47 protein-coding genes (1 of these 47 running past the window's edge) are annotated in these 46020 nt (G+C 60.4%); 14 read left to right on the top strand and 33 right to left on the bottom strand.

Annotation, left to right across the window (positions count from 1 at the left end; genetic code table 11):
• The 9 genes from ACSBQS_RS23435 to fkpA form a co-directional block, all read right to left on the bottom strand.
• Positions 1-286: GTP-binding protein (locus ACSBQS_RS23435; RefSeq protein WP_047024907.1), on the bottom strand; the 286-nt coding region annotated here is incomplete at its 3' end.
• 70 nt (positions 287-356) lie between these two features.
• Positions 357-2471: an elongation factor G gene (gene fusA, locus ACSBQS_RS23430; RefSeq protein ID WP_033645245.1), complete on the bottom strand. Its 2115-nt coding sequence runs from the start codon at positions 2469-2471 to the stop codon at positions 357-359.
• A gap of 93 nt (positions 2472-2564) precedes the next feature.
• Complete coding sequence (gene rpsG / locus ACSBQS_RS23425; RefSeq protein WP_004956203.1) at positions 2565-3035, bottom strand: 30S ribosomal protein S7; 471 nt, start codon at positions 3033-3035, stop codon at positions 2565-2567.
• A 96-nt stretch (positions 3036-3131) separates the two neighbouring features.
• Positions 3132-3506: a 30S ribosomal protein S12 gene (gene rpsL / locus ACSBQS_RS23420; RefSeq protein WP_004930426.1), complete on the bottom strand. Its 375-nt coding sequence runs from the start codon at positions 3504-3506 to the stop codon at positions 3132-3134.
• Between the two features lie 143 nt (positions 3507-3649).
• Positions 3650-3937 (bottom strand): sulfurtransferase complex subunit TusB, encoded by a 288-nt coding sequence (gene tusB, locus ACSBQS_RS23415; protein ID WP_033645246.1) that lies wholly within the window; start codon positions 3935-3937, stop codon positions 3650-3652.
• A 9-nt stretch (positions 3938-3946) separates the two neighbouring features.
• Positions 3947-4306 carry a sulfurtransferase complex subunit TusC gene (gene tusC / locus ACSBQS_RS23410; protein WP_072626852.1) on the bottom strand — a complete coding sequence of 120 codons (360 nt, stop codon included), beginning with the start codon at positions 4304-4306 and terminating at the stop codon, positions 3947-3949.
• Positions 4307-4313: 7 nt separating this feature from the next.
• A complete protein-coding gene (gene tusD, locus ACSBQS_RS23405) occupies positions 4314-4703 on the bottom strand; it encodes a sulfurtransferase complex subunit TusD (protein ID WP_033645247.1) in 390 nt (129 codons plus the stop codon).
• Complete coding sequence (locus tag ACSBQS_RS23400; protein ID WP_197666862.1) at positions 4703-5425, bottom strand: helix-turn-helix transcriptional regulator; 723 nt, start codon at positions 5423-5425, stop codon at positions 4703-4705. The genes tusD and ACSBQS_RS23400 overlap by 1 nt, the downstream gene beginning before the upstream one ends.
• A gap of 373 nt (positions 5426-5798) precedes the next feature.
• On the bottom strand, positions 5799-6623 hold the full coding sequence (gene fkpA, locus ACSBQS_RS23395) for an FKBP-type peptidyl-prolyl cis-trans isomerase (RefSeq protein ID WP_033645249.1): 825 nt from the start codon (positions 6621-6623) through the stop codon (positions 5799-5801).
• 356 nt (positions 6624-6979) lie between these two features.
• On the opposite strand from fkpA, the gene ACSBQS_RS23390 reads away from it, so the two are divergent.
• Positions 6980-7207: a SlyX family protein gene (locus tag ACSBQS_RS23390; protein ID WP_033645250.1), complete on the top strand. Its 228-nt coding sequence runs from the start codon at positions 6980-6982 to the stop codon at positions 7205-7207.
• 63 nt (positions 7208-7270) lie between these two features.
• Here ACSBQS_RS23390 and slyD read toward each other — a convergent pair whose 3' ends face one another.
• The 4 genes from slyD to kefG form a co-directional block, all read right to left on the bottom strand.
• Positions 7271-7858, bottom strand: coding sequence for a peptidylprolyl isomerase (slyD, locus tag ACSBQS_RS23385; RefSeq protein ID WP_004930407.1), 588 nt, complete (start codon positions 7856-7858; stop codon positions 7271-7273).
• A gap of 112 nt (positions 7859-7970) precedes the next feature.
• On the bottom strand, positions 7971-8174 hold the full coding sequence (locus ACSBQS_RS23380) for a YheV family putative zinc ribbon protein (protein ID WP_015379274.1): 204 nt from the start codon (positions 8172-8174) through the stop codon (positions 7971-7973).
• 14 nt (positions 8175-8188) lie between these two features.
• The gene (kefB, locus tag ACSBQS_RS23375) at positions 8189-9997 is read right to left on the bottom strand and encodes a glutathione-regulated potassium-efflux system protein KefB (protein ID WP_033651722.1); all 1809 of its coding nucleotides are present in this window, start codon (positions 9995-9997) and stop codon (positions 8189-8191) included.
• 2 nt (positions 9998-9999) lie between these two features.
• On the bottom strand, positions 10000-10551 hold the full coding sequence (kefG, locus tag ACSBQS_RS23370; protein WP_028127618.1) for a glutathione-regulated potassium-efflux system ancillary protein KefG: 552 nt from the start codon (positions 10549-10551) through the stop codon (positions 10000-10002).
• A gap of 129 nt (positions 10552-10680) precedes the next feature.
• On the opposite strand from kefG, the gene ACSBQS_RS23365 reads away from it, so the two are divergent.
• Positions 10681-12594, top strand: coding sequence for an ABC transporter ATP-binding protein (locus ACSBQS_RS23365; protein ID WP_047026483.1), 1914 nt, complete (start codon positions 10681-10683; stop codon positions 12592-12594).
• Between the two features lie 6 nt (positions 12595-12600).
• Here the strand turns inward: ACSBQS_RS23365 and tauD are convergent, their stop codons facing one another.
• The 6 genes from tauD to ACSBQS_RS23335 form a co-directional block, all read right to left on the bottom strand.
• On the bottom strand, positions 12601-13449 hold the full coding sequence (gene tauD, locus ACSBQS_RS23360) for a taurine dioxygenase (RefSeq protein ID WP_434991365.1): 849 nt from the start codon (positions 13447-13449) through the stop codon (positions 12601-12603).
• Entirely contained in the window at positions 13446-14282 is an 837-nt protein-coding gene (tauC, locus tag ACSBQS_RS23355; RefSeq protein WP_033645254.1) for a taurine ABC transporter permease TauC, read from the bottom strand. Before tauC ends, tauD begins: the two co-directional genes overlap by 4 nt.
• Positions 14279-15046, bottom strand: a complete 768-nt coding sequence (gene tauB, locus ACSBQS_RS23350) for a taurine ABC transporter ATP-binding subunit (RefSeq protein ID WP_033645255.1) — start codon at positions 15044-15046, stop codon at positions 14279-14281. Before tauB ends, tauC begins: the two co-directional genes overlap by 4 nt.
• Positions 15047-15055: 9 nt before the next feature.
• Positions 15056-16051 (bottom strand): taurine ABC transporter substrate-binding protein, encoded by a 996-nt coding sequence (gene tauA, locus ACSBQS_RS23345; RefSeq protein WP_004930383.1) that lies wholly within the window; start codon positions 16049-16051, stop codon positions 15056-15058.
• 114 nt (positions 16052-16165) lie between these two features.
• Positions 16166-16948: a PhzF family phenazine biosynthesis protein gene (locus ACSBQS_RS23340; protein WP_033645256.1), complete on the bottom strand. Its 783-nt coding sequence runs from the start codon at positions 16946-16948 to the stop codon at positions 16166-16168.
• Between the two features lie 11 nt (positions 16949-16959).
• Positions 16960-17562, bottom strand: a complete 603-nt coding sequence (locus tag ACSBQS_RS23335) for a LysE family translocator (protein WP_033645257.1) — start codon at positions 17560-17562, stop codon at positions 16960-16962.
• Between the two features lie 119 nt (positions 17563-17681).
• On the opposite strand from ACSBQS_RS23335, the gene ACSBQS_RS23330 reads away from it, so the two are divergent.
• The 3 genes from ACSBQS_RS23330 (at position 17682) to ACSBQS_RS23320 (ending at position 19913) form a co-directional block, all read left to right on the top strand.
• Complete coding sequence (locus ACSBQS_RS23330; RefSeq protein ID WP_033645258.1) at positions 17682-18662, top strand: hydrolase; 981 nt, start codon at positions 17682-17684, stop codon at positions 18660-18662.
• On the top strand, positions 18659-18892 hold the full coding sequence (locus ACSBQS_RS23325) for a YheU family protein (protein WP_004930376.1): 234 nt from the start codon (positions 18659-18661) through the stop codon (positions 18890-18892). The genes ACSBQS_RS23330 and ACSBQS_RS23325 overlap by 4 nt, the downstream gene beginning before the upstream one ends.
• 151 nt (positions 18893-19043) lie before the next feature.
• On the top strand, positions 19044-19913 hold the full coding sequence (locus ACSBQS_RS23320) for a phosphoribulokinase (protein WP_042785488.1): 870 nt from the start codon (positions 19044-19046) through the stop codon (positions 19911-19913).
• A 38-nt stretch (positions 19914-19951) separates the two neighbouring features.
• Here the strand turns inward: ACSBQS_RS23320 and ACSBQS_RS23315 are convergent, their stop codons facing one another.
• Positions 19952-20359, bottom strand: coding sequence for an OsmC family protein (locus ACSBQS_RS23315; RefSeq protein WP_025304517.1), 408 nt, complete (start codon positions 20357-20359; stop codon positions 19952-19954).
• A 382-nt stretch (positions 20360-20741) separates the two neighbouring features.
• Between ACSBQS_RS23315 and crp the strand changes: the two genes are divergently transcribed.
• Both crp and ACSBQS_RS23305 read left to right on the top strand, forming a co-directional pair.
• Positions 20742-21374 (top strand): cAMP-activated global transcriptional regulator CRP, encoded by a 633-nt coding sequence (crp, locus tag ACSBQS_RS23310; protein ID WP_004090925.1) that lies wholly within the window; start codon positions 20742-20744, stop codon positions 21372-21374.
• A gap of 50 nt (positions 21375-21424) precedes the next feature.
• Positions 21425-23503, top strand: a complete 2079-nt coding sequence (locus ACSBQS_RS23305; RefSeq protein ID WP_047026485.1) for a YccS/YhfK family putative transporter — start codon at positions 21425-21427, stop codon at positions 23501-23503.
• A gap of 40 nt (positions 23504-23543) precedes the next feature.
• Here ACSBQS_RS23305 and argD read toward each other — a convergent pair whose 3' ends face one another.
• From argD to ppiA, 6 genes are all read right to left on the bottom strand, one after another.
• The gene (argD, locus tag ACSBQS_RS23300; protein WP_197666861.1) at positions 23544-24761 is read right to left on the bottom strand and encodes a bifunctional acetylornithine/succinyldiaminopimelate transaminase; all 1218 of its coding nucleotides are present in this window, start codon (positions 24759-24761) and stop codon (positions 23544-23546) included.
• Positions 24762-24892: 131 nt separating this feature from the next.
• Positions 24893-25468, bottom strand: coding sequence for an aminodeoxychorismate synthase component II (locus tag ACSBQS_RS23295; RefSeq protein WP_033645386.1), 576 nt, complete (start codon positions 25466-25468; stop codon positions 24893-24895).
• Positions 25469-25540: 72 nt separating this feature from the next.
• Positions 25541-27064, bottom strand: a complete 1524-nt coding sequence (locus ACSBQS_RS23290; RefSeq protein WP_033645261.1) for a helicase HerA-like domain-containing protein — start codon at positions 27062-27064, stop codon at positions 25541-25543.
• A 151-nt stretch (positions 27065-27215) separates the two neighbouring features.
• Positions 27216-27941, bottom strand: coding sequence for a two-component system response regulator BtsR (gene btsR, locus ACSBQS_RS23285; RefSeq protein ID WP_047026488.1), 726 nt, complete (start codon positions 27939-27941; stop codon positions 27216-27218).
• Entirely contained in the window at positions 27941-29626 is a 1686-nt protein-coding gene (locus tag ACSBQS_RS23280) for a sensor histidine kinase (protein WP_004930349.1), read from the bottom strand. The genes btsR and ACSBQS_RS23280 overlap by 1 nt, the downstream gene beginning before the upstream one ends.
• 155 nt (positions 29627-29781) lie before the next feature.
• Positions 29782-30351 carry a peptidylprolyl isomerase A gene (gene ppiA, locus ACSBQS_RS23275; RefSeq protein ID WP_033636286.1) on the bottom strand — a complete coding sequence of 190 codons (570 nt, stop codon included), beginning with the start codon at positions 30349-30351 and terminating at the stop codon, positions 29782-29784.
• 353 nt (positions 30352-30704) lie between these two features.
• Between ppiA and ACSBQS_RS23270 the strand changes: the two genes are divergently transcribed.
• The 4 genes from ACSBQS_RS23270 (at position 30705) to tsgA (ending at position 34776) form a co-directional block, all read left to right on the top strand.
• Positions 30705-31043, top strand: coding sequence for a PTS lactose/cellobiose transporter subunit IIA (locus ACSBQS_RS23270; RefSeq protein WP_025304525.1), 339 nt, complete (start codon positions 30705-30707; stop codon positions 31041-31043).
• Positions 31040-32347, top strand: coding sequence for a 6-phospho-beta-glucosidase (locus tag ACSBQS_RS23265; protein WP_033645265.1), 1308 nt, complete (start codon positions 31040-31042; stop codon positions 32345-32347). Before ACSBQS_RS23270 ends, ACSBQS_RS23265 begins: the two co-directional genes overlap by 4 nt.
• Positions 32348-32419: 72 nt before the next feature.
• The gene (locus tag ACSBQS_RS23260; protein WP_033645266.1) at positions 32420-33400 is read left to right on the top strand and encodes a LacI family DNA-binding transcriptional regulator; all 981 of its coding nucleotides are present in this window, start codon (positions 32420-32422) and stop codon (positions 33398-33400) included.
• Positions 33401-33591: 191 nt separating this feature from the next.
• Entirely contained in the window at positions 33592-34776 is a 1185-nt protein-coding gene (gene tsgA / locus ACSBQS_RS23255) for an MFS transporter TsgA (RefSeq protein WP_025304528.1), read from the top strand.
• Between the two features lie 54 nt (positions 34777-34830).
• On the opposite strand, the gene ACSBQS_RS23250 is transcribed toward tsgA, so the two are convergent.
• The gene (locus tag ACSBQS_RS23250) at positions 34831-36111 is read right to left on the bottom strand and encodes a cytosine deaminase (protein WP_169539927.1); all 1281 of its coding nucleotides are present in this window, start codon (positions 36109-36111) and stop codon (positions 34831-34833) included.
• 290 nt (positions 36112-36401) lie between these two features.
• On the opposite strand from ACSBQS_RS23250, the gene nirB reads away from it, so the two are divergent.
• The 3 genes from nirB to cysG are packed head-to-tail and all read left to right on the top strand — an operon-like array spanning position 36402 to position 40728.
• On the top strand, positions 36402-38951 hold the full coding sequence (nirB, locus tag ACSBQS_RS23245; protein WP_197666860.1) for a nitrite reductase large subunit NirB: 2550 nt from the start codon (positions 36402-36404) through the stop codon (positions 38949-38951).
• Positions 38948-39274, top strand: a complete 327-nt coding sequence (gene nirD, locus ACSBQS_RS23240) for a nitrite reductase small subunit NirD (RefSeq protein WP_033645269.1) — start codon at positions 38948-38950, stop codon at positions 39272-39274. The genes nirB and nirD overlap by 4 nt, the downstream gene beginning before the upstream one ends.
• 50 nt (positions 39275-39324) lie before the next feature.
• Positions 39325-40728, top strand: a complete 1404-nt coding sequence (gene cysG / locus ACSBQS_RS23235) for a siroheme synthase CysG (protein WP_197666859.1) — start codon at positions 39325-39327, stop codon at positions 40726-40728.
• 51 nt (positions 40729-40779) lie between these two features.
• On the opposite strand, the gene trpS is transcribed toward cysG, so the two are convergent.
• The 6 genes from trpS to aroB form a co-directional block, all read right to left on the bottom strand.
• The gene (gene trpS, locus ACSBQS_RS23230; protein WP_004930324.1) at positions 40780-41787 is read right to left on the bottom strand and encodes a tryptophan--tRNA ligase; all 1008 of its coding nucleotides are present in this window, start codon (positions 41785-41787) and stop codon (positions 40780-40782) included.
• Positions 41788-41789: 2 nt separating this feature from the next.
• A complete protein-coding gene (locus tag ACSBQS_RS23225) occupies positions 41790-42488 on the bottom strand; it encodes a phosphoglycolate phosphatase (protein WP_033645272.1) in 699 nt (232 codons plus the stop codon).
• Complete coding sequence (gene rpe, locus ACSBQS_RS23220; protein WP_019456160.1) at positions 42481-43158, bottom strand: ribulose-phosphate 3-epimerase; 678 nt, start codon at positions 43156-43158, stop codon at positions 42481-42483. Before rpe ends, ACSBQS_RS23225 begins: the two co-directional genes overlap by 8 nt.
• A 50-nt stretch (positions 43159-43208) precedes the next feature.
• Complete coding sequence (gene dam, locus ACSBQS_RS23215) at positions 43209-44021, bottom strand: adenine-specific DNA-methyltransferase (RefSeq protein ID WP_033651736.1); 813 nt, start codon at positions 44019-44021, stop codon at positions 43209-43211.
• A gap of 84 nt (positions 44022-44105) precedes the next feature.
• Positions 44106-45119 carry an SPOR domain-containing protein gene (locus ACSBQS_RS23210; RefSeq protein WP_033645274.1) on the bottom strand — a complete coding sequence of 338 codons (1014 nt, stop codon included), beginning with the start codon at positions 45117-45119 and terminating at the stop codon, positions 44106-44108.
• A 156-nt stretch (positions 45120-45275) separates the two neighbouring features.
• Positions 45276-46020 carry the 3' portion of a 3-dehydroquinate synthase gene (aroB, locus tag ACSBQS_RS23205; protein WP_046687922.1) on the bottom strand. The gene runs 356 nt beyond the window's last position, so 745 of the gene's 1101 nt are visible here — the last part of the coding sequence; its start codon lies beyond the right edge, outside the window; it ends in the stop codon at positions 45276-45278.

Below are 46020 nucleotides of genomic sequence, written 5' to 3'. Positions count from 1 at the left end.
CACCGGTGATCATGTTTTTCACGTAGTCGGCGTGCCCTGGGCAGTCAACGTGCGCGTAGTGGCGAGTCGGGGTGTCATACTCAACGTGAGAGGTGTTGATGGTGATACCACGAGCTTTTTCTTCTGGCGCGTTATCGATCTGGTCGAAAGCACGTGCAGAACCGCCGTAGGTTTTAGCCAGAACGGTGGTGATCGCTGCAGTCAGGGTAGTTTTACCGTGGTCAACGTGGCCGATAGTACCAACGTTAACGTGCGGTTTTGTACGTTCAAATTTTTCTTTAGACACGGCTATATTCCTTACTATAGCGCTCTCCCCTTCTGGAGAGAGCACGGGACTTTGGTTTTAACCCTGCGGCTTATTTGCCACGGGCTTCGATTACGGCCTGAGCGACGTTGTTCGGTGCATCATCATACTTCAGGAATTCCATGGTGTATGATGCGCGACCTTTAGTCAGAGAACGCAGCTGAGTTGCGTAGCCGAACATTTCGGACAACGGTACTTCAGCGTGGATCTTAACGCCAGTCACTTCAGATTCCTGACCGCGCAGCATGCCGCGACGACGGCTCAAGTCACCGATAACGTCACCGGTGTTCTCTTCTGGAGTCTCAACTTCAACCTTCATGATAGGCTCAAGCAGAACTGGTTTCGCTTTCTTAAAGCCTTCTTTAAAGGCGATAGATGCGGCCAGTTTAAACGCCAGTTCAGAGGAGTCAACGTCGTGGTAAGAACCGAAGTGCAGACGAATACCCATATCTACTACCGGGTAACCAGCCAACGGACCAGACTTCAGCTGCTCCTGGATGCCTTTATCAACGGCAGGGATGTATTCGCCAGGAATTACGCCGCCTTTGATGTCGTTGATGAACTCGTAACCTTTCGGGTTAGAGCCCGGCTCCAGTGGGTACATGTCGATCACAACGTGACCGTACTGACCGCGACCACCAGACTGCTTGGCGTGCTTACCTTCAACATCGGTAATCTTCGCGCGAATCGCTTCGCGGTAAGCTACCTGAGGTTTGCCCACGTTAGCTTCAACGTTGAATTCACGCTTCATGCGGTCAACGATGATGTCGAGGTGCAGTTCACCCATACCGGCGATGATGGTCTGGTTAGACTCTTCGTCAGTCCATACGCGGAATGACGGGTCTTCTTTTGCCAGACGGCCCAGAGCCAGACCCATTTTCTCTTGGTCAGCTTTGGTTTTTGGTTCAACGGCGATAGAGATTACCGGCTCAGGGAATTCCATACGCTCCAGGATGATTGGAGAGTCTGGATCACACAGGGTGTCCCCGGTGGTCACGTCTTTCAGACCGATCGCAGCGGCGATGTCGCCTGCGCGAACTTCTTTGATCTCTTCACGCTTGTTGGCGTGCATCTGAACGATACGGCCGAAACGCTCACGCGCAGCCTTAACGGAGTTCAGCACGGTGTCGCCGGAGTTAACAACGCCGGAGTACACGCGGAAGAAGGTCAGGTTACCTACGAACGGGTCGGTAGCGATTTTGAACGCCAGAGCAGAGAACGGCTCGTCATCACTTGCGTGACGCTCAGCCGGGGTGTCTTTACCGTCGTCCAGGATACCGTTGATCGCAGGAACGTCAGTTGGCGCCGGCAGGTATTCGATTACCGCATCCAGCATCGCCTGTACGCCCTTGTTCTTGAACGCAGAACCACAGGTAACCAGGATGATTTCGTTGTTCAGCACGCGCTGACGCAGAGCGGACTTGATTTCTGCCTCGGTCAGCTCTTCGCCGCCCAGGTATTTTTCCATCAGCTCTTCGGAAGCTTCCGCAGCGGATTCGATCAGGTTCTGGCGCCATTCTTCAGCCAGTTCCATCATGTCAGCCGGGACGTCTTCGTATTCGAAGGTAACGCCTGCGTCTTCTTCGTTCCAGTTGATCGCCTTCATCTTCACCAGGTCGATAACGCCGGTGAATTTGTCTTCTGCGCCGATAGCCAGCTGCAGAGGAACAGGGTTAGCGCCCAGACGAGTTTTGATCTGGCCAACAACTTTCAGGAAGTTAGCGCCCATACGGTCCATTTTGTTAACGAACGCGATACGTGGCACTTTGTATTTGTTAGCCTGACGCCATACGGTTTCAGACTGTGGCTGAACACCACCAACAGCACAGTAAACCATTACCGCGCCATCCAGCACACGCATGGAACGTTCTACTTCGATGGTGAAGTCAACGTGCCCTGGGGTGTCGATGATGTTTACGCGATGCGGTTCGAACTGCTTGGCCATACCAGACCAGAAGGCAGTCGTCGCTGCAGAAGTGATGGTAATACCACGCTCCTGCTCCTGTTCCATCCAGTCCATGGTGGCAGCGCCGTCATGAACTTCACCGATTTTGTGGTTTACACCGGTGTAGAACAGAATACGTTCGGTAGTGGTGGTTTTACCGGCGTCGATGTGAGCACTGATACCGATGTTACGGTAGCGTGCAATGGGTGTTGTACGAGCCATTTGATTCCTCTATTCCTAGGGCGTTCAAGTTCAGTTAACCCAAGCGGGCCGATTTGACGCGCCCGCTTGGTTAGCATGACTACAGCCAGATGATTACCAGCGGTAGTGGGCGAACGCCTTGTTGGCTTCGGCCATACGGTGAACGTCTTCACGCTTCTTAACAGCAGAACCTTTGTTCTCTGCTGCGTCAGACAGCTCGTTCGCCAGGCGCAGAGCCATGGATTTATCACCGCGTTTACGTGCAGCATCAACGATCCAACGCATTGCCAGAGCATTACGACGAACCGGGCGGACTTCAACTGGTACCTGATAAGTAGAACCGCCAACGCGACGCGACTTAACTTCTACAGTCGGGCGAACGTTGTCGAGAGCGACTTCGAAAGCTTCCAGGTGATCTTTACCAGAACGCTGAGCCAGGGTCTCCAGCGCGGTATAGACGATTGCTTCTGCAGTAGATTTTTTACCGTCTACCATCAGGATATTTACAAATTTGGCCAGCAGCTCAGATCCGAACTTAGGATCTGGCAGGATTTTACGTTGGCCGATTACGCGACGACGTGGCATGGAAATACTCCGTTGTTAATTCAGGATTGTCCAAAACTCTACGAGTTTATTTTGACATTAAAGTTAAAACGTTTGGCCTTACTTAACGGAGAACCATTAAGCCTTTGGCTTCTTCACGCCGTACTTGGAACGAGCTTGCTTACGGTCTTTAACACCGGAGCAGTCAAGTGCACCACGGACGGTGTGGTAACGCACACCTGGCAGGTCTTTTACACGACCGCCACGGATCAGGATTACGGAGTGTTCCTGCAGGTTGTGGCCTTCGCCACCGATGTAGGAAGTCACTTCGAAACCGTTGGTCAAACGCACACGGCAAACTTTACGCAGTGCGGAGTTTGGTTTTTTCGGGGTAGTGGTATATACGCGGGTGCATACGCCACGTTTCTGCGGGCAGGCTTCCAGCGCTGGAACGTTGCTTTTAGCAGCCTTCACAGAGCGTGGTTTGCGAACCAGCTGGTTAATTGTTGCCATTAAAAAAGCTCCTGGTTTTTGCTTCGTACTAGCTTCGTAAACATGTGATAAATCCCCTCGTATGCACTACTGGCAAAGTACGAGGACGCAGAATTTTAGGGCTGACCAGTATGGGTGTCAAGAAATATACAACATCACCGTCATCACCAGGCCATTTGGCTGCGGTGTTGTTCGGTTAATTCAACGAAGTGATTATAGCCGACGACAGTGATTTTGTGCGAAAAATGACCAATCAACCCCCTGGCTTCCAGGTCGTCCTGCAGCGCATAAAGGGATATGGGGGCGGCGAGCAGCGATTCAAGATGGGCGCTGCCAACAAGGCCTGCGAGCACGCCGTCCTGCAGCAGCAGCAGCGCGTCGCCCTCCGCGGTCAGGCGCAACAGCGCGGGCAGGTCACATTGGTTTGGCGAATGGCTCAGGGTATACAACATCAGAAGATCCTAAAACGTCATTACGGCGTCGTAGCCGGCTAATTCACGGCGCAGTTCGTCCGGCGCCAGCACCTCGGCATCCAGCACCCAATCGGTCACCTGACTCAGCCCGCGTTCCTGCAGCGAAGCCTGGCACAGATAACACCGCTCCACGTCATACAGCGGCAGCACGCCGAAAGTGGCGATATAATTGCGCGCCAAAATCTTTTCCGGTTGCTGGCCCGGCAACAGCTGCAACACGCCATCACCGATAAAAAACACCCCCAAATCTTCACTGAGCGCCGACGTGGCGAGCAGCGCATCCAGCCCTTCCCTGCCGCTGGCGCCGCCATGCGGCCCGTGGGTGAAAACAAAAGCGACTCGTTTCATCATTTCCTCAGAACTGCACCAGACGGTCGCAACTCAGCGACGCTTCGGCCAGGGAACCCAGCCCGCTCAGGGTAAAACCGGGCTGCAGGTTGGCGCCGGCCAGCCCCTGCTGCTGCGCTTCCTGTTCGTCGGTGACGCCCCGGCGCAGCGCGGCGGCCACGCAGACGTTGAGCGCTACGCCGTGTTGCTGCGCGAGCTGCGTCCAGCCGCGCACCAGATCGAATTCGTCGCTGGCGGGCGCGGTTAACCGGTTGGCGTTCAACACCCCTTCACGGTAGAAAAAGACGCTGGAAAGACGGTGCCCTTTCGCCAGTAAAGCCTGAGCGAATTGATAGGCGCTGCTGGCCTGCTGCGTGCCATAAGCCGGGCCGGTAACCAACAGACAATAGTCGAGCATCAACGGTCGCTTCCCACCAGGTCGCCGCTTTTAAACTGGCGAATGTACAGATAGACGGTGTGTTTGGAGATATTCAGACGATCCGCCACCTGATTGATCGCATCCTTGATATCGAAGATGCCTTTCTCATAGAGATTGAGCACCACCTGTCGATTCTTGGCGTTATTGGACACCGAGCGGTCGGCGTTCACCTCTTCGATGGTGAACTCCAGCGTCTGCGCCACCAGATCGTCGACGGAAGAGGCGAAGTTCACCGACGACGGCACGTCCTGCGCTGTCGGTGGCATAAAGGTTTGCATGATCTGCGAGAACGGCACGTCGAGGTTCATGTTGATGCACAACAAACCAATCGCCCGCTGCTCGCGATTGCGAATGGCGATAGTCACCGATTTCATCAATACGCCGCTCTTGGCGCGGGTAAAGTAGGCTTTCGACACGCTGCTGTCGTCGCCGGCCATGTCGTGCAGCATGCGCAGCGCCAGGTCGGTGATCGGCGAGCCGATTTTGCGCCCGGTGTGTTCCCCGTTGGCGATGCGCACCGCCGAGCTGTTCAGGTCTTCCAGCGCGTGCAATACGATTTCGCAGTGGCCGCCGATCAACATCGCCAGCCCGTCGACCACCGCTTCATAGGATTTCAGGATTTCATGATCCGTTTGAGTAAACGGACGTTCATTCAGCAAATCAAGTTCGCTGGCTTCGCTGGATAAAAGCGAATTCGACATCGAAGATACCACCCTCATAGATCGCCTGTGCCAGGGGGCGCAGCTAAAACCGCTCGGGCCGGATCGCTGCCGTCGTCGGCGCGCTGCAGCGCGGCTGGCTGAGAGCGGCATAAAACGGCGCGATGACATCCGCGGGCGAGGCGGCCGGGAACAATTTTAGGTACACGCCCTAAGGGGCAGACGCATGACTGATAAGTCAGAATTATTAGTCTAGCAAAGCGGCCGGAGCAAAGTCCTTGCGTTTGCGCGTGGTATTGACGTTAAGCCCGATGCCCGGCAGGCGTCAAGCGTTCAATGGAGAGAGCGGTAGCGGCTGCCGAAATGAAAACCGCCGCGGAGGGCATCCGCGGCGGTGGCAAACAGAGCGACGAGATTATTTCGCTTTGGCGTCGGCTTTGGCGTCGGCCGGTTTTTCGGCTTTAGCGTCGGCTTTCGGCGCCGCTTTCACATCCAGCAGCTCGACGTCGAATACCAGCGTGGAGTTAGCCGGGATGCCCGGAACGCCGGTTTTACCGTAGGCCAGCGCCGGTGGAATCACCAGCTTGATTTTGCCGCCTTTCTTGATGTGCTTCAGGCCTTCGGTCCAGCCAGGGATCACACCATCCAGACGGAATGACAGCGGCTCACCGCGGGTGTAGGAGTTATCGAACTCGGTACCGTCGGTCAGGGTGCCTTTGTAGTTCACCACCACGGTGTCGCTGTCTTTCGGCGCTTCACCCGCGCCCGGTTTCTCTACCTGATACAGCAGGCCGGATTCGGTTTTCTTCACGCCTTTTTCTTTAGCGAAGCTGTCGCGATACTTAGCGCCTTTGGTTTCGTTGTCCTTGGCGTCCTGCTCCATCTTCGCCTGAGCGGAAGCCTTCACGCGCGCTTCAAAGCCCTGCAGGGTCTTTTCGATGTCGGCGTCGTTCAGCTTGCTCTTGTTAGCGAAAGCGTCCTGAACGCCGGCGATCAGCTGATCTTTGTCCAGCTTGATGCCCAGCTTCTCTTGCTCTTTCAGAGAGTTGTCCATGTAACGGCCAAGAGAGGCGCCCAGTGCGTAAGCCGCTTGCTCGTCGTCGTTTTTGAACTTGCCGGTGCTTGGCGCTGCTGCCGCGTCTGCCGCCGGTTTAGCGGCATCGGCTGCCATGACCTGGGTCGCATTCAGAGCAAAAGCCATGGTGGTTGCCAGAAGCGTGACTTTAAACAAAGATTTCATCCATTTCTCCAATGTCTGAAGCAATGCCCCAAACAATCATTAGGTAAGATAACCGGGCTACTATAGCTGCCTGAAACAAAACAAAACAGTCGCACAGGTAACCAATCGAGTCAAAGTGTGACTCCCGCTTTGCCAAGAAGTTTCCCGCTGCGTGCTACTCACATGATAAATCAGATTTTTCTTGCAGAATATTCGGCGAGGTTAGCAAAAAACGGCGAATCAGGCGTGCAGCTTTTCAGCACTTTACACTGCCGATCGCAACGTTGCGCGCCGCCCAAAGAAATAGCGCGGGCAAACCCGACGCCAGCTGTTACCATAGCGCCGAATCAGGATTTTATCGCGTCAGAGGTAGCCTCATGCACAACGCCGACATTCAAAGCCTGCTACAGCGGCTTGAAGAACTGGAAAGCCGTCAGGCTTTTCAAGAGCTCACTATCGAAGAGCTCAACCAGACCGTCACCCAGCATCAGATGGAAATGCTGAAGATGCGCGAGCACCTGCGCATGTTGACCGACAAACTGCGCTCGACCCAAACCTCGATGATCGCCTCGCAATCGGAAGAAACCCCTCCGCCGCACTATTGAGGGGCGCCGCGCATAAAAAAGGGCAGCCAATGGCTGCCCTCTCGTCTCGGGATTGCGTTCTGCTTAGTGGCAGCCGCAACCGCCGTTGCCGCAACCGCCTTTACCGTGGTCGTGACCATGGTCGTGATCGTGGCTATGGCCGTGACCGCCGCAGCAGCCTTCACCGTGCTCGTGGTGATGATCGTGCTCGCCGTGTACGTGACCGTGCGCCAGTTCTTCTGCAGTCGCTTCGCGGATCGCGACAACTTCCACGTTGAAGTTCAGGTTTTGGCCGGCCAGCATGTGGTTGCCGTCAACCACAACGTGGTCGCCGTCAACTTCAGTGATTTCAACCGGTACCGGGCCCTGATCGGTGTCAGCCAGGAAACGCATGCCGACCTGCAGTTCGTCAACGCCCATGAAGACGTCTTTCGGTACGCGCTGCACCAGGTTTTCGTCGTAGTTGCCGTACGCGTCGTTCGCGCCGACGTGAACGTCAAAACGATCGCCAACGTCGTGGCCTTCGAGCGCTTTTTCCAGACCTGCGATCAGAGAACCATGCCCGTGCAGATAGTCCAGCGGTGCGCTCACCGGAGACTCATCAACCAAAACACCGTCTTCTGTACGTACTTGGTAAGCCAGGCTGACCACCAAGTCTTTTGCTACTTTCATGATATCTCCTACCGTTGGCTACTAGGACGCGCACCGTTATCGGGATGCGCGCCTTTTCCGGACAGATTGTAACGGAAATCTGCCTCGCTGTACCCTCCGGGATAAAAAAACGCTACTTCGGCTGAAAAATGCCGATCACCTGCTCTTGCGGTCGAACGTGTTTTTCCACCTGTTGTTCGGTCTGGCGCTGGTGATGGCCGCACTTGACGCACTCCACCACTTCCACCTGATCCTCCCGCCATACCGCCAGCGTATCCATGGCGCTACAGCTCGGGCACACCGCTCCGGCGATAAATCTCTTACGTGTTGCAGACATCGTTATGCTCCCGCTTATTCGTATTCATCCCAGCCGTCAAACTGGCGACTTTCTTTTTGCATTTCGCGATGGAAGAGCTCTTCCAGCTCGCGCCGCGCCTCTTTCACGCGAGAAATTTGCGCCACGTCGCCCTGATGCGGCGGCATCAGCTCACGCAGCATGCGCATATCCAGACGACGGAAATGCTGCTGGGCGCGAAAGGCCTGATGCGGGTGCATGCCCAATTCCATCAGCGCCTTGCGCCCCAGTTCCAGCGCGCTGGAGAAGGTCTCGCGGCTGAACTGTTTTACGCCCGCCTGCAGCAGCTCATGCGCCTCCACGCGGCCGCGCGCGCGCGCCAGGATGCTCAGGTTCGGGAAGTGCTGCTGGCACAGCCGCACGATCGCCATGGTGTCTTCCGGCTCATTGCTGGTGATCACGATCGACTTGGCCTTCTCTGCGCCTGCCGCGCGCAGTAGCTCCAACTCGGTGGCGTCGCCGTAATAGACCTTGTAACCGTAGCGACGCAGCACGCCGACGGCGCTGACGTCGCGTTCCAGTACGGTAATGCGCATTTTGTTGGCCATCAGCAGGCGGCCGATCACCTGGCCAAAACGCCCGAAGCCGACGATGATCACCTGCGGATCGTCATCTTCCACGTACGGCGTCTCCTCGTCTTCGTCTTTGGCGTTATAGCGGCGCGCCAAAATGCGATCGATGGCCTGCATCAACAGCGGCGTGGTCATCATCGACAGCGTCACCACCACCAGCAGCAAAGAGAGTTGATCTGGCTGCAGCACCTTTTGGGCGCCCGCCGCCGAAAACAGCACGAAGGCGAACTCACCGCCCTGGCTGAGCACGCCGGCGAACTGCAGGCGTACCGAACTGCGCAGGCCGAACAGGCGCGATACGCCGTAGAGCACGCCGGATTTCACCGCCACCAACGCCAACACGCCGATCAACACCTCGGCCAGATGGGTGTAGAGCACGCCGATATTCAACACCATGCCCACCGAGATAAAGAACAGCCCCAGCAGCAGCCCTTTAAACGGCTCGATGGAGATCTCCAGTTCGTGGCGGTATTCGCTCTCCGCCAGCAGCACGCCGGCGATGAAGGTGCCGAGCGCCATCGACAGGCCGAGCGTCTCCATAAACAGCGCCGAGCCGAGCACCAGCAGCAGCGCCGCGGCGGTAAAGATCTCGCGCACGCCGGAAGCGGCGATATAGCGGAACAGCGGCCGCAGCAGGAAGCGGCCGCCGATCAGCATGCCGCCGAACGCCGCCACCTTGAGCGCGATCTTCGCCCAGTCGTCGCTGGTGCCGCCGGCGCCGGCCAGAATGGGGATCAACGCCAGCGCCGGGATCACCGCCATATCCTGGAACAGCAGCACCGAGAAACCCAGCTGCCCGCCTTCGTTGCGGTTCATGCCCTTTTCGCGCATCAGCTGCAGCGCCATGGCGGTGGAAGACATCGCCAGGCCAACGCCGCCGATCACCGCCGCCTGCCAGGCGAAGTGCGTCAGGTACAGCAATGCGCCCAGCACCGCCGCGGTGATCAGCACCTGGCCGGCGCCGGCGCCGAAAATCGAGCGCCGCAGCTCCCACAGCTTGCTGGGGTTCAGCTCCAGGCCGATGATGAACATCAGGAACACCACGCCCAGCTCGGAGAAGTGCAGGATCTCGTCAACGTCGCGAATAAAACCCAATCCCCACGGGCCGATGGCGATGCCGGCGATCAGATAACCCAGCACCGCGCCGATCCCCAGGCGACGGGCGATCGGCACCGTCACCACCGCGGCAAACAGGAACAGTAAAATGGCGGTCAGTAAGGTCGATCCTTCCATGATCACCGCCCCCCGTGCGGCAGCGGGTGGCTCAGCCACTCCCCGTAGGCGTCTGCGTGGCTGCGCAGCACCTCCGGCTTTTGCCGCCGCGCCCAATAGACCACGAACGGCGTCAACCAGTGCATATGGCACATCCCGGCGGTCAACTCGAACGGCCGCAGGATATCTTCCATCGGATAATGGTTATAACCGCCGGTGCGGTAGGCGCCTTCCGGCTCGCCGGTGGTGATCACCGAACGCCAGTATTTGCCCGCCAGCGCATTGCCGCCCACGCCGCTGGCGAAGCCGCGCGCCAGCACGCGATCCAGCCATTCCTTCAGCAGCGCCGGGCAGCTGTAGGTATACAGCGGGTGCTGAAACACGATGACCTGATGCTCACGCAGCAGCTGTTGTTCGTGATGAATATCGATAAAAAAATCAGGGTAGTGCGCGTAGAGATCGTGCACGGTGACATGTTCCAATTGCTGCGCCGGTCGAAGCAAAACCCGGTTCGCCACCGAGTCATGGGATTCCGGATGGGCATACAGCAGCAAGACCTTGGGCGGCTGCGACATCATTCCCCTCCAAAGCGTCGTCAGGGTAGCGGTTTTCCGTTACCATGCATCGCAAAGACAAAAACAGCGCGCGGTGCGCGTTCTGTTACCTTAATGATAATTTAACATACTCTGAACATACGGCGCTTTATGATTGTATTCTCCTCGCTACAAATCCGACGCGGCATCCGCGTCCTGCTGGACAACGCCACGGCGACGGTTAATCCAGGTCAGAAGGTCGGCCTGGTCGGCAAAAACGGCTGCGGCAAATCCACGCTGTTGTCGCTGCTGAAGGGCGAGATCGCGGCGGACGGCGGCAGCTTCACCTTCCCCGGCAACTGGGCGCTGGCCTGGGTCAACCAGGAGACGCCGGCGCTGGACGTGCCGGCGATCGAGTATGTTATCGACGGCGACCGCGAGTTTCGCCAGCTCGAAGCCGAACTGCAGGCCGCCAACGACCGCAACGACGGCCACGCCATCGCCACCCTGCACGGCAAGCTGGACGCCATCGACGCCTGGACCATTCGTTCCCGCGCCGCCAGCCTGCTGCACGGTCTCGGCTTCTCCAACGAACAACTGCAAAGCCCGGTGCGCGACTTTTCCGGCGGCTGGCGCATGCGTCTTAACCTGGCGCAGGCGTTGGTGTGCCGTTCCGATCTGCTGCTGCTCGACGAACCGACCAACCACCTGGATCTCGATGCGGTGATCTGGCTGGAGCGCTGGCTGAAAAGCTATCCCGGCACGCTGGTGCTTATCTCGCACGACCGCGACTTCCTCGATCCGATCGTCGACAAGATCCTGCATATCGAACAGCAGACGATGAACGAGTACACCGGCAACTACTCGTCGTTCGAACGCCAACGCGCCACCAAACTGGCGCAGCAGCAGTCGCTGTATCAGCACCAGCAAGAAAAAGTGGCGCACCTGCAAAGCTATATCGACCGTTTCCGCGCGCAGGCGACCAAGGCCAAGCAGGCGCAGAGCCGCATCAAGATGCTGGAACGCATGGAGCTGATCGCCCCGGCGCACGTCGACAACCCGTTCACCTTCAGCTTCCGCCCGCCGGAAAGCCTGCCGAACCCGCTGCTGCGCATGGAAAAAGTCAGCGCCGGGTACGGCGACAAGGTGATCCTGAAGTCCATCAAACTGAACCTGGTGCCCGGCTCACGCATTGGCCTGCTCGGCCGCAACGGCGCCGGTAAATCGACGCTGATCAAACTGCTGGCCGGCACCCTGGAGCCGCTGAGCGGCGAGATCGGCCTGGCGAAAGGCATCAAGCTGGGTTACTTCGCTCAGCACCAGCTGGAATTCCTGCGCGCCGACGAATCGCCGCTGCAGCACCTGAGCCGCATCGCGCCACGGGTGCTGGAGCAACAGCTGCGCGATTATCTGGGCGGTTTCGGCTTCCAGGGCGACAAGGTCAGTGAAATCACCGAACGCTTCTCCGGCGGCGAGAAGGCGCGGCTGGTGCTGGCGCTGATCGTCTGGCAGCGCCCGAACCTGCTGCTGCTCGATGAGCCGACCAACCACCTGGATCTCGACATGCGCCAGGCGCTGACCGAGGCGCTGATCGATTTCGAAGGCGCATTGGTGGTGGTCTCGCACGACCGTCACCTGCTGCGCTCCACCACCGACGATCTGTACCTGGTGCACGATGGCCAGGTCGAGCCTTTCGAAGGCGATCTCGACGATTACCAGCAGTGGCTGATCGATCTGCAGCGCCAGGAAAGCCAACAGGACGCGCCGGAAAAAGAGAGCGGCAGCAACAGCGCACAGGCGCGCAAGGATCAAAAACGCCGCGAGGCGGAGTTCCGTACGCAAACCCAACCGCTGCGCAAGCAGATCGCCAAACTGGAACAGCAGATGGAAAAACTGGGCGCCGAACTGGCGGCGGTGGAAGAGCAGTTGGCGGATTCCGCACTGTACGACATCAGCCGCAAGGCCGAGTTGACCGACTGCCTGCAAAAGCAAAGCCAGGTCAAATCCGCGCTGGAAGAGACGGAAATGACCTGGCTGGATGCGCAGGAACAGCTGGAGCAGTTAACGCAGGCGTTCGACGCCTAACCGTTGTTACGCCTTGTAAAAGGGCTTGTCCCCCAGAATGGTCGCGCGGTGCATGATGCGCCGCTGCGGCAGATAATCCGCGTTGGCGTAGTGCTGCGTCACGCGGTTATCCCAGATCGCCACGTCATTCTCCTGCCAACGCCAGCGCACCTGAAACTCCGGTTTGGTGATGTGAGCAAACAGGAAATGCAGTAAAGCGTCGCTCTCCTTCGGCGCCAGATCGACGATCCGCGTGGTGAACCCTTCATTGACGAACAGCGCCTGCCGGCCGCTGATCGGATGGGTACGCACCACCGGATGCAACAGCGGCGGGTTTTTCTGCACCGCCAGTTGCCAGCGCTGATGCTCTTCTTCACTGCCGCGATGCTTGTGCTCCGGGAACGACTTGGTGAAGTCATGTTCCGCGCGCAGCCCCGCGAGCAGCGTTCTGAACGGCGCCGACAGCGCCTCATAGGCGGCGATGCCGCTGGCCCACAGCGTATCGCCGCCGGTGGCAGGCAGCGTCTTGGCCGCCAGGATCGCCCCCAGCGGCGGGTTCTCGATAAAGGTCACGTCGGTGTGCCAGTTGTCGTTGTCCGGCGGGTTGTCGTCGTGGGTATCGAGCACGATGATCTCTTCCACGTCGGTGGCGTGCGGATAGACCGGGTGGATGTGCAGATCGCCGAAGCGGCCGGCCAGATCGCGCTGCTGCAGCGGCGTGATCGGCTGGTTGCGGAAGAACAGCACCTGATGCTTGAGCAGCGCATGATAAAGCTGTTCAAACTGGCCGTCGCCCAGCGGCCGAGCCAACTCGACGTTTTCCACCAGCGCCCCGATGTAAGGCCCCAGCGGGGTGATATTCAGACGTTCGTTCATTGCTGTACTCCATGCCACGGGGTCAATCGGCGCTGCAGGGCACGCAGCCCCAGCTCCAACCCAAATGCAATCACCGCAATCACGCCGATGCCGGCCAGCACCACGTCGGTCGCCAGAAACTCACCGGCGGATTGCACCATAAATCCCAGGCCGCGCGTGGCGGCGATCAGTTCGGCGGCTACCAGCGTCGACCAGCCGACGCCCAGCCCGATGCGAATGCCGGTCAGGATCTCCGGCAGCGCGCTCGGCAGCACCACGAAACGCAGCACCTGCCAACGCGTGGCGCCCAACGCGCGGGCGGCGCGCACCCGCACCTGCGCCACGCTGCGCACGCCGGCCACGGCGGAGAGCGTCACCGGCGCGAAAATCGCCAGATAAATCAGCAAGATCTTCGAGGTTTCGCCGATGCCGAACCAAATCACCATCAGCGGTAAATACGCCAACGGCGGCACCGGACGATAGATCTCAATCAGCGGATCGAGGATGCCGCGCACCGTGTCGTTCAGCCCCATGGCGATGCCCACCGGAATGCCGACGATCACCGCCGCCAGCAGCGCCACCAAAATGCGCCCCAGGCTGGCCGCCAGATGCTGCCACAGCGTGGCGTCCATAAAGCCTTGCGGGCTGGCGATGGTGATCAGCTGATGCAATACCTGCTGCGGCGCCGGCAGGAACAGCGGGCTGATCAGCTGCAGCGCCGTCACGCCCCACCAGACGATCAACACCGTCAACAGCGTGGCGCCGCTCAGCCAAACGTTGCGCGGCACGCTGAAACGGCGCGTCGCTTTGCCCTGCGGCTGCGCCGCGGCCTTTAACGTGGAATGCAGGCTCATAACAGGGCCTCGCGCTGTTGGAAAACTTTGCCCAGCACGTATTCGCGCTGCGCGATAAATTCAGGATCGGACTTAATCGAGCGGCAGGCTTCGCCGTCGGCATAGCGTTGGCCGAAGTTCAGCGACAGCCGCTCCACCACCTGCCCCGGCCCCGGCGACAGCAGCAACAGCTCGCTGGCGAGGAACACCGCCTCTTCAATATCGTGAGTGATCAGCAGCACCTGCTTGCCGGTATCGCGCCAGATGGTCAGCAGCAGCTCCTGCATCTGCTCGCGAGTGAACGCGTCCAGCGCGCCGAACGGTTCATCCAACAACAGCAGACGCGGATCGGCGGCCAGAGCGCGGGCGATGCCGACGCGTTGGCGCATGCCGCCGGAAAGCTGCCAGATGAAATGCCGCTCGTAACCGGCCAGACCGACGCGCTGCAACATCTGCTCCGCCACCTGGCGGCGCTGCGCCTTGCCGACGCCGGCCAGCTGCAGGCCGAACTCGACGTTGTCCACCACGTTACGCCACGGCAGTAAACCCTCATGCTGGAACACCACGCCCCGTTCGGCGCTTGGGCCATGAACGGACGTTCCATCCAGCGTGATGCTGCCAGCTGAAGGCTCGATAAACCCGGCAATTAAATTCAGCAGCGTGGTTTTGCCGCAGCCCGACGGGCCGAGCACCACCACCAGTTGCCCGGCGGCGATCTGGAACGACACGTCACGCAGCGCGGGCCGCCCCTGATACTCTGCTGAAAGATGGCTGACGTTTAGCATCCTGCTTCCTTACGACTGCGGCGCAGCCTGCACCTGTTTCACAAAACGGTCGGTGACGTAAGCGCTGTAGTCGCTGTCGACCTGCGGGATCTTGCCCTGCTGCTTGAGGAATTCGGCGGTATCGCGGATCGCCTTGTCCACCGGCTGGCCGAGTTGGGCGACCTGATCCGCCACCGGCAGATAACGGTTCCCCTTCACCAGCTCCGGCACCTGCGCTTCCGGCACGCCGCTCAAGCGCGCCAAGGTGCTGAGATGGCTCGGATCTTTCAGCCACTGTTCCGGCGCTGCCAGGTAGGCCTTCTGCGCCTGCAGGGCGCTGGCGGCAAAGGCGGTCACCACGTCGGGATGTTTCTCGGCGAAGTCTTTGCGCACCACCCACACGTCCAGGGTTGGCGAACCCCATTCGCCCACCTGCGCGGAGTCGGTCAACACCTTGCCCTGTTTGGCCAGTTCGTTGACCACCGGCGCCCAGACGTAGGCGCCGTCGATATCGCCGCGCTGCCAGGCGGCGGCGATGGCCGGCGGCTGCAGATTGAGGATCTTCACCTGTTCAGGCTTGATGCCCCAATGTTTGAGCGAGGCCAGCAGGCTGTAATGAGTCGTAGAAATAAACGGCACCGCGATGCGCTTGCCGATCAGATCCTGCGGGCTTTTGATGTCATTCTTCACCACCAGCGCTTCGGAACTGCCGAGCTGCGAGGCGATGAGGAACACTTCGATGGGGAGTTTTTGGCTGGCGGCCACCGCCAGCGGGCTGGAGCCGATATTGCCGATCTGCACGTCGCCGGAGGCCAGCGCGCGCAACACGCTGGAGCCGCTGTCGAACTTACGCCAGTCGACGGTCGCACCGGACTGTTTGGCGAAGCTGTTTTCCGCCTGCGCCACCTTGGCCGGCTCCGCCGACGTCTGGTACGCCACGGTGACGTCCACCGCATAGGCGCTGGCCGCGCTGAGCGACAGCGCCAGCAGCGCCGCGTTGCGTAAAGAAAAGAGTTTGCCCGCCATGTTCCGCTCCGTTGATAAAAATCTGTTCAGTTGCTGACAGTTTTATCTGAGCGATGACGGGCGATAAAAGAATAAAAAAGTCTTCTTTATTACCTTAGGTAATATTAAAGCGAATCACAGCACGATCGTCCCGCGCAAGAACACGTGAGCGTAGCCGCCGAGCAACGTGCGGTCCCCTTGCAGTTCGCAGAACAGCTCGCCGCCGCGCGCCGAAATCTGCCGGGCGTGCAGCCGATGGCGGCCGAGACGCGCCGTCCAGTAAGGCATCAACGTACAATGCGCGGAACCGGTCACCGGATCCTCGCCGCCGTCGAGCGTGAAATAGCGCGAAACGAAGTCCACGGTGTCACCCGGCGCGGTGACGATCACCGCGCGGCCGGCCAATGCGATCAGCGCCGGGATGTCCGGGCGCAGCGCGCGCACCTGCGCCTCATTTTCCACCACCGCCAGCAGCGCTTTCGCCTGCCACACTTCCTGCGGCTGCACGCCCAGCAGCGCCGCGAGGCCCGCCGGTTCGGCGACTTTCTGCGGCGGCCTGGCGGGGAAATCAAGCACCAGCCGCTCCCCATCCCGCTCATCGCGCTTGACGAACAGCTCGCCGCCGGCCGATCTGAAGCGAATATCCTTCAGCGCCGGGTTAACCGCGCTGAACATCACATGCGCCGCCGCCAGCGTGCCATGGCCGCAAAGATCGACCTCACGCTCCGGGGTAAACCAGCGAATGGCGGTCATGTCGCCGTCATCCCAGACAAAGCTGGTCTCCGGCAGGCCGATCTCGTTGGCGATCGCCTGCAGCCGCTCCGTCGGCAGTGGCTGCGTCAGCAGGCAGACCCCGGCCGGGTTGCCGCGCAGCCCCTCACCGGTAAAGGCGACCACGTGATAATAGTTTTCCGCCATCGTTCCGCTCCTTAATGCCAAATCAGTAATACACAGGCTGCAGTCAGCAGCCCCATGGAAACGTTGAAGATAATCCAGGCCTTTTTGCTGCGCAGCAGGCGGCCGATCACCGTGCCGAACGCCAGCCAGATAACGCCGGCGACGATGTTGACCGCCAAAATGCCCAGCGCGATCGCCGCAATGGAACCGTTGTACTTATCGCCCGCCAGACTGAAGCTCGCCACCGCGCCCAGCGCCATCAGCCAGGCTTTCGGGTTGAGGAACTGCAACAGCCAGCCCTGATACAGCCGCACCGGCTGCGGCGGCGCCACGTCGGTTTCCAGCTTTTCATAGGCGGCGGTGGCGACTTTCCACGCCAGCCACAGCAGGTACAAACTGCCGAGGATTTTCAGGATCAGGTGCAGCGACGGGTAAACCAGGATCAGGCTGCCGACGCCGAAGGCCACCAGCAGCAAAATGCTTTGCATGCCGAGCATGATGCCGATCATCAGCCACAGCGAACGCATAAAGCCGAAATGAGCGCCGGAGGTGGTCAGCAGCAGGTTATTGGGGCCAGGCGTGATGGCGGCGACCCACAGGAAGCCCAGCATCGAAAGGAATAAACTCGGTTCCATGGCACGGGTGCTCCTCACCCAAGGCGCTTTTTTGCAGTATCATTGTCAGTTATTGGTATTGAAGCTAACAGTGCGCCTGGGATCTCACAATAGTCGCCAACAACATTTTTACACCGCCTATGCATGACGTCTTTCGCCCCCTGACCGGGGCCAGTAACCCGCACCTGCAAACGCTGTTGCCGCGGCTGGTGCGCCGCCGCGTGTTATTGAAACCGCATTGGCAACGGCTGGAATTGCCCGACGGCGATTTCGTCGATCTCGCCTGGAGCGAGGATCCGGCGCAGGCGCGCGACAAACCGCGCGCGGTGCTGTTCCACGGTCTGGAGGGCAGCTTCTACAGCCCCTACGCGCATGGCCTGCTCAACGCCTGGCGCGAACGTGGCTGGCTCGGGGTGGTGATGCACTTTCGCGGCTGCAGCGGCGTGCCCAACCGCAAACAGCGCATCTACCACTCCGGCGAAACCGAAGACGCGCGTTTCTTCCTGCGCTGGCTGCGCGACAGCTACGGCGAGGTGCCAACCGCGGCGGTAGGCGTTTCGCTCGGCGGCAACATGCTGGCCTGTTATCTGGCGCAGCAAGGCGCCGACAGCCTGCTGCAGGCGGCGGTGGTGGTCTCGGCGCCGCTGATGCTGGAGCCCTGCGCCTATCGCATGGAGCAAGGTTTCTCCCGCGTCTATCAGCGCTACCTGTTGGGGCAGCTGAAACAAAACGCCACCCGCAAGCTGTTGCACTACCCGGACACCCTGCCGCTCAAGCTGTCGCAGCTGAACGGGTTGCGGCGCATCCGCGAATTCGACGACGCCATCACCTCGCGCATTCACGGCTTCAGCGACGCCACCGATTATTATCGCCGCTGCAGCGCCCTGCCGCTGTTGCCGGCGATCCAAACGCCGCTGCTGATCATCCATGCGAAGGACGATCCCTTCATGACCCATGAGGTGATCCCCGACGTCGCCGGCCTGCCGCGCAATATCGAATATCAGCTGACCGAGTTCGGCGGCCACGTCGGCTTTGTCGGCGGCACGCTGAAAAAACCGCACATGTGGCTGGAGCATCGCATTCCGGCCTGGCTTTCCCCTTATCTGGACATCCCGACGTGATCATTCCCTGGCAAGAACTGGCAACCGACACCCTGAACAGCCTGATCGAATCCTTTGTGCTGCGTGAAGGCACCGATTACGGCGAGCACGAACGATCGCTGGAGCAGAAGGTGGAGGACGTGCGCCGCCAGCTGAAAAACGGCGAAGTGGTGCTGGTGTGGTCGGAACTGCATGAGAGCGTCAACATCATGCCGCGCGGTCAGTTCCGCGCCGGGCAGGAAGAAATTTAGTGGCGCCCGGTTCTATGACTGACGGAAAAAATCAGGTAACAATGGGACATTGCAAACCAGCGCGCGCCATTTTTTCCTGACATAGAGAGCGTCAACAAGAGCCACAATAATCCCCTGACGCCGGCGCATTCAACACGGAGTGACAACCACCATGTCTGCCAAACATCCCGTTATCGCGGTAACCGGTTCCAGCGGCGCCGGCACCACCACCACCAGCGTGGCGTTCCGCAAAATCTTCCAACAGCTCAACATTCGCGCCGCCGAGCTGGAGGGCGACAGCTTCCACCGCTACACCCGGCCGGAAATGGACGCGGCGATCCGCAAGGCGCGCGATCTGGGCAGACACATCAGTTATTTCGGCCCCGAAGCCAACGACTTCGGCCTGCTGCAGCAGAGCTTTATCGAGTACGGCAAAAACGGCACCGGCCGTTCGCGCAAGTACCTGCACACCTACGACGAAGCGGTGCCCTACAATCAGGTGCCGGGCACCTTCACCCCGTGGGAGCCGCTGCCGGCGCCGACCGACGTGCTGTTCTACGAGGGGCTGCACGGCGGTGTGGTCACCGAGCACCATGACGTGGCCAACCACGTCGATCTGCTGGTCGGCGTGGTGCCGATCGTCAACCTGGAGTGGATACAGAAGCTGATCCGCGATACCGGCGAACGTGGCCACTCCCGCGAGGCGGTGATGGACTCGGTGGTGCGTTCGATGGAAGACTACATCAACTACATCACGCCGCAGTTCTCGCGCACCCACATCAACTTCCAGCGCGTACCGACGGTGGATACTTCCAACCCGTTCGCCGCCAAAGCCATTCCCTCACTGGATGAAAGCTTCGTGGTGATCCACTTCCGCGGGCTGGATCAGATTGACTTCCCCTATTTGCTGGCGATGCTGCAGGGCTCGTTTATCTCGCACATCAATACGTTAGTGGTGCCGGGCGGCAAGATGGGGCTGGCGATGGAGCTGATCATGGCGCCGCTGGTGCAGCGGCTGCTGGAAGGCAAGAAGATCGAATAAGCGCGTTGAGCGCGGCGGCGGGCCGCGCTCCGTCCCGATTACGCCGGCTGGCGGATCTCGAAGCTGTGGGTCACCGTGGCGGCCTTGTTGAGCATCAGCGCCACCGAGCAGTACTTCTCCGCCGACAGGTTCACCGCTCGCTCTACGATTTTGTCGGTCAGATCCTGGCCGGTGACGATGAAGTGCAGGTTGATATGGGTGAACAACCGCGGGGCTTCTGCACGGCGCTCGGAGGTCAGCTTCACCTCGCAGTCGCGCACGTCGTTGCGCCCTTTTTGCAGGATGGACACCACGTCGATCGCGCTGCAGCCACCCACCGACATCAGCACCATCTCCATCGGGCTGGGCGCTTTATCGCCGGCGTTGCCGTCCATCAGCACCTGGTGGCCGGAGGCCGATTCACCCAAAAACGTTAACCCTTCCACCCACTTAACTCTTGCCTGCATTCTGGTCACTCCGGTTGATTTCTTAAAATCAGAGTACGCTTTCGCATAGAAACAGGCAACGTAACCTGATGCTAATCATGCTGAAGCGAGACAACACGAGACACCCGCCTTACTCTGTGCTACAAACAGAGCCGCAATAAATCTTTCCGGGACACTGAATTTCAGGGAAACGCCCAGAGAAAGGCTCCTTTACCGGTATGTTAACAGAATGTAGCTTGCAGCGCTTACGGCAAGTTAATATGCTAGAGCGACAGCGTATTTTTATGACACGCCTCAAAACTTGCCGGTAGCCCTCGCTCATAACTGCGGCTACAGGCGGGTTTTACAGGGAACTCTGACCCCTGTGACACAAGGCAGCGATAACAACAGAGGATAACAGCGAATGGTTCTCGGCAAACCGCAAACAGACCCTACTCTCGAATGGTTCCTGTCTCATTGCCATATCCACAAATATCCATCGAAGAGTACGCTGATTCACCAAGGTGAAAAGGCCGAAACGCTTTACTACATCGTGAAAGGCTCCGTCGCGGTGCTGATCAAGGATGAAGAAGGTAAAGAGATGATCCTGTCCTACCTCAACCAGGGGGATTTCATCGGCGAGCTCGGATTGTTCGAAGAAGGCCAGGAGCGCAGCGCCTGGGTTCGCGCCAAAACCGCCTGTGAAGTGGCCGAAATTTCCTACAAGAAATTCCGCCAGCTGATCCAGGTGAACCCGGACATTCTGATGCGTCTGTCCGCCCAAATGGCGAGCCGCCTGCAGGTCACTTCCGAAAAAGTGGGCAACCTCGCCTTCCTGGACGTCACCGGCCGCATCGCGCAAACCCTGCTGAATCTGGCGAAGCAACCCGACGCCATGACTCACCCGGACGGCATGCAGATCAAGATCACCCGCCAGGAAATCGGCCAGATCGTCGGCTGCTCGCGTGAAACCGTTGGCCGTATTCTGAAAATGCTGGAAGATCAAAACCTGATTTCCGCCCATGGCAAGACCATTGTCGTCTACGGCACCCGTTAATCCCTGAAGAAACGGCGCAATCTGCGCCGTTTTTTTGTCTGCTCTCTGCCATGTGGCGCCGCCTGATTTACCACCCGGAAGTCAACTACGCACTGCGACAAACGCTGGTGTTGTGCCTGCCGGTGCTGTTTGGCCTGCTGATTGGCCAGCTGCAGCTCGGCCTGATGTTCTCTCTGGTGCCCGCCTGCTGCAATATCGCCGGTCTGGACACGCCGCATAGGCGCTTCTTTAAACGGCTGATCGTCGGCGGTGCGCTGTTTGCCCTCAGCAGCCTGCTGCTGCAACAAGCCCTGCTGTGGCACGTGCCGCTGCCGGCGCTGATGCTGGGCCTGGCGCTGCTGCTCGGCGTCACCGGCGAAATCAGCCCGCTGCACGCCCGGCTGTTGCCGGCGGCGCTGGTGGCCGCCATCTTCTCCCTCAGCATGGCCGGCACCGTGCCTCTCTGGCAGGCGCCGCTGCTGTACGCGATCGGCACCGCCTGGTACGGCTTATTCACCTGGTTCTGGTTCCGGCTGTGGAAAGAGCAGCCGATGCGCGAGACGCTGAGCCAGCTCTATCTGGAACTGGCGGACTACTTCGAAGCCAAATACTCGCTGCTGACTCAGCACACCGATCCGCAGACCGCGCTGCCGCCGCTGCTGGTGCGCCAGCAAAAGGTGATGGATCTGATAAGCCTGCTGTACCAACAGCTTAATTTCCTGCCGCACGCCAACAACCTCGATCAAAAGCGTCTGCAACGCGCCTTTCAGGTGGCGATGGATCTGCAGGAGCACATCACCGTCAGCCTGCACTTGCCGGAGGAAGTACAAAAACTGATGGAGCAGAGCCAGGCCGAAGCGATCATTCGCCGCAACGCTCAGGTGATCGCCGGGCGGCTGCGCGTGGTGGCGCACGATATTCTCTACCATCAACATTCGAAGCGCTTTTCCATGACGCACGAACTGGCGGCGCTGGAAAAAATGGCGGCGCAGCATCCCGACAACCCGGTCGGCCAGTTTTGTTACTACCATTTCAGCCGCATTGCCCGCCTGCTGCGCACCCAGCATCCGCTGTACCGCCGCGATTTGATGCCCAGCCAACATCGCCTGCCGTTTTGGCCGGCGTTGGCCAGCTACCTGTCGTTCAAATCCACGGCGCTGCGCAACGCCGCGCGGCTGGGGGTGACGCTGGCAGTCGGCAGCAGCCTGGGGGCGGTATTCAATCTGCCGAAGCCGTACTGGATACTGCTCACCATCATGCTGGTGAGCCAAAACGGCTATAACGCCACCCGGGTGCGCATTCAGCACCGTGCGCTCGGCACGATCGCCGGTCTGTTGCTGGCGGCCGGGCTGTTGCAGCTGCAGTTACCGGAAGCAGAAACACTGAGCATCATGCTGATGATCACGCTGCTGGCCTACCTGGTTTCGCGCAAGAACTACGGGCTGTCGGTGATTGGCTTTACGGTCACTGCGGTTTACACCCTGCAGCTGCTGGCGCTGAACGGCTCGCATTTTTTGGTGCCGCGTCTGATCGATACGCTGATCGGCTGCGTGCTGGCGTTCGGCGGCACCATTTGGCTGTGGCCGCAGTGGCAAAGCGGGCTGCTGCGCAAGAATGCCCATCAGGCGCTGGAAAACGATCAAGCCGCGCTGCGGCTGATGCTGAAGCAACCGGAGCCGGACGCCACCGCGTTGGCCTATGCCCGCATGCAGGTCAACCAGGCGCACAATGCGCTGTTCACTTCGCTCAATCAGGCGATGCAGGAACCGGGGTTCGCCTCGAACTATCTGGCGGACATGCGGCTGTGGGTCACTCACAGCCAGTTCATCGTCGAACACCTGAACGCCATGACCATCCTGGCGCGCGAGCACTACATGCTGACGCCGAAGCTGGCGGAAGCGTATCTGCAAACCTGTGAAATCGCGCTGCAAAGCTGCCAGCAGCGGTTGGAATACGACGGCCCGAGCAGTGACAACAGCGGCATCATGCAGCCGCCGGATCTGCATCCGGAGATGCCCGTCACCGAGATGGAACGTCATTTGCGGCGCATTCTGTCGCACCTGAGCGTCATGCACACCATTTCGTCGCTGGCCTGGCGCCAGCGCCCGCACCACGGCATCTGGCTCAAGCGTAAACTGCGCGATCAATAAGGGCGCGGCATGCCGCGCCCCGTTATTCGCCGCAGGTGCTTCAGGCGCTGATCACATCCTGCACCGCCAGCTCGAACAGCGCCATGCCGGCCTCGATGTCCTGCAGCTCCACCACCAGCGACGGCGCAAAGCGGATCACGTTCGGCCCGGCGTTGAGGATCATCACCCCACGCGCGGCGGCGGCGGTGAGGAAATCGCGCGCTCTGCCGTGATAATGCGGCGTCAGCTCGGCGCCGATCAGCAACCCCATGCCGCGAATGGCGGTGAAAATACCGTATTTATCGCCGATATTCCGCAAAGCCTGCACATACAGCGCATGGCGCTGCTCGATGCCGCTCAGCACCTCCGGCGTATTGATCACATCCAGCGCCGCCTCCGCCACCGCGCAGGCCAGCGGGTTGCCGCCGTAGGTGGTGCCGTGAGTGCCCACCTGCATCACCGACGCAATCTCTTCGATAGTCAGCATGGCGCTCACCGGAAAACCGCCGCCCAGCGCCTTGGCGGTGGTGAGAATGTCCGGCGTCACGCCATAATGCATATAGGCGAACAGCTTGCCGCTGCGCCCCATGCCGCTTTGCACTTCATCGAACACCAGCAGCGCCTGGTGTTGGTCGCACAGTTTGCGCACGCCTTTAAGGAAGTCGGCGTCGACCGGCGTAATGCCGCCCTCGCCCTGAATCGGCTCCATCACCACCGCGCAGGTGTGGTCGTCCATCACCGCTTTCACCGCCGCCAGATCGTTGAACGGCACGTGCACGATGTCGGCCGGCTTCGGCCCGAACCCGTCGGAATATTTGGCCTGCCCGCCCACCGACACGGTGAACAGCGTGCGGCCGTGAAACGCGTTATAGAAGGCGATGATTCTGGTTTTATAGGGGCTGTGGCGGGTGATCGCGTAATGACGCGCCAGTTTGAACGCCGCCTCGTTGGCCTCCGCGCCGGAGTTGGCGAAGAACACCCGATCGGCGAAGGTGGCGTCGATCAGTTTGCTCGCCAGGCGCAGCGCCGGTTCATTGGTAAAGACGTTGCTGGTATGCCACAGGGTTTCCCCCTGACGTTTGAGCGCCTCGACCAGCGCCGGATGGCAGTGCCCCAGCGCCGTCACCGCGATGCCGCCGGAAAAATCGATGTACTCTTTTCCCTGCTGATCCCAGACCCGGCTGCCTTGGCCGCGCACCGGCACAAACTGGGCGGGTGCATAAACAGGCAGGATCACCTGGTCAAAGGTGCTGCGGCTCACTGCGGATTTGTCAGTCATTTTCGGCTCCACCCTGAAGGTTTTTCAGCGCTATCGCGATGTTATAATGAAAATATAATCACGAAATATGCATAAAAAAACACTAAAGCGCAAATGCAAAACGCCTGACGGGCGAAAAAAATGCGAAGGGATTAACGCCTGAGAAAATTGTCCAACAGCTGATGGCCCTGCTCGCTGAGCACGCTTTCCGGGTGGAACTGCACCCCTTCCAGCGCCAGCGTGCGGTGGCGGATGCCCATGATCTCGTCGCGCACGCCGTCGCGTTCGCTCCAGGCAGTCACTTCAAAGCAATCCGGCAGCGTATCGGCTTTCAGCACCAGCGAATGGTAACGCGTCACGGTCAGCGGATCGCTCAGGCCGCGAAACACGCCGACGCCCAGATGGCGAATCGCCGAGGTTTTGCCGTGCATCACCGCGCGGGCGCGCACCACCTCGGCGCCGAACGCCTGCCCCAGCGCCTGGTGCCCCAGGCACACGCCGAGGATCGGCAGCTTGCCGGCGAAATGACGAATGGCGGCCAGCGAGATGCCCGCTTCGTTCGGGGTACAAGGGCCGGGGGAAATCACCAGATGCTGCGGCGCCAGCCGCTCGATATCGGCCAGCTGCAGCTCATCATTGCGCTTCACCACCACCTCGGCGCCCAACTCGCAGAAGTACTGGTAAAGGTTATAGGTAAAGGAGTCGTAGTTATCGATCAGCAGCAGCATGTTAGGTCCGGCAAAGAAAAACGCCGCCATAGTTTACTGATTTAACCCGCCGCTGCCGACGATAATTTCCGCTTACTTTTTACGGCCGCCGGTGATCGAGCCCAGCACGCCGCGCAGGATCTGCCGGCCGAGATCGCGCGCCATGCTCTTGGCAGCGGTCTGGACGATGCCGTCGCGTTTGCCGCCGCGCGGGCCGGTGGAACCGAACAGCAGCTCGTTCAATCCGTCCATCAGGCCGCCGCCCGTCTGTTGCTGCGCTTGCGCCTGCGGTTGCTGCCCCTGCTGCGCAGTGCCGACGGTGGCGAAGCCGCCCGACGACAGCTTCTCGTAGGCGGACTCGCGGTCAATCATGTCTTCATAGCGGCCATACAGCGGCGACTTGTTGATCGCGCTGTTCAGCCCTTCCGCGCCGAGCATGCCCATTTTGGATTCCGGCGCGATGACCATCGCCCGCTCCACCACGTTCGGCCGGCCCTTCTCGTCGAGGAATGACACCAGCGCTTCGCCCACACCCAGCTCGGTGATCGCCGTTTCGGCATCGAAGGCCGGATTGGCGCGCAGGGTTTGCGCCGCCGTTTTCACCGCCTTCTGATCGCGCGGCGTGAAGGCGCGCAGCGCATGCTGTACGCGGTTGCCCAACTGGCCCAGCACGCTGTCCGGGATATCCAGCGGATTCTGGGTGACGAAGTAAATGCCGACGCCTTTGGAGCGGATCAGGCGCACCACCTGTTCGATCTTGGTCAACAGCGCCGCCGGCGCGTCGTTGAACAGCAGGTGCGCTTCATCGAAGAAGAACACCAGCTTCGGCTGTTCAGGGTCGCCCACTTCCGGCAGATGTTCAAACAGCTCGGCCAGCAGCCACAGCAGGAACACTGAATACAGCTTCGGCTGATTGATCAGCTTGTCCGCCGCCAGCAGGTTGATCACGCCATGACCGTTGGCGTCGGTTTTCATCAGATCGTTGATGTCCAGCATCGGCTCGCCGAAGAACTGGTTGGCGCCCTGCTCTTCCAGCGTCAGCAACCCGCGCTGGATGGCGCCGATCGACGCGGCAGAGATGTTGCCGTACTGAGTCTGGAATTGTTTGGCGTTATCGCCGACGAACTGCACCATGGCGCGCAGGTCTTTCATGTCCAACAGCAGCAGCGCATTGTCATCGGCGATTTTGAACACCAGCTGCAGCACGCCGCTTTGCACCTCGTTCAGATCCAACAGGCGCCCCAGCAGCAGCGGCCCGAGATCGGAAATGGTGGCGCGGATCGGATGCCCCTTTTCGCCGTAAATATCCCACGGGATAATGGTGCAGGCCTGCGGCTGCCAGTCGGTGACACCGATCGCCGCCAGGCGCGCCTGCAGCTTCTCGGAAGGCACGCCCTCGGCGCCGATGCCGGACAGATCGCCCTTCACGTCCGACAGGAACACCGGCACGCCGATGCGCGAGAACTGTTCGGCCATTTTTTGCAGCGTCACCGTCTTGCCGGTGCCGGTTGCCCCGGTAATCAACCCGTGGCGGTTGGCCAACGCCGGTAAAATCACCAGATCCTGTTCCGGTTTTCCGTCTTTCATCGCCTTGGCGATAATCCGTGGTTCACTCATTTTCTGTTCCTTTGACGCTGACGCGGCGCGAAACGCGCCTGTTGATGCAATAAAGCTATAAGCGCCGCGTAACCCCGTCAAGGACAAACAAAAAGGGCGCCGTCGGGATGCCCATGATGCCTGTCTTTTCAGAATCCCCCTAAGACCTGCGTCACCCCCGCAGCCCCAGTTGCTCCTTCAGCGCTTTCAAATAGCGCCGGCTGACCGGCACCGGATCGCCGGCGGACATGATCATCTCCGCCGCGCCGCCTTCTTCGAAGCGGATCTCGCGCACCAGCTCCAGGTTGACCAAATACTGCCGATGGCAGCGCACCAGCGGCGTACGGCTTTCCAGCGTGCGCAGCGTCAATTCGGTGAAACACTCCATGCCGTCGCGGCGCACCACGAATACCCCGCTCAGTTTGGAACGGATCGCCAGCACCTCGTCGAACCGCAGCAGATAGATGCGGCTGTGGCCGGTGCAGGGAATGTATTTCAGGTAGCCGGCGCTCTCATCCAGCGCCGTCACGTCCTGCGGCGCACTGCGCTGCCGCAGGCGTTGCAGCGTCTTGCTCAGCCGCTTCGGCTCCGCCGGCTTCAGCAGATAGTCGAAGGCGTGCTCCTCGAACGCCTGCACCGCGTATTCGTCGTAGGCGGTCAGAAACACGATGTGCGGCATCCGATTGGGATCCAGCATGCCGACCATTTCCAGCCCGCTGATGCGCGGCATTTGAATATCGAGAAACACCACATCCGGCTGCAGCCGGTGGATCTGGCTGATGGCTTCGATGGCGTTGGCGCATTCGCCGATGATCGCGATCCCCGCTTCGGCCTCCAGCAGATGGCGCAGGTTGTCGCGCGCGGAAGGCTCATCGTCAACAATCAGTGCGTTTAACATCAGGCGGCCCTCTCCATGGGAACATTGAGCGTAATGCGGGTATAGGCGTCCGGCCGGCAATCCACCTGCACACCATAGCCTTCGCCGTAGCGCACGCGAATGCGTTTATCTACCAGATTCATACCCAGCCCGCTGCAGTTCGGTTTCGGCTGGAACAGCCCGGCGTTGTCCGTCACCTGCAGCAGCAGATGCTCGCCTTCGCAGCAGGCGCCGATTTCGATGCGACCCACGCCCAACAGATGCGAGGTGCCGTGCTTGATGGCGTTCTCGACGATCGGCTGCAGCGAAAACGCCGGCAGCCGCGCCGCCAGCAGCGCCTCGGGCAGCGATACCGCAATCTCCAGCCGATCGGCGAAACGCGCTTTCTCGATCTGCAGGTAGGCGTTCACATGTTCTATCTCGTCCGCCAGGCTGACTTCATCATCCGAGCGCTTGAGGTTTTTGCGAAAGAAGGTCGAAAGGGACTGCACCAAGTCGCAGGCGCGCTCGCCATCACGGCGGATCACCGCCACCAGCGTATTCAACGCATTGAACAGGAAATGCGGGTTGACCTGCGCATGCAACAGCTTGATCTCCGACTGCGCCAACAGCTGCTTGTGGCGCTCGTACTGTCCGGCCATGATCTGCGCCGACAGCAGGCTGGCGATGCCTTCGCCCAGCGTGCGGTTGATGGTGCTGAACAGCTGGCTTTTCGGTTCGTACAGCTTGATGGTGCCGATGACCCGCTGGTTTTCGCCGCGCAGCGGGATCACCAGCGTCGATCCCAGCTTGCAGGCCGGATTGATCGAGCAGCAGTAAGAGAGCTGGTTGCCGTCGGCGTACACCACCTCGTTGTTGTCGATGGCGCGATGCGAATGCACCGAGGCGATCGGCGTCCCCGGCAGGTGGTGATCGTCGCCGATGCCGATAAACGCCAACAGCTTGTCGCGGTCGGTGATCGCCACCGCGCCGATGCCCAGTTCCTGATAAATCACCCGGGCAACCTTCATGCTGTTTTCCTGATCGAAGCCCTGCCGCAGGATACCCTCGGTGCGCTCGGCGATTTTCAGCGCCTTGGAAGAGAAAGCGCTGGTGTATTTCTCGAACATCGCGCGCCGATCCAGCAGGATTTGCATAAACATCGCCGCGCCGACGGTATTGGCGATCATCATCGGCAGCGCGATGTGTTCCACCAGCTGCAACGCCTCGTTGTAAGGGCGCGCCACCGCCAGAATGATCGCCATCTGCAACACTTCCGCCACCAGCGCCACGCCGCCGACGAACAGCGGATTGAACAGCAGTTCGATGCGCCCGCGGCGCATGGCGATGCTGTGTACGATGCCGCCGACCAGGCCTTCCGACACCGTGGAGATCGCGCAGGCGACGTCGGTCATGCCGCCGAGCGTATACCGGTGCAGGCCGCCGGTCAGCCCGACCAGAAAGCCTACCGACGGCCCGCCCAGCAGGCCGCCCAGGACCGCGCCTATCGCGCGGGTATTGGCGATCGAATCCTGAATGTGCAGCCCGAAATAGGTGCCCATGATGCAGAACACCGAGAAGATCACGTAACACAGCAGCTTGTGCGGCAGGCGAATGGTCACCTGCATCAGCGGGATAAACAGCGGGGTTTTGCTCAGCAGATAGGCGATGACGAGATAGACGCACATCTGCTGCAACAGCAACAGCACCTGGTTAAATTCATACATGGCAGCAACTCATCCAGAGACAACAAAGGGCGAACGCCGGATTTCCGGTCTGGTTATTGTCTGCCGATTAGAGCATGGGGCGCGGGAGAAAACAGTGATGAAGGCAAGGCTTCGTGAGGAAGGACGGCCGACCCCGGCGGGATCGGCCAAAAAACTTACGGCAGCACCTTGGCCGACAGAATCACCACCGGTTTGGTCGGCACATTCTGGTAAGGGCCGACGTTGCCGGTCGGCACCTGAGCGATCTTGTCCACGACGTCCATGCCTTTCACCACTTTGCCGAACACGGCGTAGCCGAAGTCACGCTGGCCGTGATCCAGGAAGGCGTTATCGGCCACGTTCAGGAAGAACTGGCTGGTGGCGCTGTCCTTGTCGGCGGTGCGCGCCATCGAAATGGTGCCGCGCAGGTTGCGCAAGCCGTTGTCGGCTTCGTTCTTGATTGGCGCCTTGGTGGATTTCTGCTGCATGTCAGCGGTGAAACCGCCGCCCTGAATCATAAAGCCAGGGATCACACGGTGGAAAATGGTGTTGTTGTAGTACCCGCTGTTCACGTAATCGACGAAATTCTGGGTGGAAACCGGTGCCTTCTGACTGTCGAGCGCCAACTCGATATTCCCTGCCGAGGTGGTCAGCATGACATGGGTTTCACCGGCGGCGAGCGCCGCTGGCGCCATCGCTGTCAGGGAACACAGCGCGACGAAGGTCACTAAAGTACGTTTGAACATTAACGGGTCCTTTCTCTGAGAGACAAACAACGGAAAAGCGCTTTGATTCTAAAGAGCTGTATCGGCAAGTGCCAGCCATTTACCTATATTTACCCAATTACGGGACATATCCTAGGTGGCCCTGAATTTTGCTGCGGAAAGTATGGGCGCAGAAGGCTTTTTTGCCAACCGCGTCACGCATTTTTTGCCCAGCGCCGCCCCGGGGCGTTTTTTGCGATCTACCTCCCAGTTTGCACACCCGTTGCCGTTACCCTATATAAATGAGAGCGCTCTCATTATAAAAAGAACGGATACTGAGGTATCCCACGGCGGCGTCGCCGCGCAACCCCTGGAGAAATGACGTGAGTGAATTGATGACTGAAGTCAGCCCCGAGTTTGAAAGCACCATCATGGAACTGCTGGTGTTCTCCGGCAGCGCGCGCAGTAATGCGTTGATGGCGTTGCGGCAAGCGCGCGCCGGTGACTTCGCCGCCGCGGCCAAACACATGGTCGAATCCAAAGAGTGGGTGAAGAAGGCGCACCTGATCCAGACCGAGCTGATCGGCCTGGACGAAGGCTGCGGCAAGCTGGCGATCAACCTGATCACGGTACATGCGCAGGATCATCTGATGAACGCCATGGTGATCCAGGATCTGGCCGACGACATGATCGAGCTCTATCGCCGTCAGTCGCAAACGGAGGGCCGCTCATGAGCACGCTCAAAATCGCGGTGATTGGCGGTGGCAGCAGCTACACTCCCGAACTGGTCGATGGGCTGATCCAACGCATCGATGAGCTGCCGGTCACCGAACTGGCGCTGGTGGACGTCGAGCCAGGCCGCCAAAAAGTGGAAACCATCGCCGCCCTGACCCGCCGCATGCTGGCGCGCCACGGGCTGGAACAGGTGAAGGTCAGCGTGCACTTCGCGCTGGACGAAGCGATTCGCGGCGCCGCTTTCGTGCTGACCCAGTTCCGCGTCGGGCAACTGCCGGCGCGCGCCGCCGACGAACGGCTGGGCCTCAAATATCAGCTGCTCGGCCAGGAGACCACCGGCGTCGGCGGCTTCGCCAAAGCGCTGCGCACCATTCCGGTAATGCTGGATATCGCCCGTCGGGTGGAAAAGCTGGCGCCGGACGCCTGGATCATCAACTTCACCAACCCGGCCGGCATCGTCACCGAGGCGGTGTCCCGCTTTACCAAAGCGAAGATCATCGGCCTGTGCAACGTACCGATCAGCATGCATCACATGATCGCCAACATGCTGCAGGCGCCTTACGCCGACGTGCAGCTGCGGTTCGCCGGTTTGAACCACATGGTCTGGGTGCATCAGGTCACGCAGCAGGGGCGCGACGTCACCGGCAACGTGATCGACATGCTGTGCGACGGCGCGGCGCTGACCATGAACAACATCAAGGAAGAGCCCTGGCAGCCGGACTTCCTGCGCGCGCTCGGCGCCATCCCCTGCCCGTACCACCGCTATTTTTACCAGACCCGCGAGATGCTGGCGGAAGAGATGGCCGCCGCCGGCGAGCGCGGCACCCGCGCCGAGCAGGTGATGCAGGTAGAAAAAGAGCTGTTCGAGCTGTATGCCGATCCGCAGTTGAACAGTAAGCCGGAGCAGCTCAGCTTCCGCGGCGGTTCTTTCTATTCCGAAGTTGCGCTGGAGCTGATCCGTGCTATCCATAATAATCTCGGCACGCAATTAGTGGTCAACACCGCAAACCGCGGCGCAATCCATGGCCTGCCGGACGATGCTGTGATAGAAATCAACTGTATCGTCGATGCTCAGGGCGCGCATCCGCTGACCTTCGGCCCGCTGTCGGAACCGATGCAGGCGCTGACGCAGCAGGTGAAAGCCTACGAACGCCTGACCATCGAGGCCGCGGTGCACGGCGATCGCCGCAGCGGCTTGCTGGCGCTGATCGCCAACCCGCTGGTGGGCAACGCCAATCTGGCGCAGCCGTTGCTGGACGAGGTGTTGACGATAAACGCGCCGTATTTGCCGCAGTTCAGGTAAGCACCTGCGCGCGGTATGACAGGGGTTCGGCGCGCCGAACCCATTTTTTTAGCCGTAATCAGGAGTTGGACGATGGTGACACTGGAAGATGTCGCGGCGCTGGCGGGCGTATCGCGCGCCACCGTATCGCGGGTAGTGAACGGCGACAGCAACGTCAAAGCGCCGACCCGCGAGAAGGTTGAGCGCGCCGTCGCCCAGCTCGGTTACACCCCCAACCCGGCGGCCCGCGCGCTCGCCTCCAGCCATAGCAATACCCTCGGGTTGGTCACCACGTCGTATCGCGGCGGCTTCTTCGGCGCGCTGATGGACTTCGTGCAAACCGAGGCCGAATCCCACGGCAAGCAGCTGCTGGTGACCCAGGGCCGCAACAGCGCCGAAAACGAATGGCAGGCGGTGCAGCGGCTGTTCAGCCTGCGCTGCGACGGCGTGATCCTGCACGTGCGTTTTCTCAGCGACGATCGGCTGCGCCAGCTGGCGGCGGAGCAACGTCATTTCGTGTTGCTCGATCGTCTGGTGCCGGGGCTGGAAGACCGCTGCGTCACCTTCGATCATCCGCTCGCCAGCCGCATGGCGACCCAGCAACTGCTCGACGCCGGACACCGGCGCATCGCCTGCATCAGCGGGCCGCGCGAGCGGCCGTCGAGCCGCCTGCGGCTGCAAGGGTTTGAAGAGGCGATGCAGGCGGCGAATATCGAGCCGGTGGCCTGTCTGGAGGGCGTTTACGATCTGGAAAGCGGTTACCGCTGCGCCGATCGCCTGTTGCGGCAGGCCGCGCCGCCCAGCGCCATCTACTGCTGCAACGAAGAGATGGCGATCGGCGCCCTGCTGGCGATCAACGAGCACCGCCTGCGGGTGCCGCAGGATATCTCCTTGATCTGCTACGACAGCGGCGAACGCGCGCCCTTCGTCCGCCCGGCGTTGAGCAGCGTACACTTTCCCATCAGCGAGATGGCGCAATACGCGGCGCGCAGGTTGATCGATCCCGCCACCCCGACGCACCGTTTTGAGCCGACGATCATCAACCGTGATTCCATTGTGACGGTACGCAAATAGATCACAATAATGCGTATCATCCCTTCATGGGTTGCATCAAAAAATCGACAGCCATCACAAAAAATCCCGTTGTCTGTGCTAGGATCCGCCCCCTGGTGGCCTGAACGGGACTTTTTTCTGCGTTTGCCAGGAAAAGCCAGCGGCCTTATGCCAGTTTTAAAACCTCTAACAGACATATTCAGGCCTATATAATGAATGACAGTAACCGCATACGGCTTACCTGGATCAGCTTCTTTTCGTACGCGCTGACCGGTGCTTTAGTGATCGTCACAGGGATGGTGATGGGAAACATTGCAGAGTACTTTAATCTGCCGGTTTCCAGCATGAGTAACACCTTTACTTTCCTCAACGCCGGCATTTTGATTTCGATCTTCCTCAATGCCTGGCTGATGGAAATCATCCCGCTGAAGCGTCAGCTGATCTTCGGCTTTGTCCTGATGGTGCTGGCGGTGGCAGGGCTGATGCTCGGCAAGAGCCTGACCATGTTCTCGCTGTGCATGTTTATCCTTGGCGTGGTTAGCGGCATCACCATGTCGATCGGCACCTTCCTGATCACCCACATGTATGCCGGCCGCCAGCGCGGTTCACGCCTGTTGTTCACCGATTCCTTCTTCAGCATGGCCGGGATGATTTTCCCAATCGTCGCCGCCATGCTGCTGGCTCGCCATATCGGCTGGTACTGGGTTTATGCCTGCATCGGCCTGCTGTACGTGGGGATCTTCGTGCTGACCCTGTGCTCCGACTTCCCGGTGCTGGGCAAGAAAGGCGCCGACGCCGGTCAACCGGTCGAGAAAGAAAAATGGGGCATCGGCGTGCTGTTCCTGTCGATCGCCGCGCTGTGCTACATCCTTGGCCAGCTGGGCTTCATTCAGTGGGTGCCTGAGTACGCCACCAAGTCGTTCAACATGGACATCGGCCAGGCCGGTAAGCTGGTGAGCGACTTCTGGACCTCATACATGGTCGGCATGTGGGTGTTCAGCTTCATCCTGCGCTTCTTCGATCTGCAGCGCATCGTTACCGTGCTGGCCGCGCTGGCCACCGGCGCGATGTACCTGTTCGTCAGCACCGACAATCCGGAGCACCTGGGCTACTACATCATGGCCCTGGGCTTCGTTTCCAGCGCCATCTACACCACGCTGATCACCCTCGGCTCGCTGCAGACCAAGGTCTCCTCGCCGAAGCTGGTCAACTTTATCCTGACCTGCGGCACCATCGGCACCATGCTGACCTTCGTGGTCACCGGCCCGATCGTGGCGAAAGGCGGGGCGCACGCGGCGCTGACCACCGCCAACGGCCTGTACCTGGCGGTGTTCGTGATGTGTCTGCTGCTGGGCTTCGTGACCAAGCACCGCAGCCACGGTCACGTAACGCACTGATTTCTTCGCATCAAATACATCAAGGGCGCCCGCAAGGCGCCCTTTTTTTGCGCCTTAGCGCCGAAAATCCACCGTCTCATCCTGCTGCAGATGCAGCGTGGTTTCCGCCGGCCGCGTTTCGGCGATCACCGCGCCCTGGCGAATCGAATAACGCACCGGCGTCTGGCGGCGCACCGCGTCGAAACCGCTTTCCGCCGGCAGGATCACCAGGTTGGCGCTGTTGCCGGCCGCCAGGCCGTAGTCGCTCAGGTTAAGAGTGCGCGCGCTGTGGCTGGTGATCAGCTTCAGCCCGTCGTCGATTTGGCCATAGCCCATCAGCTGGCACACGTGCAGCCCCATATGCAGCACCTGCAGCATGTTGGCGGTGCCGAGCGGATACCAGGGATCGAACACATCGTCGTGGCCGAAGCAGACGTTGATCTCCGCCTCCAGCATCTCCTTCACCCGCGTCACGCCGCGCCGTTTTGGGTAGCTGTCGAAACGCCCCTGCAGGTGAATGTTCACCAGCGGGTTGGCGACGAAGTTGATGCCGGACATTTTCAGCAGGCGGAACAGCCGCGAGGCGTAAGCGCCGTTGTAAGAGTGCATCGCCGTGGTGTGGCTGGCGGTGACTTTCTCCCCCATCTCCAGCTTCAGCGCCAGCGCCGCCACGGTCTCGACGAAACGCGATTGCTCATCGTCAATTTCATCGCAGTGCACGTCCACCAGCCGATCGTATTTTTGCGCCAGCGCGAATGCCTTGTGCAGCGACTCCACGCCGTACTCGCGGGTGAACTCGAAATGCGGAATGGCGCCCACCACGTCGGCTCCCAGCCGCAGCGCTTCTTCCAGCAATGCTTCGCCGTTGGGATAGGAAAGGATCCCCTCCTGCGGGAAGGCGACGATCTGCAGCGTTACCCAGGGCGCCACCTCCTGCTTAACTTCCAGCATGGCGCGCAGTGCGGTCAGCGTGGGATCGGAAACGTCGACGTGGGTGCGCACATACTGCACGCCGTTGGCGATCTGCCACTTGAGCGTTTGCCAGGCGCGTTGCTTGACGTCTTCATGGGTCAACAAGGCTTTGCGTTCTGCCCAGCGCTCAATCCCCTCAAACAGCGTGCCGGACTGGTTCCAGGCCGGCTGGCCGGCGGTTTGGGTGGTATCCAGATGAATATGGGGTTCGACGAATGCCGGCAGCGCCAGCCCGCCCTGCGCATCCAGCACGTCGCTGCGCCACTCCTGCCCTTCCGGCTGCGGCACCAGATGCGCAATGCGCCCCTGTTCTATCGCCAGTTGCCACAATCCTTCATGCCCGCTTAAACGCAGGTTGTCGATAAACTTCAATGGACGTTTCACCACCCTTCACCTCTGCCGTTGCGCTGGTTTTCTTCATCATACTGGCAGCGGATCGCGCTGACAAAGTCGCCGTTGCATGCCGGCCTGCGCGTCTACTCCCAGCGGGGTAGTTGGTGTGCGACCTGACTCGCTTCAGCTAAAGGTGAATAAAATCCGCAACTTATCAAAAAACGTGGAAAATCATTCATATACCACGTTGTGGGTATATAAAGGCGCGATTGATTTGCATCAATAAATTGCCCCTCGGGAGGGATAAGGTAAGCCTAGGAAACCCGAATTTTGAGGCAATAATGAGCAGAGTCAAACTTGCCGTGATCGGCAATGGCATGGTCGGCCACCGGTTCATCGAAGATCTGTTGGATAAAGCAGACAAAGACCTATTCGACATCACCGTGTTTTGCGAAGAGCCGCGCATCGCTTACGATCGCGTGCATCTCTCTTCCTATTTCTCGCACCATACCGCCGAAGAGCTGTCGCTGGTGCGCGAAGGCTTTTACGAAAAGCACGGCGTGAAGGTGCTGATCGGCGAACGCGCCATCACCATCAATCGCGACGAGAAAGTCATCCACTCCAATACCGGACGCACCGTCTATTACGACAAGCTGATCATGGCCACCGGCTCCTATCCGTGGATCCCGCCGATTAAAGGCTCGGATAGCCAGGACTGCTTCGTTTACCGCACCATCGAAGACCTGAACGCCATTGAAGCCTGCGCGCGCCGCAGCAAACGCGGCGCGGTGGTCGGCGGCGGGCTGTTGGGGCTGGAAGCCGCCGGCGCGCTGAAAAGCCTGGGGGTGGAAACGCACGTGATCGAGTTCGCTCCGGTGCTGATGGCCGAACAGCTCGACCCGATGGGCGGTGACCAGCTGCGCCGCAAGATCGAGCGCATGGGCGTCAAGGTACACACCGGGAAAAACACCCAGGAGATCGTCAACGGCGGCGGCACGGCGCGCAAAACCCTGCATTTCGCCGACGGCAGCCTGCTGGAAGTGGATTTCATCGTTTTCTCCACCGGCATCCGCGCCCAGGACAAGCTGGCGCGTCAATGCGGACTGGAGATCGGCCGCCGCGGCGGCATCGCCATCAACGACTGCTGCCAGACATCGGATCCGGACGTGTACGCCATCGGTGAGTGCGCCGCCTGGTGCGATCGCACCTTCGGCCTGGTGGCGCCGGGTTACAAAATGGCGCAGGTGGCCGCCGATCACCTGCTGGGCCGCGAAAACGGCTTCCAGGGTGCCGACATGAGCGCCAAACTGAAACTGCTGGGCGTAGACGTCGGCGGCATCGGCGATGCCCACGGCCGCACCGAGGGCGCCCGCAGCTACGTTTATCTGGATGAGAGCAAAGAGGTCTACAAACGCATCGTGGTCAGCGCCGACAACAAAACCCTGCTCGGCGCAGTGTTGGTCGGCGATACCAGCGATTACGGCAACCTGCTGCAGCTGGCGCTGAACGGCATCGCGCTGCCGGAAAACCCGGACGGCCTGATCCTGCCGGCCCATGCGGGCAGCAAGCCGGCCATCGGCGTGGATTCGCTGCCGGAAAGCGCGCAGATTTGCTCCTGCTTCGACGTCAGCAAAGGCGACATCATCCGGGCAGTCAACCAAGGCTGTCACACCGTGGCGGCGCTGAAAGCCGAAACCAAGGCCGGCACCGGCTGCGGCGGCTGCATCCCGCTGCTCACCCAGGTGTTGAACGCCGAGCTGAGCAAGCAAGGCATCGAGGTCAACCACCACCTGTGCGAACACTTCGCCTATTCACGCCAGGAGCTGTTCCACCTGATCCGCGTCGAAGGCATCAAGTCGTTCGAGGCGTTATTGGCCAAATACGGCAAAGGCTACGGCTGCGAAGTCTGCAAACCGACCGTCGGCTCGCTGCTGGCCTCGTGCTGGAACGAATACATCCTCAAACCGCAGCACACGCCGCTGCAGGATACCAACGACAACTTCCTCGGCAATATCCAGAAAGACGGCACTTACTCGGTGATACCGCGCTCCGCCGGCGGCGAAATCACCCCGGACGGCCTGCTGGCCATCGGACAGATCGCCAAGGAGTACAATCTTTACACCAAAATGACCGGCTCGCAGCGCATCGGCATGTTCGGCGCGCAGAAAGACGACCTGCCGGCCATCTGGCGCAAGCTGCTCGCCGCCGGCTTTGAAACCGGGCACGCATACGCCAAGGCGCTGCGCATGGCGAAAACCTGCGTCGGCAGCACCTGGTGCCGCTATGGCGTCGGCGACAGCGTCGGTTTCGGCGTCACGCTGGAACATCGCTACAAAGGCATCCGCACCCCGCACAAAATGAAATTCGGCGTCTCGGGCTGTACCCGGGAATGCGCCGAAGCGCAGGGCAAGGACGTCGGCATCATCGCCACCGAAAACGGCTGGAACCTGTATGTTTGCGGCAACGGCGGCATGAAACCGCGCCACGCCGACCTGCTGGCCGCCGATCTCGATAGCGAGACCCTGGTGCGCTACCTTGACCGTTTCATGATGTTCTATATCCGCACCGCCGATAAGCTGCAGCGCACCTCGGTATGGCTGGAGAGCCTGGAAGGCGGCATCGATTACCTGCGCAAGGTGATCGTTGACGACAAGCTCGGCATCAACGAGCAGCTGGAAGCGGATATCGCCCGCCTGCGCGAGGCGGTGATCTGCGAGTGGAAAGAAACCGTCGAGCACCCGGAAACGCAGCTGCGCTTCGCCCACTTCATCAACAGCCCGCTGCGCGATCCGAACGTGCAGGTGGTGGCCGAACGTGACCAACACCGCCCGGCGCGCCCTGAAGAGCGCATTGCCGTCACCCTGATCGACACCGAGGAGAGCCAAGCATGAGCCAGTGGATTACCGTTTGCCCCATCGCCGACATCCTGCCCGGCACCGGCGTGTGCGCCCTGATCGGCGATCGGCAGGTGGCGGTGTTCCGCCCCTATGCCGACGAACAGGTGTTCGCCATCAGCAATATCGACCCGTTCGCCCAGGCCAGCGTGCTGTCGCGCGGGCTAATCGCCGAGCATCAGGGGGAGTTGTGGGTCGCCAGCCCGCTGAAGAAACAGCGTTTCCGCCTGTACGATGGCCACTGCCTGGAAGATGACAGCCGCTCCGTCGCCAGCTTCACCAGCCGGGTGGTCGACGGCATCGTGCAAGTCGCGGCATAACCTTTCGGGGGCGCATCCCGCCCCCACGCCGATAACCCCGAGGAATGCCGATGGACTACCTGCCGATTTTCTGCCAACTGCAACACAAAGCCTGCCTGCTGGTCGGCGGCGGCGAAATCGCCGAACGCAAGGCGCGCCTGCTGCTGGACGCCGGCGCGGCGCTGACCGTCAACGCCCTGGCCTTCAGCCCGCAGTTCCACCAGTGGGCGGCAGAAGGCCTGTTGACGCTGGCCGAGGGCGAATTCAGCCCGGCCCTGCTGACGGAAAAATGGTTGGTGATCGCCGCCACTGACCGGCTGGAGGTCAACGCGCGGGTGTACCAGTGCGCCAACCAGCAGCGGGTGTTCTGCAACGTGGTCGATGACCCAAAACGCGCCAGCTTTATCATGCCGTCGATCATCGATCGCTCGCCGATCGTAGTGGCGGTGTCCTCCGGCGGCAAAGCGCCGGTGTTGGCGCGGTTGCTGCGCGAGAAGCTGGAAGCGCTGCTGCCGCAACACCTCGGCAAGCTGGCGCAGCTCGGCGGATCGCTGCGTCAACGGGTGAAACAGCGCTTCAGCAGCCTCGGCGCGCGCCGCCGCTTCTGGGAGCGGCTGTTCGCTCACGATCGGCTGGCGCAATCGCTGGCCAATGACGACGCGGCTCTGGCCGAACGCCAGCTCGAACAGCTGTTCAGCGAACGGCCGGAGGATCGCGGTGAAGTGGTGCTGGTGGGCGCCGGGCCGGGCGATGCCGGCCTGCTGACGCTGAAAGGGCTGCAACAGATCCAGCAGGCCGACGTGGTGGTTTACGACCGGCTGGTCTCCGAAGAGATCATGACGCTGGTTCGTCGCGACGCCGAGCGCATCTTCGTTGGCAAACGCGCCGGCCATCACTGCGTGCCGCAGGAGCAGATCAACCACATCCTGCTGCAGCAAGCGCGGCAAGGCAAACGCGTGGTGCGCCTGAAGGGCGGCGATCCCTTTATCTTCGGCCGCGGCGGCGAAGAGCTGGAAACGCTGGCGGACGCCAACGTACCGTTCTCGGTGGTGCCGGGCATCACCGCCGCCTCCGGCTGTTCCGCCTACAGCGGCATCCCGCTCACCCACCGCGACCACGCGCAGAGCGTGCGTCTGGTGACTGGCCACGCCAAGGCCGACGGTGGATTGGACTGGGCGACGCTGGCCGCCGGGCAACAGACGCTGGTGTTCTATATGGGGCTGTCGCAGGCGGCGGAGATCCAGCGCCGGCTGATCGCGAACGGACTGCCGGCCGCCACGCCGGTGGCGCTGGTGGAAAACGGCACTTCCTGTCGCCAGCGGGTGATCGAAGGCGAGCTTGGCCAACTGGGCGCCTTGTCCCTGCAGGCCGCCAGCCCCAGCCTGATCATCGTCGGCAGCGTGGTCAGCCTGCGCAGCAAGCTCAATTGGTTCGCCAGCGAGGCCCCGCCCGCCGGCCTGGCCCGAATGGCGTGATACCGACGTAAAAAAAGCGGCCCAAGGCCGCTTTTTTTATTTGCGCCGGCGTTACGCCTGCGGCGGTACGAAACCGACGGCCTGATAAACCTTCGCCAGGGTTTCCTGCGCGCGTGCGCGAGCCTTGGCGGCGCCGTCGCGCATCACCTGCTGCAGGTAGGCTTCGTCGTTGCGGAAGCGGTGGTAACGCTCCTGCAGCTCAGCCAGCATACCGGAGACGGCTTCCGCCACCGCGCCTTTCAGGTGGCCGTACATTTGGCCTTCGAACTCGGCTTCCAGCTGCGCGATGCTCTTGCCGGTGACACCGGCGAGGATGTCCAACAGGTTGGAGACGCCCGCCTTGTTGACCACGTCGTAACGCACGACAGGCGGCTCTTCCGAGTCGGTCATTGCGCGTTTGATCTTTTTGGTCACCGCTTTCGGATCTTCCAGCAGGCCGATCACGTTGTTGCGGTTATCGTCCGACTTGGACATCTTCTTGGTCGGTTCCTGCAGCGACATCACGCGTGCGCCGGATTTAGGAATAAACGGCTCCGGCACTTTGAACACATCGCCGTACAGCGCGTTGAAACGCTGGCCCACGTCGCGGCTCAGTTCCAGGTGTTGTTTCTGGTCTTCGCCCACCGGCACCTGATTGGTTTGATACAGCAGGATGTCCGCCGCCATCAGCACCGGATAGCTGAACAGCCCGGCGTTGATGTTCTCCGCGTAGCGTGCGGATTTGTCTTTGAACTGCGTCATGCGGCTCAGTTCGCCGAAATAGGTGTAGCAGTTCAGCACCCAGCTCAGCTGCGTGTGCTCAGGCACGTGCGACTGCACAAAGATGGTGCTTTTTTCCGGATCGATACCGCAGGCCAGATACAGCGCCAGCGTATCCAGCGTGGCTTTGCGCAGCTTTTCGGCGTCTTGGCGCACGGTGATGGCATGCAGATCGACGATGCAGTAGATGCAGTCGTAGTCGTCCTGCATCTGCACCCACTGACGCAGCGCACCCATGTAGTTGCCGATGGTCAGTTCGCCGGACGGCTGCGCGCCGCTAAATACGATGGGCTTACTCATGTTTAAATTTCCTGATTCTCTAAAGATGACAGCCCAAGAGCGGGCAACAAATCGGCGAAGCGCTCCAACACCCGATCGGGGTGGCTCAGGGCGATCGATTCGCCGTAGTTATAACCGTAGGTAAAACCGACGCTCGGGCAACCGGCGCCCTGAGCGGCTTGAATATCGTTGCGCGAATCGCCGACGAACAGCAGTTCATGCGCTCGCAACCCAAGCTTGCCGAGCACCAGATACAACGGCGCCGGGTGAGGTTTCTTTTCCGTCACGTCGTCGCCGCCGATCACCAACGAAAAATACTCGCCAATGCCCAGCGATGCCAGCAGCGGCGCCACGAACGGCGTCGGCTTGTTGGTCACCAATGCCATCGGGTAACCGTGCGCGGCCAGGCGGGCCAGCGTCTCTTGCACCTGCGGAAACAGGCGGCTGCCGCTGTCGACGGTCTGCGCGTAGAAATGATCGAAGCGCTCACGCAGCCGGCTGCACTGCTCCGGCGTGTCTTCCGCTTCCGCCCAGCGCAGCGCGCGCTGCACCAGCACATCGGCGCCGTTGCCGATCCAGGTGCCAACTCGCTCTTCACCCGCTTGCGGCAGCCCCCTCTCTTCCAGCGCCATATCGATGGCGGCCGCGAGGCCAGGCGCGCTGTCGACCAGCGTACCGTCAAGATCGAAGGCCAGTGCGCGGATCGCGCCGAAATCAGCCATGGGAAACCTTCGCCAGCTCGCTGCGCATTTCGTCGATCACCTTGCGGTAGTCCGGCTGGCCAAAAATGGCGGAACCGGCGACAAACATATCGGCGCCCGCGGCGGCGATTTCGGCGATGTTGTCCACCTTCACCCCGCCGTCGACTTCGAGACGGATATCGCGGCCGCTGTCGTCGATCAGCTTGCGCACCTGGCGCAGCTTGTCGAGCGTGCCGTGGATGAACGACTGGCCGCCGAAGCCCGGGTTGACCGACATCAGCAGGATCACGTCGATTTTATCCATCACGTAATCAAGATAGCTCAGCGGGGTCGCCGGGTTGAACACCAGGCCGGCCTTACAGCCGTGCTCTTTGATCAGCTGAATGGTGCGATCGACATGTTCGGAGGCTTCAGGGTGGAAAGAGATATAAGACGCGCCGGCCTTGGCGAAGTCAGGCACGATGCGGTCCACCGGCTTGACCATCAGATGCACGTCAATCGGCGCGGTAATGCCGTAGTTGCGCAGCGCTTCGCACACCATCGGACCGATGGTCAGATTGGGCACGTAGTGGTTGTCCATGACGTCGAAGTGCACCACGTCGCCGCCTGCAGCCAGCACGTTAGCGGTATCTTCACCTAACCGGGCAAAATCTGCCGACAGAATGGACGGGGCAATCAAAAACTTTTTCATCCGCTTCTCCAAACGTAGGGTCGAGTTGTTATGCGCCGGGGTGCCCCGGCTTAGCGATACAGCGCCAAAAGCTCGTTCACTTTGCTGCGGCCGAGAATATTGCGGCTGATCGTGCGGCGCGCTTTCACCACATACAGCGCAGCATGCTGGTACCAGTCGCGCGTCAGCTCGGTATCGTGATTGGAAATCAATACCGGCACCCGGCTCTCTACCGAGAGCTGATGCGCCAGATGCGCCAGGCTCTGCTGATCGGCGATGCTGAAGCTGTTGGTGTGGTAAGCGGTGAAATTCGCCGTCGCCGACAGCGGCGCATAAGGCGGATCGCAATACACCACGGCGCCGGCTGCAGCCTTCGCCATGGTATCGCGGTAATGCTCGCAGACAAAAGTGGCATTGCGCGATTTTTCAGCAAACCAGTAGAGCTCTTCTTCCGGGAAGTACGGTTTCTTGTACCGGCCAAACGGCACATTGAACTCGCCGCGCAGGTTATAGCGGCACAGGCCGTTATAGCAGTGACGGTTCAGGTACAGGAACAGCAGCGCCCGGCGGTAAGGCTCGGTGCTAGTATTGAATTCTTCTCGCAGCAGGTAAAACTGATCCGAGTTATTGAATTCATCGGCGAAAAGCGTGCGGGCATCGCGCACGAAGTCATCCGTGCGCAGCTTAACGATGTTATACAGGTTGATAAGATCGCTATTGATGTCGGCGAGAATGTAGGCGTCGTAATCCGTATTCAGAAAGACGGATCCCGCACCCACGAAGGGCTCGATTAAGCAGTCTCCCGCCGGCAGATGGCGACGAATCTCATCTACCAGCGGGTATTTTCCACCAGCCCATTTTAAAAAAGCGCGGTTTTTCTTCATGCCGTCAATTAGCTACTTATACAATTCAGAGCGGCGGATTGTACTCTGTTTCAGACAGCACATCAGCGCACAAATTTAAATGATTTATTTTTTAAGATCTTGCTGCACTTGGTGTACAGGTCGAACCCATGGTTTTTTCGCCTGCACATCGGCCGGCAACGAAGCAATGGCGCGCTTCGCTTCAGCAGAAGACGCATAGTTGCCGCTCACCAGCACGTACCACGGCTTGCCGTCACGCTTGGTGGCGTACACCAGGTAATTCTGCAGCTTCTGCTGTTTGGCGTAGGCGTTCAGCGTATCGGAACGCGAAGCGCTGCTCAGTTGCAAGGTATAGTGGCTGCCCGGCGCAGACTGCACAGAACTGCCGCTGCTGGCGACCGCTCCCGCTTTCGCGGTGGAAGACGGCTTGGCCGGCGGCGTATACACCGTAGTCGGTGATTTATGCTGCGTTGCGGTCGGTTTGGCGGCGGCGGTTTTCGCCGGCGTTTTATGCTGTTGCGGGGCAGTGCCCTGCACAGGACGCGTCGCTTCGCGCGCTGCGGCGCCGCTCATCACCGTGGCCGGAGCGGTCGGCAACGTCGACGCTGCGCCGGTCATGCCCTGCGTAGCGGCGTCAACCTGCCCCTGCTGCTGCGACAGCGCATCCGCCATGTTGCCCGGCAAATCGACGCGCTGCTGCGCACCGCCTTGCTGAGGCTGCGTTTGCGCTTCGGTCGGCGTGCCGGAGATCGGCGGAACGCTGACGTTCTGCGGTTGCTGCGGCTGAGTCGCGCTCACGCCGTTATTATCGTGGGTATCCGTCGTGCCGCCCGGCACGCCGTTATTGGCGGTGGTCAGCGACGAAGAACCGGACAGGTTGATATCGCGGGCCGCGCCGTTTTGCGCGCCGCTCTCCTGAGCCGCTTCATGTTTGGTCGGCGCCTTCAGGGCTGAACCGATGCCGATAATCAGCAGCAGCAGCACCAAAATGCCGATGCCAATCATCAAATGCTGGCGCGAAACGGCGAAGCGCGGCGCGGCGGCCGGCTTGCGCGAACGCGTAGGACGACGATCGCTGCTATCAGGTCTGAGATCGTCTTCCGGTTTAAACTCGTCCATCTGAAACCCTCCAACTAGAGGCAAAAGCCCACCACCGTAGACCTACCGTGGCACGGGCGGATTAACCCGATGATGGCAAAGCGACACCCGTCGTGCTCTGCTCACTGTATTAATATAGATGCTAATGGCGGCTAAGCCACTGTTACTTAGTCCGATTTAATTACGCTTCCGCTCAGGCAAGCAGGCGGCGATCGACGCCAGCACCAGCTCATGCCCTACGCCGCCGCGCACTTCCGCCGCACCGATCGCGGTCGGCAACACCAAACGCAGTTCCCCCGCCAGCACTTTCTTGTCGCGCAACATGTGCGGCAAGTAGGATTCCGGCGTCATTTCCTGCGGCCCGCAGACCGGCAAGCCGGCGCGCAGCAGCAGCGCTTTGATGCGCTCGATGTCTTCAACGGAGAACTGGCCGAGACGGTGCGCGGTTTCCGCCGCCATCACCATGCCCGCAGCCACCGCCTCACCGTGCAGCCACACGCCGTAGCCCATCTCGGCTTCGATAGCATGGCCGTAAGTATGGCCCAGATTCAGCAGGGCGCGCAGACCGCTTTCGCGTTCGTCTGCGGCCACCACCTCGGCCTTCAGCTCGCAGCAGCGGCGAATACAGTAGGCCAACGCCTGCATATCCAACGCCATCAGCGCATCGATGTTATGTTCCAACCAGACGAAAAACTCGCGATCGAGAATGATCCCGTATTTGATGACTTCGGCCAGGCCGGAAGAGAGTTCACGCGTCGGCAGCGTTTTCAGGCAATCCAGATCAACCACCACCGAAGCGGGTTGATAGAAAGCGCCGATCATGTTTTTGCCGAGCGGGTGGTTGACGGCGGTCTTGCCGCCCACGGAGGAGTCCACCTGCGACAGCAGCGTGGTGGGAACCTGAATGAAGCGCACGCCGCGT

This window comes from Serratia sp. H402Y (genome assembly GCF_051172415.1).
In the GTDB taxonomy this organism is placed as follows: domain Bacteria; phylum Pseudomonadota; class Gammaproteobacteria; order Enterobacterales; family Enterobacteriaceae; genus Serratia; species Serratia ureilytica.
This window is presented reverse-complemented; position numbering and strand designations above follow the sequence as displayed.

Excerpts from the sequence above, each read along its gene's own strand:
- tauC (WP_033645254.1), bottom strand. The coding sequence starts at position 14,282 with ATGAGCCTGCATTCCACGTTAAAGGCCGCGGCGCAGCCGCAGGGCAAA.
- ACSBQS_RS23400 (WP_197666862.1), bottom strand. The coding sequence starts at position 5,425 with ATGTCGAATTCGCTTTTATCCAGCGAAGCCAGCGAACTTGATTTGCTG.
- ACSBQS_RS23330 (WP_033645258.1), top strand. The coding sequence starts at position 17,682 with ATGCATGACGTCTTTCGCCCCCTGACCGGGGCCAGTAACCCGCACCTG.
- crp (WP_004090925.1), top strand. The coding sequence starts at position 20,742 with ATGGTTCTCGGCAAACCGCAAACAGACCCTACTCTCGAATGGTTCCTG.
- trpS (WP_004930324.1), bottom strand. The coding sequence starts at position 41,787 with ATGAGTAAGCCCATCGTATTTAGCGGCGCGCAGCCGTCCGGCGAACTG.
- ACSBQS_RS23390 (WP_033645250.1), top strand. The coding sequence starts at position 6,980 with ATGCACAACGCCGACATTCAAAGCCTGCTACAGCGGCTTGAAGAACTG.
- tauB (WP_033645255.1), bottom strand. The coding sequence starts at position 15,046 with ATGCTAAACGTCAGCCATCTTTCAGCAGAGTATCAGGGGCGGCCCGCG.
- tusD (WP_033645247.1), bottom strand. The coding sequence starts at position 4,703 with ATGCTCGACTATTGTCTGTTGGTTACCGGCCCGGCTTATGGCACGCAG.
- argD (WP_197666861.1), bottom strand. The coding sequence starts at position 24,761 with ATGACTGACAAATCCGCAGTGAGCCGCAGCACCTTTGACCAGGTGATC.
- rpsG (WP_004956203.1), bottom strand. The coding sequence starts at position 3,035 with ATGCCACGTCGTCGCGTAATCGGCCAACGTAAAATCCTGCCAGATCCT.
- ACSBQS_RS23225 (WP_033645272.1), bottom strand. The coding sequence starts at position 42,488 with ATGGCTGATTTCGGCGCGATCCGCGCACTGGCCTTCGATCTTGACGGT.
- ACSBQS_RS23335 (WP_033645257.1), bottom strand. The coding sequence starts at position 17,562 with ATGGAACCGAGTTTATTCCTTTCGATGCTGGGCTTCCTGTGGGTCGCC.
- ACSBQS_RS23305 (WP_047026485.1), top strand. The coding sequence starts at position 21,425 with ATGTGGCGCCGCCTGATTTACCACCCGGAAGTCAACTACGCACTGCGA.
- nirB (WP_197666860.1), top strand. The coding sequence starts at position 36,402 with ATGAGCAGAGTCAAACTTGCCGTGATCGGCAATGGCATGGTCGGCCAC.
- rpe (WP_019456160.1), bottom strand. The coding sequence starts at position 43,158 with ATGAAAAAGTTTTTGATTGCCCCGTCCATTCTGTCGGCAGATTTTGCC.
- ppiA (WP_033636286.1), bottom strand. The coding sequence starts at position 30,351 with ATGTTCAAACGTACTTTAGTGACCTTCGTCGCGCTGTGTTCCCTGACA.
- tusC (WP_072626852.1), bottom strand. The coding sequence starts at position 4,306 with ATGAAACGAGTCGCTTTTGTTTTCACCCACGGGCCGCATGGCGGCGCC.
- ACSBQS_RS23320 (WP_042785488.1), top strand. The coding sequence starts at position 19,044 with ATGTCTGCCAAACATCCCGTTATCGCGGTAACCGGTTCCAGCGGCGCC.
- ACSBQS_RS23340 (WP_033645256.1), bottom strand. The coding sequence starts at position 16,948 with ATGGCGGAAAACTATTATCACGTGGTCGCCTTTACCGGTGAGGGGCTG.
- ACSBQS_RS23380 (WP_015379274.1), bottom strand. The coding sequence starts at position 8,174 with ATGTCTGCAACACGTAAGAGATTTATCGCCGGAGCGGTGTGCCCGAGC.
- btsR (WP_047026488.1), bottom strand. The coding sequence starts at position 27,941 with ATGTTAAACGCACTGATTGTTGACGATGAGCCTTCCGCGCGCGACAAC.
- tauA (WP_004930383.1), bottom strand. The coding sequence starts at position 16,051 with ATGGCGGGCAAACTCTTTTCTTTACGCAACGCGGCGCTGCTGGCGCTG.
- tsgA (WP_025304528.1), top strand. The coding sequence starts at position 33,592 with ATGAATGACAGTAACCGCATACGGCTTACCTGGATCAGCTTCTTTTCG.
- ACSBQS_RS23265 (WP_033645265.1), top strand. The coding sequence starts at position 31,040 with ATGAGCACGCTCAAAATCGCGGTGATTGGCGGTGGCAGCAGCTACACT.
- fkpA (WP_033645249.1), bottom strand. The coding sequence starts at position 6,623 with ATGAAATCTTTGTTTAAAGTCACGCTTCTGGCAACCACCATGGCTTTT.
- ACSBQS_RS23365 (WP_047026483.1), top strand. The coding sequence starts at position 10,681 with ATGATTGTATTCTCCTCGCTACAAATCCGACGCGGCATCCGCGTCCTG.
- tauD (WP_434991365.1), bottom strand. The coding sequence starts at position 13,449 with ATGAACGAACGTCTGAATATCACCCCGCTGGGGCCTTACATCGGGGCG.
- ACSBQS_RS23280 (WP_004930349.1), bottom strand. The coding sequence starts at position 29,626 with ATGTATGAATTTAACCAGGTGCTGTTGCTGTTGCAGCAGATGTGCGTC.
- fusA (WP_033645245.1), bottom strand. The coding sequence starts at position 2,471 with ATGGCTCGTACAACACCCATTGCACGCTACCGTAACATCGGTATCAGT.
- tusB (WP_033645246.1), bottom strand. The coding sequence starts at position 3,937 with ATGTTGTATACCCTGAGCCATTCGCCAAACCAATGTGACCTGCCCGCG.
- cysG (WP_197666859.1), top strand. The coding sequence starts at position 39,325 with ATGGACTACCTGCCGATTTTCTGCCAACTGCAACACAAAGCCTGCCTG.
- ACSBQS_RS23295 (WP_033645386.1), bottom strand. The coding sequence starts at position 25,468 with ATGCTGCTGCTGATCGATAACTACGACTCCTTTACCTATAACCTTTAC.
- dam (WP_033651736.1), bottom strand. The coding sequence starts at position 44,021 with ATGAAGAAAAACCGCGCTTTTTTAAAATGGGCTGGTGGAAAATACCCG.
- ACSBQS_RS23270 (WP_025304525.1), top strand. The coding sequence starts at position 30,705 with ATGACTGAAGTCAGCCCCGAGTTTGAAAGCACCATCATGGAACTGCTG.
- kefB (WP_033651722.1), bottom strand. The coding sequence starts at position 9,997 with ATGGAAGGATCGACCTTACTGACCGCCATTTTACTGTTCCTGTTTGCC.
- ACSBQS_RS23210 (WP_033645274.1), bottom strand. The coding sequence starts at position 45,119 with ATGGACGAGTTTAAACCGGAAGACGATCTCAGACCTGATAGCAGCGAT.
- rpsL (WP_004930426.1), bottom strand. The coding sequence starts at position 3,506 with ATGGCAACAATTAACCAGCTGGTTCGCAAACCACGCTCTGTGAAGGCT.
- ACSBQS_RS23290 (WP_033645261.1), bottom strand. The coding sequence starts at position 27,064 with ATGAGTGAACCACGGATTATCGCCAAGGCGATGAAAGACGGAAAACCG.
- ACSBQS_RS23260 (WP_033645266.1), top strand. The coding sequence starts at position 32,420 with ATGGTGACACTGGAAGATGTCGCGGCGCTGGCGGGCGTATCGCGCGCC.
- nirD (WP_033645269.1), top strand. The coding sequence starts at position 38,948 with ATGAGCCAGTGGATTACCGTTTGCCCCATCGCCGACATCCTGCCCGGC.
- kefG (WP_028127618.1), bottom strand. The coding sequence starts at position 10,551 with ATGTCGCAGCCGCCCAAGGTCTTGCTGCTGTATGCCCATCCGGAATCC.
- slyD (WP_004930407.1), bottom strand. The coding sequence starts at position 7,858 with ATGAAAGTAGCAAAAGACTTGGTGGTCAGCCTGGCTTACCAAGTACGT.
- ACSBQS_RS23315 (WP_025304517.1), bottom strand. The coding sequence starts at position 20,359 with ATGCAGGCAAGAGTTAAGTGGGTGGAAGGGTTAACGTTTTTGGGTGAA.